This is a genomic window from Vreelandella sp. 2A-K22 (assembly GCF_054065485.1).
In genome coordinates this window covers 56,974-111,285 of the sequence record NZ_JBSUGC010000004.1, presented here as the reverse complement: position 1 = coordinate 111,285, position 54,312 = coordinate 56,974, and the positions used below count along the sequence as shown (strand labels likewise).

At 52.5% G+C, this 54,312-nt stretch carries 66 protein-coding genes (2 of these 66 cut by a window edge); 55 read left to right on the top strand and 11 right to left on the bottom strand.

Going from position 1 to position 54,312, the window contains the following annotated elements; translation table 11 throughout:
- From ACW17M_RS06835 to ACW17M_RS06800, 8 genes are all read left to right on the top strand, one after another.
- Window positions 1-117, top strand: the final stretch of a protein-coding gene (locus ACW17M_RS06835; RefSeq protein WP_342584430.1) for a hypothetical protein. It extends 360 nt beyond the left edge of the window; only the last 117 of its 477 coding nucleotides appear in the window; its start codon lies off the left edge, out of view; its stop codon occupies window positions 115-117.
- A gap of 89 nt (window positions 118-206) precedes the next feature.
- The gene (locus tag ACW17M_RS06830) at window positions 207-518 is read left to right on the top strand and encodes a DUF6980 family protein (RefSeq protein ID WP_425348465.1); all 312 of its coding nucleotides are present in this window, start codon (window positions 207-209) and stop codon (window positions 516-518) included.
- A gap of 459 nt (window positions 519-977) precedes the next feature.
- A complete protein-coding gene (locus tag ACW17M_RS06825; protein ID WP_457547085.1) occupies window positions 978-1,748 on the top strand; it encodes a CPBP family intramembrane glutamic endopeptidase in 771 nt (256 codons plus the stop codon).
- Between the two features lie 129 nt (window positions 1,749-1,877).
- Window positions 1,878-2,159: a type II toxin-antitoxin system RelE/ParE family toxin gene (locus ACW17M_RS06820; RefSeq protein WP_457547084.1), complete on the top strand. Its 282-nt coding sequence runs from the start codon at window positions 1,878-1,880 to the stop codon at window positions 2,157-2,159.
- A gap of 14 nt (window positions 2,160-2,173) precedes the next feature.
- A complete protein-coding gene (locus ACW17M_RS06815; protein WP_141440987.1) occupies window positions 2,174-2,488 on the top strand; it encodes a HigA family addiction module antitoxin in 315 nt (104 codons plus the stop codon).
- A 92-nt stretch (window positions 2,489-2,580) separates the two neighbouring features.
- Entirely contained in the window at window positions 2,581-2,946 is a 366-nt protein-coding gene (locus tag ACW17M_RS06810; RefSeq protein WP_342584427.1) for a cupin domain-containing protein, read from the top strand.
- A 233-nt stretch (window positions 2,947-3,179) separates the two neighbouring features.
- A complete protein-coding gene (locus tag ACW17M_RS06805) occupies window positions 3,180-3,935 on the top strand; it encodes a transposase (protein ID WP_457547083.1) in 756 nt (251 codons plus the stop codon).
- 17 nt (window positions 3,936-3,952) lie between these two features.
- Window positions 3,953-4,552, top strand: coding sequence for a pentapeptide repeat-containing protein (locus tag ACW17M_RS06800; RefSeq protein ID WP_457547082.1), 600 nt, complete (start codon window positions 3,953-3,955; stop codon window positions 4,550-4,552).
- 367 nt (window positions 4,553-4,919) lie between these two features.
- On the opposite strand, the gene rlmF is transcribed toward ACW17M_RS06800, so the two are convergent.
- Complete coding sequence (gene rlmF / locus ACW17M_RS06795; RefSeq protein WP_457547081.1) at window positions 4,920-5,864, bottom strand: 23S rRNA (adenine(1618)-N(6))-methyltransferase RlmF; 945 nt, start codon at window positions 5,862-5,864, stop codon at window positions 4,920-4,922.
- Between the two features lie 460 nt (window positions 5,865-6,324).
- Here rlmF and ACW17M_RS06790 point away from each other — a divergent pair, with 460 nt between their 5' ends.
- The 21 genes from ACW17M_RS06790 to ACW17M_RS06690 all read left to right on the top strand — a co-directional run bounded on the left by ACW17M_RS06790 (window position 6,325) and on the right by ACW17M_RS06690 (window position 17,943).
- Window positions 6,325-6,756: an acetyltransferase gene (locus ACW17M_RS06790; protein ID WP_457547080.1), complete on the top strand. Its 432-nt coding sequence runs from the start codon at window positions 6,325-6,327 to the stop codon at window positions 6,754-6,756.
- Between the two features lie 62 nt (window positions 6,757-6,818).
- On the top strand, window positions 6,819-7,427 hold the full coding sequence (locus ACW17M_RS06785; protein WP_457547079.1) for a transglutaminase-like domain-containing protein: 609 nt from the start codon (window positions 6,819-6,821) through the stop codon (window positions 7,425-7,427).
- A gap of 47 nt (window positions 7,428-7,474) precedes the next feature.
- Complete coding sequence (locus tag ACW17M_RS06780; protein WP_457547078.1) at window positions 7,475-8,005, top strand: GNAT family N-acetyltransferase; 531 nt, start codon at window positions 7,475-7,477, stop codon at window positions 8,003-8,005.
- 332 nt (window positions 8,006-8,337) lie between these two features.
- Window positions 8,338-8,475 (top strand): hypothetical protein, encoded by a 138-nt coding sequence (locus ACW17M_RS06775; protein ID WP_331280470.1) that lies wholly within the window; start codon window positions 8,338-8,340, stop codon window positions 8,473-8,475.
- 229 nt (window positions 8,476-8,704) lie between these two features.
- Entirely contained in the window at window positions 8,705-9,298 is a 594-nt protein-coding gene (locus ACW17M_RS06770) for a TetR/AcrR family transcriptional regulator (protein ID WP_027957500.1), read from the top strand.
- Window positions 9,298-9,588: a YciI family protein gene (locus ACW17M_RS06765; protein WP_457547077.1), complete on the top strand. Its 291-nt coding sequence runs from the start codon at window positions 9,298-9,300 to the stop codon at window positions 9,586-9,588. Before ACW17M_RS06770 ends, ACW17M_RS06765 begins: the two co-directional genes overlap by 1 nt.
- A gap of 12 nt (window positions 9,589-9,600) precedes the next feature.
- A complete protein-coding gene (locus tag ACW17M_RS06760; protein ID WP_027957498.1) occupies window positions 9,601-10,215 on the top strand; it encodes a DNA-3-methyladenine glycosylase I in 615 nt (204 codons plus the stop codon).
- Between the two features lie 232 nt (window positions 10,216-10,447).
- The gene (locus ACW17M_RS06755; RefSeq protein ID WP_027957497.1) at window positions 10,448-10,693 is read left to right on the top strand and encodes a type II toxin-antitoxin system CcdA family antitoxin; all 246 of its coding nucleotides are present in this window, start codon (window positions 10,448-10,450) and stop codon (window positions 10,691-10,693) included.
- The gene (locus ACW17M_RS06750) at window positions 10,693-10,992 is read left to right on the top strand and encodes a CcdB family protein (protein ID WP_027957496.1); all 300 of its coding nucleotides are present in this window, start codon (window positions 10,693-10,695) and stop codon (window positions 10,990-10,992) included. Before ACW17M_RS06755 ends, ACW17M_RS06750 begins: the two co-directional genes overlap by 1 nt.
- 163 nt (window positions 10,993-11,155) lie before the next feature.
- Window positions 11,156-11,401, top strand: coding sequence for a DUF1993 family protein (locus tag ACW17M_RS06745; protein ID WP_051430462.1), 246 nt, complete (start codon window positions 11,156-11,158; stop codon window positions 11,399-11,401).
- A gap of 72 nt (window positions 11,402-11,473) precedes the next feature.
- A complete protein-coding gene (locus ACW17M_RS06740; RefSeq protein ID WP_027957495.1) occupies window positions 11,474-11,803 on the top strand; it encodes a DHCW motif cupin fold protein in 330 nt (109 codons plus the stop codon).
- Between the two features lie 37 nt (window positions 11,804-11,840).
- On the top strand, window positions 11,841-12,461 hold the full coding sequence (locus ACW17M_RS06735; protein ID WP_051430463.1) for a SagB/ThcOx family dehydrogenase: 621 nt from the start codon (window positions 11,841-11,843) through the stop codon (window positions 12,459-12,461).
- Between the two features lie 17 nt (window positions 12,462-12,478).
- On the top strand, window positions 12,479-13,093 hold the full coding sequence (locus ACW17M_RS06730) for a LysE family translocator (RefSeq protein WP_027957494.1): 615 nt from the start codon (window positions 12,479-12,481) through the stop codon (window positions 13,091-13,093).
- A gap of 75 nt (window positions 13,094-13,168) precedes the next feature.
- Complete coding sequence (locus ACW17M_RS06725; protein WP_457547076.1) at window positions 13,169-13,654, top strand: hypothetical protein; 486 nt, start codon at window positions 13,169-13,171, stop codon at window positions 13,652-13,654.
- Between the two features lie 72 nt (window positions 13,655-13,726).
- The gene (locus ACW17M_RS06720) at window positions 13,727-14,128 is read left to right on the top strand and encodes a PaaI family thioesterase (RefSeq protein ID WP_190374927.1); all 402 of its coding nucleotides are present in this window, start codon (window positions 13,727-13,729) and stop codon (window positions 14,126-14,128) included.
- A gap of 139 nt (window positions 14,129-14,267) precedes the next feature.
- Window positions 14,268-14,741 (top strand): GNAT family N-acetyltransferase, encoded by a 474-nt coding sequence (locus ACW17M_RS06715; RefSeq protein WP_427770466.1) that lies wholly within the window; start codon window positions 14,268-14,270, stop codon window positions 14,739-14,741.
- 156 nt (window positions 14,742-14,897) lie between these two features.
- On the top strand, window positions 14,898-15,494 hold the full coding sequence (locus ACW17M_RS06710; RefSeq protein WP_457547075.1) for a GNAT family N-acetyltransferase: 597 nt from the start codon (window positions 14,898-14,900) through the stop codon (window positions 15,492-15,494).
- A 124-nt stretch (window positions 15,495-15,618) separates the two neighbouring features.
- A complete protein-coding gene (locus ACW17M_RS06705) occupies window positions 15,619-15,996 on the top strand; it encodes a hypothetical protein (RefSeq protein WP_041158518.1) in 378 nt (125 codons plus the stop codon).
- Between the two features lie 106 nt (window positions 15,997-16,102).
- Window positions 16,103-16,477 (top strand): VOC family protein, encoded by a 375-nt coding sequence (locus ACW17M_RS06700; protein WP_041158517.1) that lies wholly within the window; start codon window positions 16,103-16,105, stop codon window positions 16,475-16,477.
- A gap of 339 nt (window positions 16,478-16,816) precedes the next feature.
- A complete protein-coding gene (locus tag ACW17M_RS06695) occupies window positions 16,817-17,239 on the top strand; it encodes a GFA family protein (protein WP_041158516.1) in 423 nt (140 codons plus the stop codon).
- A 158-nt stretch (window positions 17,240-17,397) separates the two neighbouring features.
- Complete coding sequence (locus ACW17M_RS06690) at window positions 17,398-17,943, top strand: macro domain-containing protein (RefSeq protein ID WP_141441004.1); 546 nt, start codon at window positions 17,398-17,400, stop codon at window positions 17,941-17,943.
- 107 nt (window positions 17,944-18,050) lie between these two features.
- Here the strand turns inward: ACW17M_RS06690 and ACW17M_RS06685 are convergent, their stop codons facing one another.
- Window positions 18,051-18,953: a LysR family transcriptional regulator gene (locus ACW17M_RS06685; protein ID WP_022523212.1), complete on the bottom strand. Its 903-nt coding sequence runs from the start codon at window positions 18,951-18,953 to the stop codon at window positions 18,051-18,053.
- A gap of 158 nt (window positions 18,954-19,111) precedes the next feature.
- Here ACW17M_RS06685 and leuC point away from each other — a divergent pair, with 158 nt between their 5' ends.
- From leuC to ACW17M_RS06610, 15 genes are all read left to right on the top strand, one after another.
- A complete protein-coding gene (gene leuC, locus ACW17M_RS06680; protein WP_009286959.1) occupies window positions 19,112-20,563 on the top strand; it encodes a 3-isopropylmalate dehydratase large subunit in 1,452 nt (483 codons plus the stop codon).
- Window positions 20,564-20,566: 3 nt separating this feature from the next.
- The gene (gene leuD, locus ACW17M_RS06675) at window positions 20,567-21,214 is read left to right on the top strand and encodes a 3-isopropylmalate dehydratase small subunit (RefSeq protein WP_141441005.1); all 648 of its coding nucleotides are present in this window, start codon (window positions 20,567-20,569) and stop codon (window positions 21,212-21,214) included.
- A 99-nt stretch (window positions 21,215-21,313) separates the two neighbouring features.
- On the top strand, window positions 21,314-22,393 hold the full coding sequence (leuB, locus tag ACW17M_RS06670; protein ID WP_457547074.1) for a 3-isopropylmalate dehydrogenase: 1,080 nt from the start codon (window positions 21,314-21,316) through the stop codon (window positions 22,391-22,393).
- Window positions 22,394-22,614: 221 nt separating this feature from the next.
- On the top strand, window positions 22,615-23,727 hold the full coding sequence (asd, locus tag ACW17M_RS06665) for an aspartate-semialdehyde dehydrogenase (protein ID WP_141441007.1): 1,113 nt from the start codon (window positions 22,615-22,617) through the stop codon (window positions 23,725-23,727).
- Between the two features lie 178 nt (window positions 23,728-23,905).
- Entirely contained in the window at window positions 23,906-25,750 is a 1,845-nt protein-coding gene (locus tag ACW17M_RS06660) for a type IV pilus assembly protein FimV (RefSeq protein WP_457547073.1), read from the top strand.
- A gap of 9 nt (window positions 25,751-25,759) precedes the next feature.
- Complete coding sequence (gene truA / locus ACW17M_RS06655; protein ID WP_022523217.1) at window positions 25,760-26,698, top strand: tRNA pseudouridine(38-40) synthase TruA; 939 nt, start codon at window positions 25,760-25,762, stop codon at window positions 26,696-26,698.
- A complete protein-coding gene (locus ACW17M_RS06650; RefSeq protein ID WP_457547072.1) occupies window positions 26,695-27,333 on the top strand; it encodes a phosphoribosylanthranilate isomerase in 639 nt (212 codons plus the stop codon). The genes truA and ACW17M_RS06650 overlap by 4 nt, the downstream gene beginning before the upstream one ends.
- 190 nt (window positions 27,334-27,523) lie before the next feature.
- Window positions 27,524-28,711 carry a tryptophan synthase subunit beta gene (trpB, locus tag ACW17M_RS06645; protein ID WP_171051224.1) on the top strand — a complete coding sequence of 396 codons (1,188 nt, stop codon included), beginning with the start codon at window positions 27,524-27,526 and terminating at the stop codon, window positions 28,709-28,711.
- Between the two features lie 24 nt (window positions 28,712-28,735).
- The gene (gene trpA / locus ACW17M_RS06640) at window positions 28,736-29,539 is read left to right on the top strand and encodes a tryptophan synthase subunit alpha (protein ID WP_009286954.1); all 804 of its coding nucleotides are present in this window, start codon (window positions 28,736-28,738) and stop codon (window positions 29,537-29,539) included.
- 94 nt (window positions 29,540-29,633) lie between these two features.
- Window positions 29,634-30,653, top strand: coding sequence for an acetyl-CoA carboxylase, carboxyltransferase subunit beta (gene accD, locus ACW17M_RS06635; RefSeq protein ID WP_041158510.1), 1,020 nt, complete (start codon window positions 29,634-29,636; stop codon window positions 30,651-30,653).
- A complete protein-coding gene (gene folC / locus ACW17M_RS06630) occupies window positions 30,631-31,989 on the top strand; it encodes a bifunctional tetrahydrofolate synthase/dihydrofolate synthase (RefSeq protein ID WP_457547071.1) in 1,359 nt (452 codons plus the stop codon). The genes accD and folC overlap by 23 nt, the downstream gene beginning before the upstream one ends.
- Window positions 31,976-32,698: an SPOR domain-containing protein gene (locus ACW17M_RS06625; RefSeq protein WP_041158509.1), complete on the top strand. Its 723-nt coding sequence runs from the start codon at window positions 31,976-31,978 to the stop codon at window positions 32,696-32,698. Before folC ends, ACW17M_RS06625 begins: the two co-directional genes overlap by 14 nt.
- A 3-nt stretch (window positions 32,699-32,701) precedes the next feature.
- The gene (locus ACW17M_RS06620; protein ID WP_009286953.1) at window positions 32,702-33,277 is read left to right on the top strand and encodes a CvpA family protein; all 576 of its coding nucleotides are present in this window, start codon (window positions 32,702-32,704) and stop codon (window positions 33,275-33,277) included.
- Window positions 33,278-33,364: 87 nt separating this feature from the next.
- A complete protein-coding gene (purF, locus tag ACW17M_RS06615) occupies window positions 33,365-34,885 on the top strand; it encodes an amidophosphoribosyltransferase (protein WP_009286952.1) in 1,521 nt (506 codons plus the stop codon).
- 12 nt (window positions 34,886-34,897) lie between these two features.
- Window positions 34,898-36,109, top strand: coding sequence for an O-succinylhomoserine sulfhydrylase (locus ACW17M_RS06610; RefSeq protein ID WP_009286951.1), 1,212 nt, complete (start codon window positions 34,898-34,900; stop codon window positions 36,107-36,109).
- Between the two features lie 113 nt (window positions 36,110-36,222).
- On the opposite strand, the gene ACW17M_RS06605 is transcribed toward ACW17M_RS06610, so the two are convergent.
- Window positions 36,223-36,501, bottom strand: coding sequence for a hypothetical protein (locus tag ACW17M_RS06605; RefSeq protein ID WP_022523225.1), 279 nt, complete (start codon window positions 36,499-36,501; stop codon window positions 36,223-36,225).
- 353 nt (window positions 36,502-36,854) lie between these two features.
- Between ACW17M_RS06605 and ACW17M_RS06600 the strand changes: the two genes are divergently transcribed.
- From ACW17M_RS06600 to ACW17M_RS06590, 3 genes are all read left to right on the top strand, one after another.
- Window positions 36,855-37,412, top strand: a complete 558-nt coding sequence (locus ACW17M_RS06600; protein ID WP_022523226.1) for a cytochrome b — start codon at window positions 36,855-36,857, stop codon at window positions 37,410-37,412.
- 108 nt (window positions 37,413-37,520) lie between these two features.
- Window positions 37,521-38,105, top strand: a complete 585-nt coding sequence (locus tag ACW17M_RS06595; protein WP_457547070.1) for a YceI family protein — start codon at window positions 37,521-37,523, stop codon at window positions 38,103-38,105.
- Window positions 38,106-38,198: 93 nt separating this feature from the next.
- Window positions 38,199-39,533, top strand: coding sequence for an MATE family efflux transporter (locus ACW17M_RS06590; RefSeq protein WP_457547190.1), 1,335 nt, complete (start codon window positions 38,199-38,201; stop codon window positions 39,531-39,533).
- On the opposite strand, the gene ACW17M_RS06585 is transcribed toward ACW17M_RS06590, so the two are convergent.
- The 4 genes from ACW17M_RS06585 to ACW17M_RS06570 form a co-directional block, all read right to left on the bottom strand.
- Complete coding sequence (locus ACW17M_RS06585; protein ID WP_039859042.1) at window positions 39,530-41,014, bottom strand: uracil permease; 1,485 nt, start codon at window positions 41,012-41,014, stop codon at window positions 39,530-39,532. The two genes, ACW17M_RS06590 and ACW17M_RS06585, sit on opposite strands and share 4 nt — an antisense overlap.
- Window positions 41,015-41,151: 137 nt before the next feature.
- A complete protein-coding gene (locus ACW17M_RS06580; protein WP_009286948.1) occupies window positions 41,152-42,342 on the bottom strand; it encodes an amino acid aminotransferase in 1,191 nt (396 codons plus the stop codon).
- On the bottom strand, window positions 42,343-42,681 hold the full coding sequence (locus ACW17M_RS06575) for a 4a-hydroxytetrahydrobiopterin dehydratase (RefSeq protein WP_022523230.1): 339 nt from the start codon (window positions 42,679-42,681) through the stop codon (window positions 42,343-42,345).
- A 30-nt stretch (window positions 42,682-42,711) separates the two neighbouring features.
- Window positions 42,712-43,614, bottom strand: a complete 903-nt coding sequence (locus tag ACW17M_RS06570) for a GGDEF domain-containing protein (RefSeq protein WP_022523231.1) — start codon at window positions 43,612-43,614, stop codon at window positions 42,712-42,714.
- 243 nt (window positions 43,615-43,857) lie between these two features.
- Between ACW17M_RS06570 and cobA the strand changes: the two genes are divergently transcribed.
- From cobA to dcd, 4 genes are all read left to right on the top strand, one after another.
- The gene (gene cobA, locus ACW17M_RS06565; RefSeq protein ID WP_051430467.1) at window positions 43,858-44,679 is read left to right on the top strand and encodes a uroporphyrinogen-III C-methyltransferase; all 822 of its coding nucleotides are present in this window, start codon (window positions 43,858-43,860) and stop codon (window positions 44,677-44,679) included.
- Window positions 44,680-44,883: 204 nt separating this feature from the next.
- Entirely contained in the window at window positions 44,884-46,053 is a 1,170-nt protein-coding gene (locus tag ACW17M_RS06560; RefSeq protein WP_027957472.1) for a coiled-coil domain-containing protein, read from the top strand.
- A gap of 174 nt (window positions 46,054-46,227) precedes the next feature.
- Complete coding sequence (gene apbC, locus ACW17M_RS06555; RefSeq protein WP_009286945.1) at window positions 46,228-47,028, top strand: iron-sulfur cluster carrier protein ApbC; 801 nt, start codon at window positions 46,228-46,230, stop codon at window positions 47,026-47,028.
- 11 nt (window positions 47,029-47,039) lie between these two features.
- On the top strand, window positions 47,040-47,606 hold the full coding sequence (dcd, locus tag ACW17M_RS06550; protein WP_009286944.1) for a dCTP deaminase: 567 nt from the start codon (window positions 47,040-47,042) through the stop codon (window positions 47,604-47,606).
- Window positions 47,607-47,689: 83 nt separating this feature from the next.
- On the opposite strand, the gene purN is transcribed toward dcd, so the two are convergent.
- The gene (gene purN / locus ACW17M_RS06545) at window positions 47,690-48,445 is read right to left on the bottom strand and encodes a phosphoribosylglycinamide formyltransferase (protein ID WP_009286943.1); all 756 of its coding nucleotides are present in this window, start codon (window positions 48,443-48,445) and stop codon (window positions 47,690-47,692) included.
- A complete protein-coding gene (gene purM / locus ACW17M_RS06540) occupies window positions 48,442-49,509 on the bottom strand; it encodes a phosphoribosylformylglycinamidine cyclo-ligase (RefSeq protein ID WP_022523235.1) in 1,068 nt (355 codons plus the stop codon). The genes purN and purM overlap by 4 nt, the downstream gene beginning before the upstream one ends.
- Between purM and ACW17M_RS06535 the strand changes: the two genes are divergently transcribed.
- The 3 genes from ACW17M_RS06535 (at window position 49,508) to hda (ending at window position 51,628) form a co-directional block, all read left to right on the top strand.
- Entirely contained in the window at window positions 49,508-49,630 is a 123-nt protein-coding gene (locus ACW17M_RS06535) for a hypothetical protein (protein ID WP_255200381.1), read from the top strand. The two genes, purM and ACW17M_RS06535, sit on opposite strands and share 2 nt — an antisense overlap.
- A gap of 163 nt (window positions 49,631-49,793) precedes the next feature.
- A complete protein-coding gene (locus ACW17M_RS06530) occupies window positions 49,794-50,924 on the top strand; it encodes an AI-2E family transporter (RefSeq protein WP_009286941.1) in 1,131 nt (376 codons plus the stop codon).
- The gene (gene hda / locus ACW17M_RS06525) at window positions 50,921-51,628 is read left to right on the top strand and encodes a DnaA regulatory inactivator Hda (RefSeq protein WP_009286940.1); all 708 of its coding nucleotides are present in this window, start codon (window positions 50,921-50,923) and stop codon (window positions 51,626-51,628) included. Before ACW17M_RS06530 ends, hda begins: the two co-directional genes overlap by 4 nt.
- Window positions 51,629-51,738: 110 nt before the next feature.
- Here the strand turns inward: hda and ACW17M_RS06520 are convergent, their stop codons facing one another.
- Window positions 51,739-52,113: a phasin family protein gene (locus ACW17M_RS06520; RefSeq protein ID WP_039859040.1), complete on the bottom strand. Its 375-nt coding sequence runs from the start codon at window positions 52,111-52,113 to the stop codon at window positions 51,739-51,741.
- A gap of 296 nt (window positions 52,114-52,409) precedes the next feature.
- Here ACW17M_RS06520 and ACW17M_RS06515 point away from each other — a divergent pair, with 296 nt between their 5' ends.
- On the top strand, window positions 52,410-53,786 hold the full coding sequence (locus ACW17M_RS06515; RefSeq protein WP_027957468.1) for a class II fumarate hydratase: 1,377 nt from the start codon (window positions 52,410-52,412) through the stop codon (window positions 53,784-53,786).
- 36 nt (window positions 53,787-53,822) lie between these two features.
- Here ACW17M_RS06515 and ACW17M_RS06510 read toward each other — a convergent pair whose 3' ends face one another.
- Window positions 53,823-54,312 carry the 3' end of an endonuclease/exonuclease/phosphatase family protein gene (locus ACW17M_RS06510; RefSeq protein WP_009286938.1) on the bottom strand. Its footprint extends 581 nt past the window's final position, so the window shows 490 of its 1,071 coding nt (coding positions 582-1,071); its start codon lies beyond the right edge, outside the window; it ends in the stop codon at window positions 53,823-53,825.

Genomic DNA, 54,312 nt, shown 5'->3' with positions numbered 1-54,312 from the left:
GTCGCGCATCAAAAACTCGATGAAATCTCTAGAAAGATAACCTTTTCCAATCGATTGCTTTGGGTAGCATTAGGATTAATAATGATTGGACTTGGTTATATATCGTGGAAAATATAAAAGTTAACATGGCCAAGCAGCATCGCCAGCAAAGCTGGCTGGACCTCGCTATGCTCGGCCGCTGTTGGCTGCGTTAAAGGTATCGAGCAATGAGGCATTGTTGTTCCGCGATGACCAAGGCTTTGGAGCACCATTGTGCAGAGCATGAGAATAGATTCGAATGCCCTGACGCACTGATCTCGTACTACGATAAGTTCGATGAGTATGGCCTCATCATTCATGACGGTGGTACAGCAGTATCGTCCATAGACTACTGCCCTTACTGCGATAAAAAGCTACCAGAGTCCAAGCGTGATCTCTGGTTCGACACGCTTGAGAGTATGGGTTACGACGATCCTACAGAGCAGGAAATCCCGTCAGAATTTCAGTCGGGGGACTGGTATCGTGGCAAAAAACTTTAACAAAACATTCCAGTTCGTTCCGGCCCTGATGGGCCTCCACCGGACGGCCTTTTCTCCGCTCCGCTACGCAAAGGCCGCCGCTGAATCGTGGCGTTAAAGGCCTGGCTCCAGTGTTCATTGGTTTGTTGTTTGGCGCTGGCTTCAGTGGCTGTCCGCAGGCTGAAAACAGCCCTCAGTCGGGCAACGGTTTTGGCTGCTAATCTGGTGTTCAGGTCGCGGGGCAATCCGGCGCATTCGCTGGCAAAATCCGCTCATTCGGTGCTCTGGTTCCTGGCGCTATGGGTCAAGCTGGTACAAAGTATCGGGAATCGGCATTCGGTATTGAGTGCCAAAATAAAACAACGGGTAAACGGCCCTTAACCAGGCGGTCAACCGGACACCATATCCCTTGCGGGCTATGGTTCCCTGCGCTTCGCTCCGGTGCCGGTTACCGCTAGCGTTATGCCGAAGGATGCACTGATGACAACAGCAGGACCCAAGAAACCCCAGCGACTTCGACTTGGCTTATGCATGTGGGTTGCGGGCATGCTCGGCGTGGTCGCGCTCACTGTCACTGTGCTACCACAACTTGTGGCTGACGTGACGCTCGCTGTGCCCCTATGGTTGGTGTTACTTGCAAGCACTGCGCAGAGTGCGCTGTTAGTCGCTGTTGCTGTGTGGTTGGGCGTGGTGCTGGCGCCGAAAGTTGACTTTCGAGCTGCTGCTTTTGAGGCCGCAGTGACGGCAGGATCGATCAGGTCAGCCCTTCGGCCGCAGCTCCGACCCAGTCTGGTCGCCGGGGTCGTGGGGGGAGTTGGGCTATTCGCAATTGGCGGTTTCGGCTTCCCAGCGGCCCTCGCTGAGGTGGAGCATCAATTTACAGTGCCGATAATTGCGCGTGTGCTCTATGGCGGGGTCACAGAGGAATTGCTTTTACGATGGGGGCTAATGACAGTCTTGGTATGGCTGGCATGGCGGTTCCTGCAACATCGGAGCGGTACGCCTAGGCCCCTCTATGTCTGGCTGGCCATCGTCGTGAGCGCGCTGCTTTTCGGCGTGGGCCATTTACCAGTGGCAACAATGCAGGCAGGCGAGTTAACGGGCTACGTGGTGCTGTTCATTGTCGGAACTAATACCGCCTTCGGGGTGCTGTTCGGTTACCTGTATTGGCGATATGGCTTGGAAGCGGCGATAATCGCTCACGCTTTCGCACATTTAGTGAGCTATGTTTTGAGCTTGGGAGTGGCATAACAATGTGCTGTAGTCGCTGCGCTCGGATCTTCGTTCCGCTTTTGCTCCACTGCGACCGCTAAGCACGGCGTTATGCAGTCGCTCCCCACCTTATTGACACGCGTCACGTGACAGAATACGCTTTGCATTATGATCAAATCCTTTGCCGACAAACGAACTCAAGAGCTTTACTCCAAGGGTAAGTCAAAGAAATTTCCTGCGGATGTCGCTCCGAGAGCTGCCAGAAAACTTGAATACGTGAACCTGGCCGAACAGTTGGAGGACTTGAAAGTGCCGCGCGGCAACCGCCTTCATCCACTTTCTGGAGACAGGCAGAGCCAGCACGCGATATCAATAAATGATCAGTGGCGTATCTGCTTTCGTTTTGAAGATGGAGATGCATACGAAGTCGAGGTGTGTGACTACCACTGAGGGAGGTAATGACTATGACTTTTTCTAATACTACCGGCATGCAGCGCAAGCCCACTCATCCTGGTGAAATGCTGAGAGAGGATTTCTTGCCGGACTATGACCTGACAGTTGCAGGACTGGCTGAGTCTATAGGTGTCTCTCGCCAGTCAGTCAATGAACTGTTGCGTGAACGCCGCGCTGTCAGCCCTGAAATGGCACTTCGGCTGGCTCGTTTGTTTGGCAACTCTCCAGAGTTTTGGCTGAATGCACAACGCGCTATTGATTTGTGGACTGCGGCTCAATCGGTAAAGGAGGAAGTTGATCGGATTAAGCCGTTAACCGCTGCATAACCATGCCATGCGCCGGATGCCAACCCCCCCGCTCCGCTGCGGTTTTGTCACCAGTGATGGCCAGCGTTAACTTCAACCGGAAAGGAGTTCGGATGAACTATCAGGCGGTAAACTTCAAAAACAAGCTGGGCCTTTTCAATGAGCAGTGGTCACCTAAGGTGATTGCTGAGATGAATGACTATCAGTTCAAGGTCGTTAAAATTCAGGGTGAGTTCGTTTGGCATGACCACAAGGATACCGATGAAACATTCATCGTGCTTGAGGGTAGCCTCAGAATCGATTTCAGAGATGGGCATGTAAATCTCTCTGAGGGCGAAATGTACGTTGTTCCCAAGGGAGTCGAGCACAAGCCTTGTGCGGAAAAAGAAGCGAAAGTTTTGCTTATCGAGCCTCGGGGCGTTGTGAATACTGGTGAGGAGACTGGTAGCCAAACAGCTGAGAACGATGTTTGGATCTAAAACCGTTAACCAGGCCAATCACGCCGACAGCTTTTCCGTTGCGGCTTCGCCTCCGCTACAAAGCCGCGCGTGCTGACAGCGTTGAGCCTGTAGAAAAAACCGCTGACGGCTAAGTTTTGGTAGGATCGAGGAAACAGACGAGGAGTGGTCAGCATGCCGCGCTTCAAGGCTTATAACTACGATCAGAACGCCATGGTGGTGATCAACTACCAAGAAACTACGATCAGAACGCCATGGTGGTGATCAACTACCAAGATCAGCTCCAGCTAGGCACCTTTGAACACGCTGTGCACTACCTGATCGAGCACAAGCTCGACGTGTCCGTTTTCCATCCCAAGTACCGCAACGATGCGACCGGTAGGCTGGCCTATGATCCGGCTATCCTGCTTAAGATTATCCTGTTTGCTTACTCAAAAGGCATCACCTCCAGTCGCGAGATGCAGTGGAGCTGCGAGACCAATATTATTTTCAAAGCCCTTTCCTGCGATATCGTGCCTCACTTCACCACACTGGCCAGCTTTGTCAGTCGCCATGCCGATGAGATTGAAGTGCTGTTCGAACAAGTGCTGCTGGTATGCCACGAACAAGGCTTGCTGGGTAATGAACTCTTTGCGATTGATGGCTGCAAGATGTGTCGGGTACGTTCAAAGAGTTGGGCGAGAAGCGGGAGCAAACTGAGAGGGCTGATTCGACATCACCTACTAAAGCACTACGCGCGTGATGAAGCCGACCTGGATCGGGACATTCGCCGAGCCAAGATGACCACCAGTAAAGGCACGATTCAAGGTTATAACGGTTTGGCTACGGTGGATAAGAAACATCAGATCATCATTGACGCTCAAACCTTTGGTGAAGTCAAGGAACACCACACCCTGAAGCCAGTTCTGGAGAAGGTTGAAGCGCGCTTTAAGAAGCTGAGTATTGCAGAGAATATCTACCGTAAGGGCACTGTCGTGACCGCCGAATCGGGTTTTCTACAGCCTCGTTAGGCTATCCAGAGGATACGATGACAGATTTAAAGAATAATGCGCACTATTTCGACGTTTCTTTTGCGAGGCTTTCTTCACCTGATGAACACTACAACGGTATCGAGTTTGAAGATTGCCAATTCTCCGATTGTGATTTCTCAGCATCTAAATTTCAGAAATGTAAGTTTACCAACTGCATATTTGAACACTGTAATTTAAGCTTGGTCGATTTTTCAAATTCAAAGCTATTTGGGCTTAAGTTTCAAGATAGTAAGCTAGTTGGGGTTGATTGGACGAAAGCGATTTGGGCAGTTTGTCACTCAGACTTTGAGTTAGTTTTTAAACGTTGTATTTTGAATGACTCGTCTTTCTTTGGTTTGACCTTAAATGAATTGGTTTTTGAAGAATGTAAGTTGCATGATGTTGATTTTCGTGGAGGTGATTTTTTAGGTTCGACAATGACTTATAGTGACTTTAGGAATAGTTTGTTCATGAGAACAAATTTGCAAGGTGTCGATTTTAGCGAATCAACGGCATACGCAATTGATGTACTAGAAAATAATGTCAAAAAGGCTAAGTTTTCAAGATATGAGGCATTGAACTTGTTAGAAAGCTTAGGTGTTGAGTTGGTTGACTAATATCCTAACAAACCCTTCAAGAGGGGCAGCCAATGCGTGGTATCCTCAGTTCAAATAAGCGTTTGTGGTTACGGCTGTTATGTTCGAGTTCAGTGTTTTGCTTTGTCTGCCCCTCAAGCGGGCGTTGAGTTTGTAGAAAACCGCCTCTGACGCCTAAGTGTTGGCCGGATCGAAAAAATAGACAAGAAGTGGTCACATGCTCCGCTTCAAGCTCTATAATCACGATCAAAACGCCATGGTGGTGATCAACTACCAAGGTCAGCTTTAGTCAGGCACCGTTGAGCCGGACACAAGCTAGACCTGACGGTTTTCCATTCGCTTATAGCTGGATAATGTCACCATAATCATGCGCCACTTCGGGAACAGCTCAGACGAATGTCCAGGCCAATACCCTCGTAACCTTATTTCCCTGTTTCATTTCTATTTCCCGTATATCAACGGCACCGAGCTTACGAATCAACTTCTTTGCAGGCTTAACATTGTCAGCTTTTGAAACCAGGCTACTAAACCAGCGGCATTGAGCTGAATACACTTGGCTTTCTCTTATTAGCTTTTTAAGAAACAGCTGTTCGCCCCCCTTACACCAAAGCTCTGCCTCCAGCCCGCCAAAATTCAGAACGGGAGATTTGGTTTTAGCTTTTTGTTCACCGCGACTGCGCGCAAGGTTATTGAGTTTAAGCTGGCTACCTTTAAGTGCTTCATCAAGCGAGGCGTGGAAGGGTGGGTTGCATACGCTGACGTCAAAGAACTCCCCAGCTTGAATGATCCCTTCAAATATGTGGTTTTTATCGTGCTGCGTGCGCAGCGTGAAGCGTTCTTTGAGTGTGGGGTTGTTGGTGATAATCGTGGCGACGTTCTCAAGCGACTGAGTGTTAATGTCACTACCCACACACTGCCAGCCGTAAATTTGGCAGGCCAGTAGCGGGTAGATTCCATTTGCTCCAGTCCCTATATCGAGCAGCTTGATGCTGGAATGTTCATGTCCAACCCCAAGCTCCAATAAATCCGCCATATAATGGATATAGTCGGCTCTGCCTGGGATGGGAGGGCAAAGCGCGCCCTCTGGAATATCCCAGTCGACAATGTCGTAGTATCGGCTTAATAACGCGGCGTTGAGCGTTTTTACGGCCAATGGGTCTGCGAAATCGATGGAAAGGTCGCCATAAGCGTTCGCTTTCACATGGGGGGCTAGTGCTGGGTGGCTTTTTACGAGAGCTGGGAAGTCATAGCCTTGGTTGTGTAGATTCTTCGGGTGCAGGCCTTTGCGAACAGGCTTGGTTCGGCTATTTTCACTTCGGTGGACGGTGTTCACAGTAATAGGCCTGAGGCTTGGCGTTCAATAGTCGAATGGGCTTGTCTTAGTCCGTGATTATAATCTTAATAGCTGTGTTGAGCATACTCGGCAGTTCGAGGGTGGTGTGAGAGCTCCAACTCCCTGTGTTTTGCCTACAATCACGGAAGGCGGACGCGTGAGATGCGCTGCTTTGTTTTAACGTTATGAGAGCTCAAAGAGGTTCGGATTTTGATTCATGATTGCTCTTCTTGCTCACTCGCTGAGGTATGGTTTGAAGAAGGTGATGCCGATGTTTACCTAAACCTGAATGGGGTGGTGACAGAGGAGAGGAAGACTCTGAGTCGATCCATTATCTAGAGTACGAGGGACAGACAATCGAGTCTGTAAGAATCAGCGTGGCTTTCTGCCCACTTTGCGGCCAAAAGCTCGCAAGCTCGCACCGGTATGCGAGGCATTAAATTTTCAATCGGGTTTAGTGATGTATATTGAGATCGTAGAAAAAGCAGATCACCTTAAGCTAATAGAAATTTGGGAGGCATCGGTTAGAGCAACCCACGATTTTTTGGCTGAAGATGATCTACAGGAGCTAAAGCCGTTAATTCTGGAGCAGTACTTTGACGCTGTTGATTTAAGGTGTGCCAAAAACGGCAATGGCGAAATACTGGGATTCTGCGGCGTACATGACGGTAATATTGAAATGTTGTTCATCTCACCTGATGCGCGCGGAAAAGGCATTGGTGCCATGTTAGCGACCTACGCTATCAAAGAGCAGGGAGCGACAAAAGTCGACGTTAATGAACAGAATGAGCAGGCGCTAGGTTTTTACCAGCATATTGGCTTTAAAGTGACGGGGCGCTCTCCGGTTGATGGGCAGGGTAAAGCCTATCCGCTGCTGCATATGGTGCTATAAAGATTTATCAAGGCTAGGCACGGCGAATCAATATCGAAGTAACCTTAGTAGGAAATCGAAACATGCAGCAATATCTAGAGTCAACGGAATACATAGATTGGAGAAAACCGGAGGTGTTGGCCAAGGCGCACTCGCTGGCTGACGGAACGGAGAGCCTTGAACTAATCGCAGAGAAGTGTTTTGTATTCGTTCGAGATCAGATTAAGCATAGTTTGGATTACGAGTGTGATCCTGTGACGTGTAAGGCTTCCGATGTTCTGAGATACGGTACGGGCTACTGCTATGCGAAGAGCCACTTACTTGCGGCATTGCTGCGTGCGAACGGCATTCCCGCGGGCTTGTGCTATCAGCGGTTGACTATTAGCAATGATAAACCGCCGTTTTGTCTGCATGGCCTAAATGCCGTATACCTTGAAAGGCATGGTTGGTATCGAGTTGATGCCAGGGGGAACAAGACCGGTGTTGCAGCTGAGTTTTGTCCCCCGACTGAGCATTTGGCATTTCCGTTGGTCTCAGATGGGGAAGCCGACCTTCCGGAGATATGGGCAAAGCCCATATGGCCTGTTCTTGAAGTGCTTAAAACAAAAAAGACGTATAAAGAGGTGGCAGATAATCTGCCGGATATTCAGCTGGCGTTGGCTAACAAAGCAATGCACGCAACAAGTGCGTGATTGTGGTGTTATATGCAAAAAATTATTCGGGTTCAAGGAGGAGTGTTTTGTTCGATGAAAAAGTAAAAATAGAAAAATGTGACCTTAAAAATCTTGATGAGTTAGTTGAAATTGGAAAGGTGACATATCTTGATACGTTTCAGGGATCTTGTTCAGATGATGTGATGAAAAAATATTTGGAGGAGGCATTTGAACAAAATAAAATACGTGAAGAAATCATGAATAAAGATAGTGAGTTCTTTTTCATATATGTAGATAGTAAAGTCTCTGGTTACCTTAAGCTAAACATCAATAGTGCTCAGTCTGATTTAAAGAGTGAAAACGGTCTAGAGATAGAAAGGATATATATAAAGGATCAATATAAATCGATAGGGTTGGGTAAGCTTCTGATAAGGTATGGGCTCAAAAGGGCAGAACAATTAAGGAAAGGCTTTGTATGGTTAGGTGTCTGGGAGAAAAATTCGGCCGCGATAGGCTTTTACATGAAAAATGGTTTTTCCGAAATTGGAGTTCATGACTTTATAATGGGCGATGAAGTACAAAATGACTTAATCATGAGAAAGGATGTTATTTACTGAATAAGTATACGGAAGTGGAGGTTTTATATCACAAAGCATGATAAGGGTGCCTCCAAACGAGTGCCATTTTCGCTTTTCTCAAGAAGGTAGAGGTATACATCAATGCAATCAGACGTAGTTAGTTTGGCCGAAAAGTTCAGTAAGTTTTCGGAACACTGGTCGCCACGCGTCGTCGCGGAGATGAGCGACTATCAGCTCAAACTGGCAAAACTTCAGGGCGATTTTGTTTGGCATGATCATTAAAGATACTGACGAGGTTTTCCTGATTGTTAAAGGAACACAGGGAATCACACTCGGGGGTGGTACTGTTCATCTACCCGAAAGAGAGATGAATGTTGTTCCCAAAGGTGTGGAGCGTAGGGCCCTTCGCTGAAGGTGAATGCCATGTTCTCCTTATTGAGCTCCGAGGCGTGGTCAATACCGGAGACTTCGGCAGCGAGCTTCAGACCGAAAATGATGTCTCGGTATAGCGTTAGGCCATCTTTCGCTAAGCAAGGCCAGGCACGGCGACGTCTTTTCCGTTGAGGCTTCGCCTTCACTACAACGCCACGCGTGTTGGCTGCTTGAGGGCGTCAGAGCACTCACTCCGTCCCATCAAACTTCCCGTAGTTACCTCTTGACTCATTAGGTCCACTGTCCTAGGTTTAAAAAATAGGACGGTTGTCCTATAGCTCTGAATAGTTGCCGGGAGGCGCTTCGGTGGTCAATAAACTAACAAAAGATCGAATTGTCGATCAGGCAGATCATCTGTTCTATGAGCAGGGGTTTGAGCACACATCTTTCGCGCAAATTGCGGAAGCTCTAGGCATTTCACGAGGAAATTTCTACTACCACTTCAAGACCAAGGACGAAATCCTGGATGCCGTAATCAATCATCGTCTTATTCGCACGAACTCAATGCTCGATAACTGGGAGCTAGAAGGCGACACGCCAACGGATCGTATCCGCTGTTTCATCAATATTCTGGTAATGAATCGCGCCAAAATTAAGCGTTATGGCTGTCCGGTAGGGACGCTCTGCACGGAACTTGCCAAGCTGGATCACCCCGCAAGAAGCCACGCAAACGAGTTGTTTACGTTATTTAGAACTTGGTTGCGCCGACAATTCGAACAACTTGGCCGTTCTGATGACGCCGATGAGTTGGCAATGCACCTACTCGCTTTCAGTCAAGGAATAGCGACACTTTCTAGTGCATTCCAGGATGAGAAATTCATTCACATGGAGGTAAGCCGCCTGGATGACTGGTTGGCCTCCATTACAACTGCAACCAACAATCAATCGGAGGTGCTTTAATGTTTGTCGTTCTTTTGCGGTTCTCAGAAAACAAGGATCAAGCCAGTGATTTTATGGAAAGTCATAATCAATGGATCAGGCGGGGGTTTGAGGATAAGGTTTTCTTAGTGGTTGGCAGTCTTCAACCCGGTCTTGGAGGTTCTGTTCTTGCTCATGGTGAGTCAAGGGAAGCTCTTGAGAGCCGAGTTAATCAAGACCCATTTGTGGCCGAGAATGTCGTTACGGCAGAAATACTTGAAATTGAACCAAAAAAAGCAGATGAGCGTCTGGGCTTTCTTCTGGCCAAGTGAGGGGGGGGGGCGATGAACTCTACTGTTCAAGGCCCTGACGGAGAATTGCGTTGCAGCTGGTGTTCGGCTGCTCCTGAGTTCTTTGAATACCACGATAATGAGTGGGGCTATCCAGTTGATGACGATATCAGGTTGTTTGAAAAGCTGTGCCTCGAAAGCTTTCAATCCGGTCTGAGTTGGCGAACAATTCTAGCTAAACGAGAGAATTTCCGTGCTGCTTTTTCCAATTTCGATTTCAATATAGTGGCAAAATACAATAATTCTGATATCGAGCGGCTATTGAAGGATGAAAGGATTGTCAGGCATCGAGGAAAGATCGAAGCTGTGATCAACAATGCAAGAAGGGCCAGAGAGCTCGTGGAGCAGGAAGGTTCACTGGCTGCTTACTTCTGGCAATTCGAGCCAGACGAAAATAGTTTGCCTGAGCCACAGACAGCATCAACTTCGGAGGAATCCGTTGCGCTATCGAAGGCTTTGAAAAAGCAAGGCTGGAAGTTCGTTGGCCCCACGACCATCTATGCTTTTATGCAGGCAATGGGGCTTGTAAATGACCACTCTGATGGATGCGTCTTCAGAGCAAAAGTGGAACAAGCACGCAAGCGCTTTAGGCGTCCTGGGCGAGTATAATGGCTTAAAAAAGCCAAGCACAGCGACAGCCTTTCCGTTGCAGTTTCGCCTCCAGTCGCGAGATGAGGTGGTGCTGCGATACCGTGCCCCACTTCATCATGCTGAGAAGCTTCGTCAACTGCCATGCTGACGAGATTGAGGAGGCATTAGGCAAGTTCTGACGCCGCAGAGTTTTGATGTGCAGTAAATATGCGCATATAATTAGTGCATGATCCTGCGTGAGAAATGAACCATGCAAGCTGTTGAAGCTACCAAATCCATACGAAAGCCCACGAACCTATCGCTTGATAGTGCTCTTCTCAAAGAGGCAAAAACTCTGGGCATCAATATTTCACGATCAGCAGAAGCGGGGATCGCGGAGGCTGTGAAGCTTCACAAGCAGAAGAAGTGGCTGGAAGATAATGCCAGTGCCCTCGCAAGCTCGAATGAATACGTTGAAGCTAATGGTTTGCCTCTTGCACGGCACCGTCAGTTCTGATGGCCCGTTTCGATATTTTTGAAAATCAGGATGGGGCGGGCTATCTGCTGGATGTGCAATCAGACCTGCTCAGTGGTTTGAACACCCGAGTTGTCGTGCCACTGTTGCCCAAACCCTCGGCGCCGTCCCCTGCCCAGAGGCTGAATCCTATATTTAACATTGAGGGTCAAGAGGTGGTAATGGCTCCTCAGTACATGGCTGCTGTGCCTGAAAGCGAATTGTGTTTTGGTGCCGGTAGCCTTGTTGAGCAGCAAGACGAAATTTCCACAGCGTTGGACATGCTGTTTTTGGGCTTCTGAAGCAAAGAGGGATACTTTTCCGTAGCCGCGGATGCTGGCTGGCGTTAGATTGCACACGAACCCTTCCAGTCTGATCTTGTGGAGCCTCAAATGACGGCCTCAGCAATTACCTCCCTAGCGCATGCCTTCGACTCCCGACTCGCCACTCTTGAACATCTTCTGAATGCTGGCACTGGTCGCTAATCAGGCAATCGACCACGAGAACGTGCCCGAACACAAGCACCTGGAATTGGGTGGCGGAATATACGTAGACCTAACAGGCGAGGAGTATGTCGCGGATTTCTTGCTGCCCAACTTCTACTTTCACCTGGTCACGACTTACTCGATATTGCGCAGTGTCGGAGTGCCGATCGGTAAAAAAGATTATATGCTTCACCTGATGCCAAAAGTGAAACAAAGTACAATCTAACCAGCGCTTCGAACTGATTACTGCGCGCTTCTGCGCAGCTCAAGCTCCGGTATGTGCTGATGGAGAAGTAACTTGAACATTACAGATTTATCTTTCGGGGTCACGGATTGGTCTGAAGTTGAGAGGACTGAGCACTCCGGAGAATACGGTGTTGCTTATTGGAAGACTCGAAATTTCGGGGATATCCGGGTTCGTATGGTTGAGTACAGTCCTGGCTATCTGGCGGATCATTGGTGTGCTAAAGGGCACATATTGCTCTGCCTCGAAGGTGAGCTTCATACTGAGCTAGACGATGGTCGTTGTTTTGTTCTCACGCCTGGTTCGAGCTATCAAGTTGCCGACAATGCTGAACTTCATCGTTCTTCGACGGAGCAGGGGGCTACGTTGTTCGTCGTCGATTAGCATCGCATAATCACTGTTATGGATAGGGAGTAAACGTATGGTCTTCGACTTACCTGCACCAGAACAGCAAGGCTCCAAGTCATTGGTTGGCAGTATTGCGGCTCGGCGCAGCGTGAGGGAGTACACGAATGCACCGCTCCCTATCGGTGTTTTGTCTCAATTGCTTTGGTCGGCCCAGGGCGTAACAGGGCTGGATAAAAAAAGAGCAACGCCATCGGCAGGTGGATTATACCCGCTGCACCTAAAAATTTTGGTGCAACGGGTATCGGAACTTGAGCCCGGTATCTATGAGTATCAGGCTGATAACCATTCGTTAAAGTTAATTGGGAACCGTGTTCCGGAAGGGGCAGTGCAAGCGCTAGGGATTGGCGATCAACCATGGTTGAAAGAAGCGGCTCTCATCATCGGAGTTGCCGCGAAACTGGGAGAGGCAATTCAGCACTTTGAAGCTCAGCCACCCCAGGGAGCGCGCGGCGCTCGCTATGTATATATGGAAACTGGTGCTCTAGCACAAAATGTCCACCTTCAGAGCACTGCTCTCGGAGTTGGTTGTGTTCTAGTGGCAGGTTTCGACGATCCAAGGGTGAAAGAAGTATTGAGATTGCCTGCGGACTTGGACCCTACTGCGTTGCTTTGCATTGGGCAGCGGCGTGCCTGATAGAGGAGCCGTCATTCATGTTCTCTGCTGAATTCTTGCTTACCTCGTTGGTTGTCGTACTTATTCCAGGCACAGGTGTTATCTTTACCGTTTCCATTGGCTTAATGTATGGGCGTCTGGCAAGTCTCTATGCTTCTCTCGGCTGTACACTTGGTATTGTGCCGCACCTGCTGGCTACTGTTCTGGGCCTGGCGGCCATCATGCATACGAGCGCGATAGCATTTCAGGTACTCAAGTATGCGGGTGTCGCGTATCTTCTTTACCTTGCCGTTGTTACTTGGCGTGATCGAAGCGCTTTCTCTGTTCATGAGGTGAAGCGAAAGGGCGATGCCGTTTCGCTTATGAGCAAGGCGTTTCTGCTGAATATCCTCAACCCCAAGCTGACCATTTTCTTCTTGGCCTTCTTGCCGCAGTTCGTTGCAACTGACGCCCAGTCATCATTAGGACAATTGTTCGGGCTGAGCGCTATTTTCATGGCGATGACATTTGTTGTCTTCGTCATCTACGGGCAGCTTGCCCATGCGTTTAGAGCAGCCGTTATTGAGTCACCGAAGATTCAGAATTGGTTGCGCAGAAGCTTCTCAGCGGCGTTCGCGGGATTAGGCTTACAGCTCGCTCTGACTGAGCGGTAAGGTTTAATAATTCATTTAAACCGATGCCGCAAAGCAGTTCGGTTTAATTCAGCGCTAGGTACAAAGAGAGAAGGGATGAGCGCGACACGAATAATGATCTTCGGAGGCCCTGGCTCAGGTAAATCCAGGTTGGCTCTTAGACTGTCGAGAGTTCTTGACATAGCTGTTTATTGTGTTGATGAGGCCGTTCATGACGAGAAGGGGAAGCTTCGGCCAAACTCTGAAATTGATTGCACAGTAAGGTCCTGGGCATCAAAACATCAATGGATCATTGAAGGAGGAAACTCCAGAACCTATTCGGATAGAGCATCTAGAGCTACCGTTCTTGTATGTATGAAGCCGCCACGTTGGCTAAGAGTCTATCGAGTAGCTATTCGAGATAAGCTTAATTTTTCATCGCTTTATTGGTCTTTTAAGTATGATGAGGTGTTTGGGTTTAAAGATGATCTAACCTTGAGCTCAGTAGGAAGAGATATTGCCACCTATACGATTAGAACAAATAAAGGTGCAGATGAATTATTAAAAATACTGGCGCGGAAGAATTGCTCTTCATTGCTATGAATGAATAATACGCTGTGGTCATGGGTATAAAATGTTCAGTGTGCGAAATTAAGGAGCACCAAATTGGCCAGCATGTTAGAAAAAGGGAAAGAAATTCTATCCCAGCAGCCCTTCAGCTTGCTGTTGGGTGCAAACTTGGAAGTATTTGAAACTGGCTTTGCTGAAATAAGCCTTAAAATGAGAGAAGAGTTTAAGCAAAACAACGGTTTTGCGCATGGTGGTATCGTTAGCTATTTGGCTGATAACTGCATCACCTTTGCTGGCGCGTCAGTACTAGGAAGCTGCGTTACCTCAGAATACAAAGTAAACTATGTCCGGCCTGCTGTCGGAGATCGGTTGGTTGCTAGATCTACAGTTTTATACTCAGGTAAGCACCAGTCTACTTGTGAGTGTAAAGTATACTCGCAAGGAAATGGCGAGGAGAAGCTGGTTGCGGTTTCTCTTGGAACCATAAGCAAGACCGGTGCGTTGTAATCTAACCATTCATTTCGAAGGTCAGCTTACAACATGCACATTTTTTGTGTGGTCGCTGTGCTCCTAGCTGTGCACAAAAAAACTGCACATTGCAGGTTGCCCTTGCACTTCGCCCTAGCCATTCAAAGGAGGAATTGAGATGTGCGAGACTCTAGAGAAAAGCGTTTCGTTTCGCGTGGCCACCCACCACGATCTGCAAGCTATCGTTCAGATGCTCGCCGATGATAGCCTTGGTCTAAAGCGTGAAGATCCTTCAAATCCTCTGTCTCGTTCCTATCATATGGCCTTCGAAGCTATCGATGCTGATCCTAACAATGAGTTGGTAGTTGCAGTTACAGGTCGTCATATTGTGGGCGTGCTTCAAATTACCTTCATTCCATATCTAACCTACCAGGGGGGATGGCGAGCTCTGATAGAGGGCGTTCGCGTATCCAAGGAAATCCGGTCATCTGGAATTGGTCGCGCTATGTTTGAGTGGGCCATAAATCGCGCTAAAGAAAGAGGGTGTGTTCTGGTTCAGCTCACAACTGACAAGTTGAGGCCGGATGCATTACGCTTTTATGAGGGCTTCGGCTTTGTAGCGTCTCACGAAGGAATGAAACTCAAGCTGTAATCCTACAAGCAAACGAGGGTTCTTTAAGGCCTCTCAATGTTTGGCCTCTATGGTTAATAAACACGTCAATGCGTCCTGGCTGCTTTAAATCCAGCTGTTTACGCTCATCGTTAAGCTTCTCCCTTGACCGCCTACAGAAGATATTTGAGTACACATATGGCCTTTATTGAACCCGTCACCCTCTCTGCGCGCGGCGTAAAAATCGTGCCGCTTACACTCAACCACGAAGCTGGTCTGCGCGCTGCCGCAGCGGACGGGGAGCTATGGAACCTGCGCATTACATCGGTACCAGCGCCTGACGAGACGCACCGCTATATTGATACCGCTTTGAAAGCCCGAGAGGAAGGCCACCGCTTTGCCTTTACCGTCATTGAAGAGGCCAGTGGTACGGTGCTTGGCTCTACGAGTTACCATGATATTTTGCCTGACGTAAAAAGAGTGGAAATTGGCTACACGTGGTACGCCAAGCGAGTGCAGCACACGCATGTCAACACCACTTGCAAGCTGCTGCTATTGACACACGCTTTTGAGACGCTGGGCTGTAATGTAGTCGGCTGGCGTACTGACAACTTCAATTTTGCCAGTCAGCGTGCAATTGAGCGCCTAGGCGCGAAAAAGGACGGCGTGATCCGTGGCAACGTGCTGCGCCGAGACGGTACTATTCGCGATACGGTGATGTATAGCCTGCACAAGGGCGAATGGCCAGAGGTGCGTGCGCATCTCGACTATCTGTTAAGCCGACCCCGTGCGTAGTGAGGAAAGCGTCGTGGCTTAGTCGATCAAGGCTTTGTAGTGTCGCTATATGCATGCTTAAACGCCATACAAGCATGACTGGATCCGTTTATTCAAGTGTTATGGTACGTGTTGAGGAGGTGGTATGTCGTTCGAAGAGTTACGGTCTGAAGTGCATAAAACTTACATGGAATACTATGTTGCTGGATTTAAGAGCAACGACGTAACGTTGATCGATAAAATGGTCAAATATCCAATCGCATATATTAAAAATGGCTCGGTGACAATGTGTGATTCCTATCCGATAGATCCCAAAAGCCTTAAAAAGGAAAAGGGTTGGGATCATTCTGTCGACTGGAAGTTTGAGGTGACAGCTGTCAATGATAGTGAAGCTCATGCAGTTGCCTCTGCTGTCAGATGCAAAAAAGATGGTTCGAAAATTGAGAGTGTTCATGGGTTCTATGCTTTCACCAAGACGGCCGATGGATGGAAAATGTATGCCGTTGCGGATACTACCTTTTGATCATAACAAAACGAAGCAGCACATGGCTTACAGCCTCCGAACGCTTCTAAACTCGCGCCGCAGTGCTTGGCATTATAAGTATCCATATGGGTAAAAGGAGTCGTAAGTGTTTGAGGTAAAAGCAACCCAACATGTGCTGGCGGTTAACGATCTTGAGAAGACCGAGAGTTACTTTCTCGACAAACTCGGATTTTCTGTCCGTTTCCGTGTAGATGGCTGGTCGTTCCTTAGCCTTGGTAGCTTTCACGTTATGTTGGGGTACTGCCCGGACGAACTTCCTGCCCGTGATACGCATGAGCACTCGTACTTCGCATATGTAAACTGTGAGGGCATAGACGAGATATATCGTGATTATCAGCAGAGTGGCGCTGAGATTTTCCAGGCAATAGCTGATAAGCCTTGGGGACTGCGTGAGTTTGGTGTGGCAACGCCAGAGGGGCACCGAATCATGTTCGGTCAAGATCGTCCGTTGGGAGGTTGATACCTGCAGCACTATTTAGTAACGATGTTGCAACGCCGACAAGCTAAAAGGAGGTGATTATATGTAGTGCGGAAAAACTTTGCTCACAGGATGCGACGATCACCGTGGATGTACAGAACGATTTCTGCGCTGGCAGGGCTCTGGGCATCGAAGCGGGCCGATATCCCCTCCACCAAGCCCTGGTTCAACGTTTAACCATCGATCCAACAAACTATCTGCCGCGCCCATACCTTAAATGGAGAGTCTAATTTTGAGCTATCTTGGTGGGTGTTGCTAAGAAACCTTGTAGCTATTTTGGCTTTTGACGGTTAAACACGATCAGAACTGAAGGAGAGACACATGGTAACCAACACAGAGCTTCATGGGGCTTGTCTTTGCGGGATTGTCAGCGTCACCGTTACCACCAAAAGCAACCATGTCGGCGTTTGTCACTGCTCGATGTGCAGAAAGTGGGGTGGGGGGCCGCTGTTTGCGGTGGAGTTTGCCGGTGATGTGGATTTTAACGGCTCGGAGCATATAACTACCTTCAGTTCCTCAGAATGGGCTGAGCGTGGGTTCTGCCAACAGTGTGGCACCCACCTCTTCTATCGCTTAAAGCAGGGTGGGCATTACGCGCTTCCCGTTGGGCTTCTTGATGGCGCGGATGATTGGAAAATAAGCGAACAGATATTTATCGACCAAAAGCCCACTTACTATTCACTCGCAGAAAAAACCAAGCAGCTGACCGGGGAAGAAGTGTTTGCCCAATTTGGGGAGCAGTAGAAGCTCAGTTCATGGTGCGCCAATTCCGCTCTCTTACTAATGCTGGCTTGAACTGGAGCTTGGGTTTGCCAAAATGAGGGTTATAACCGGCAGCACTTGGCAAGGAGAGCCTTCATCAGCGGCCGCTACGTAATGCCTGGTAATAGTCGGAGGAGCTTATGAGCGACAAGAGCAGAATCAGCGTGCAGTGCGTGGTGGGCGATATCGCTCAACAACCCGATGTAGATGCCGTGGTCAATGCCGCCAATGCACAATTGAGAACCGGTGGGGGCGTTGCCGGGGCGCTTCATCGCGCTGCTGGGCCCGGCCTGGCCGAAGAGGGGCAGTCAATGGCGCCCATCAACCCGGGCCAAGCGGTACTCACCGGCGGTCATAATCTGCCCAACCGCTGGGTGATTCACTGCCTGGGCCCGGTATACGGCGTCGACAAGCCGGAGGATCAACTGCTGGCGGACTGTTACCGCAATGCGCTGAAACTGGCCGATGAGCACGGTATTGAGCGGCTGGCTTTCCCGGCACTGTCTACCGGCGCTTTCGGCTACCCGGTGGAAGAAGCCGCTCAGGTGTGTGCGGCTACCCTCGAAGCCATACTGCCCAGCTTGCATAAAGTGCGCCTGATCCGCTTTGTGCTGTTCGACGAAGCAGCTCGGCATACCCTCCACCAAGCTCTGGCTCAACGCTTAACCATTGATCCAGTAGACTAGCTGTAGCGCCAATTGTTTAGCTGACGCATGCATGAGAGCTGAGTGGAGGCTGCTGCTTAGTAGGGGGCAGCTTTAGCACCGCTGCGCTGCCGCGGGTGCACTTGAGCTTATTTTATAGCACTATCACGCCGCGTATTCTCCAGCTCCTCAATCATTCGGCGCGCTGCATTAGAAAGCGTTCGATTGGTATGCACCAAATAGCCCAGCGGTCGGTAAATAGGCGGGGTGTCTACCTTTAGCTCTACCAGTTCGCTGTCGATCATCTTTTCCGGCAGCAGGCTCCAGCCTAATCCTACGCTGCACATCATTTTTAGCGTTTCTAAATAGTTGGTCGCCATGCTTACAGGCAATTGAAGACCAGCTTCGTTAAAACGTTTCGCAATAAGTGACCCTGTAAAGGTCTTCGCCCCCGGCATTACGCAGTTGAATTCACACAGGTCGGCCAATGACCGAAGGCTTTGAGGTGCCGGGTCTTGGTTGGCAAGTGGGTGGTCAATCGCACAGGTAAAACAGAGCCGATCACGCCAGAGCTCTACGACCTGCAGTTGTTCATGAGGGTGGGGGGCGAGAGTCACCACCGCCATTTCCAGAGTGCCATCCAGCACCCCCAGGTAAGCCTGCTCAGAATCCAGAAAGTGCAGGTCGAGTTCGACTTCCGGATGGCGCTGGGTGTACCGCTTTAATAGTGGTGGTAAGCGGTGCAGGCCAATATGGTGGCTGGTGGCCAGGGTAAGCTTGCCACCCACTTGGCCAGACAGGTTGGCTAGTGCCCGGCGGCTGTCCTCAACGGTAAACAGGATGCGCCTCGCTTGGGGCAGTAAGACATTACCGGCTTCGGTTAGCGCAATACGCCGACCAATGCGGTCAAACAGCCGTGCACCTACCTGAGACTCCAAGGTAGCGATGCGTTTGCTAACGGCGGGCTGGGTAAGATAAAGCTGCTCCGCCGCGCGAGAGAAACTTTGCGTATCGGCGACAGCCAGAAAGGCTTGTAGGCTTTGGGTATCCACTTACGAATCCTTGATTAAGCATTCCTGTTTGGAATCTAATCTATGAATAACATGAATTGCTTTTATGCGCGAGTCGCGTAACACTTGTGCTATCGACATATAAGCAGCACGAAGAGGCTGCGTTACCGAACTAGCAGGGCACCGCCCAGGAGAGCCACATGTCAGGTCAAACCCTTTACGACAAACTCTGGAATCAGCACTTGGTTAAACAGCGTGATGACGGCACCGCGTTGATCTACATCGACCGCCAGCTGCTTCACGAGGTGACCTCGCCTCAAGCGTTTGAAGGCCTGCGTTTAGCTAATCGTAAGCCGTGGCGTTTGGATGCCAACTTGGCCACGCCCGACCATAACGTGCCGACGACCATTAAAGAGCGCGCCGAGGGCAACAGCGGTATTAAAGACCCGGTGTCGCTGATTCAGGTGCAAACCCTGGACGATAACTGCCTTGAGTACGGCATCGAAGAGTTCAAAATCAACGACCCGCGCCAGGGCATCGTGCACGTAGTGGGTCCCGAACAGGGCGCAACGCTGCCAGGAATGACCGTGGTGTGTGGCGACTCCCACACCGCGACCCACGGTGCCTTTGGCGCTTTGGCCCACGGTATTGGTACCTCGGAAGTCGAGCACGTCATGGCGACCCAGTGCTTGCTGGCGCAGAAAATGAAGAATATGCAGGTCCGCGTAGAAGGCGAGCTGGGCCTGGGCGTAACAGCAAAAGATGTGGTGCTGGCGATTATCGGCAAGATCGGTACCGCTGGCGGCACTGGTTATGCCATTGAATTTGCCGGTAGCGCGATCGCTTCGCTTTCTATGGAAGGGCGCATGACCGTGTGCAACATGGCTATTGAAGCGGGTGCACGAGTAGGTTTGATTGCCGTTGACGACACCACGATTGATTACCTTGCCAAGCGTCCTTTCGCGCCTACAGCAGAGCAGTGGGAAGCCGCCGTGGCGGACTGGCGCAATCTGGTGTCTGACGACGATGCGCAGTTCGATAAAGTGGTTACTTTGCAGGCTGAAGAGATCGAGCCACAGGTGAGCTGGGGCACCAGCCCGGAAATGGTCACCGGTATTTCCGGCCAAGTGCCCGATCCCAGCGCTGCGCTGGATGAAACCGTTCAGCGCAGCCACACTCGTGCCTTAGAGTACATGGGCCTTCACGCCAATCAGAAAATCACTGATATCAAGCTGGATAAAATCTTTATTGGCTCCTGCACCAACTCGCGTATTGAAGATTTACGTGAAGCCGCCAAAGTCGCCAAGGGCAAAAAGGTAGCTGATTCCATCAAGCTGGCCATGGTGGTGCCGGGTTCTGGCTTGGTGAAGCGCCAAGCTGAAGCGGAAGGTTTGGATAAGATCTTTATTGAAGCAGGCTTTGAGTGGCGCGAGCCGGGCTGCTCCATGTGTTTGGCCATGAACGCGGATAAGCTGGGTGCCGGTGAACACTGCGCCTCTACTTCTAACCGAAACTTTGAAGGGCGCCAGGGTTACGGTGGCCGCACGCACTTGGTCAGTCCAGCCATGGCAGCGGCAGCAGCGATTGCCGGTCACTTTGTTGATGTTCGCAGCTTGCCCGCTAACGACGCCACTCACGCTCAGGAGGCCTAAACCATGAAAAAATTTGAACGTTTTGAAGGCGTGGTAGCGCCCCTTGACCGCGCCAACGTCGATACCGATTTGATTATCCCTAAGCAGTTTTTGAAGTCGATCAAGCGCACCGGCTTTGGCGTTAACCTGTTTGACGAACTGCGCTACTTGGATGAAGGCCAGCCGGGGCAGGACTGCTCACAGCGCCCGCTGAATCCTGATTTCGTCTTGAACCAGTCGCGTTTCAAAGGCGCGGAAGTGCTACTTGCTCGGCGCAATTTTGGCTGCGGCAGCTCTCGTGAACACGCGCCTTGGGCGCTGGAAGATTTCGGTTTCAAGGTAGTGATTGCGCCTAGCTTTGCCGATATCTTCTACAACAACTCGTTCAAGAACGGCATTTTGCTGATTACCTTCCCAGAAGACGTAATAGATCGCCTGTTTGCCGAGGTGGATGCCAATGAAGGCTACCAGTTGGATGTGGACTTGGAGAACCAGCGGGTCATTACCCCGAGCGGTGAGATTTTAGAGTTTGAAGTGGATGAGTTCCGCAAACACTGCCTGCTGGAAGGGCTGGACGATATTGGTCTGACGCTAAAAGACGAAGACGCCATTCGTGCTTTTGAGCAGAAGCATAGAGCTGCGCGCCCCTGGTTGTTCCGGCAGTCTGCCTAAACGCTTTCCAGTTTTCACAGTAAGTTTGATAGCGCGTTGCAACCCCATTGCAATGCGCAAAGCGGCCAAAGTCGCTCGATAACATGTTAAGGAATCAGCATGAGTCATAAGGTATTACTGCTGCCGGGTGACGGTATTGGCCCCGAGATTGCCGCCCAGGCGGCACGTTTGTTGAAGGCGTGCCAGGAAGCGGGCTTGGATATTGAAGTAGAAGAGGGCTTGGTGGGCGGCTCTGCCTATGATGTCCACGGCGAGCCTCTGCCCGCAGAAACCCTGGAAAAAGCTAAAGCAGCCAGTGCGATTTTGTTGGGCGCAGTAGGTGGCCCCAAGTGGGACAAAATTGAAGATCTCTCCAAGCGTCCGGAAAAAGGCCTGCTGGGGCTGCGTAAAAACCTTGGATTGTTCGGCAATCTGCGCCCGGCAATGCTCTACCCGCAGTTGGCCAGCGCCTCTAGCCTGAAGCCAGAACTGGTGGCCGGGCTGGATATTATGATCGTTCGCGAACTCACCGGCGGCATTTACTTCGGCCAGCCCCGTGGCATTGAAGTACGCAACGGCGAGCGGGTCGGTTTTAACACCTATATTTATTCTGAAAGCGAAATTGAGCGCATTGGCCGCGTCGCCTTTGAAATGGCCCAGAAGCGTGGCAAGAAACTTTGCTCAGTAGATAAAGCTAACGTGCTGGAAGTGACCATCTTGTGGCGTGAAGTGATGGAGCGTTTAGCGCCGGAATACCCGGACGTTGAGCTTTCCCATATGTACGTCGATAACGCCGCCATGCAGCTGGTGCGCGCACCCAAGCAGTTTGACGTGGTGGTGACTGGCAATATGTTTGGCGACATTCTTTCCGACGCTGCCGCTATGCTGACCGGCTCCATCGGTATGCTGCCTTCTGCTTCGCTAAACGAAAGCGGGCAGGGCATGTACGAGCCATGCCACGGTAGCGCGCCGGATATTGCCGGCCAGAATGTAGCTAACCCACTGGCCATGATGCTTTCGGTAGCCATGATGCTGCGTTATTCGTTGGGTGAAAATGCCATGGCGGAGCGTATTGAAGCCGCCGTCGGCAGCGTGCTGGATGACGGTCTGCGCACTGCGGATATCGCCTCTGAAGGTATGCAGACCATCGGCACTGATGCCATGGGCGATGCGGTGTTAGCGGCGTTTGCTAAGCAGTGAGTAAAGTCGTCGGGCTACTCCGGCGATAGGTCTACGAGGGGGCGCTGTAAACCCCTCCCTGGGCGCTACATTTGCCATCCATGGCAAATGACCCCCTCTACGACCTATCCCCGGCACCTTTGTTTGCTCAGCCATTAACATTAGCTGTTCAGTGCGGCTTCAAAATCACCGTAAAGAAGTGTGTATAATACAAGGACTCATTCTTTGCAGGAGGACTTCATATGTTGAAAGTCGGTTTCGTGGGATGGCGCGGCATGGTGGGTTCAGTGCTGATGCAGCGCATGCAGGAAGATGGTGATTTTAACGGCATTGAGCCGGTGTTTTTCACCACCTCCCAGGTAGGTCAGCCCGGCCCCGACATCGGTGTAGACGTCCCTCCGCTGAAAGACGCCTTTGATATTGAAGCGCTCAAGGCGCTGGATGTCGTTATCACCTGTCAGGGAGGCGATTACACCAAGCCGGTTTATAAAGATCTGCGCAGCGCAGGCTGGAAAGGCTACTGGATTGACGCTGCCAGCACGTTGCGTATGGAAGATGAAGCGACGATTGTGCTGGATCCGGTTAACCGCAAGGTGATCGACGACCAGCTAGCCAAAGGCGCCAAAACCTTTGTCGGTGGCAACTGCACCGTGAGCCTGATGTTGATGGGCTTGGGCGGTCTGTTTGAAGCCGATATGGTCGAGTGGATGACCTCCATGACCTATCAGGCGGCTTCTGGCTCGGGCGCTAAGCACATGCGCGAGTTGCTCAACCAAATGGGTACGCTGCGCGATAGCGTTGGCGAAGAGCTAAAAGATCCGTCAAGCGCAATTCTGGATATCGATCGTAAAGTAACGGCTGCCATGCGCAGCGGTGCCTTCCCGACCGATAACTTTGCCGCGCCGCTGGCAGGTAGCTTGCTGCCATGGATCGATACCAAGCTAGACAACGGCCAGAGCCGCGAAGAGTGGAAGGGCAGCGTTGAGACCAATAAGATTCTCGGGCTCGACAACAACCCGATCCCCATCGATGGCCTGTGTGTGCGTATCGGCGCGATGCGCTCGCACAGCCAGGCGTTCACTATCAAGCTGAAGCATGATGTGCCGTTGGATGAGATCGAAGATCGCATCGCCAAGCACAATGAGTGGGTCAAGCTGATTCCTAATGACAAAGATGCCACCATTGCTGGTCTAACGCCTGCGGCTGCCACTGGCACGCTGCAAGTGCCGGTTGGGCGCCTGCGTAAACTGCAAATGGGCGGCGAATACCTCTCAGCATTTAGCGTGGGTGACCAGTTGCTGTGGGGCGCCGCAGAGCCGCTGAAGCGTATGTTGAAGATTCTTCGCGAACAGTAATTGTTTATTGTTGTACGCCAGTCGAAAACGGGAAGCTGTTCGCAGCTTCCCGTTTTTTTCGGCTAGTCATCTTGATAGTGGGAATAACACCGTTATTTCGTTAAGTTATGACAAAAAAGGCTTAGTAAAGTTATTTGGTATCAGTCGTTAAAAGTAAGTAGGTGATCAGGGAACATTCATGAAAAAATCACTGACATGGATTGCATGGCTCTCGTTGAGTGCAGTAAGTCCGATTGCGCTGGCCGTTGGTTTTGGGCAGGCGAGTGTCAGCTCATATCTGGATGCGCCTTTAGATGCTTCGATCCCTCTGCTCGAAAGCAGTGATTACGCCCTCGACGAGATTCATATCAGCGTTGCCGAGCCTCCAGCCTTTGCCTCAGCAGGCCTTGAATGGACGCCATTAGCGGCCAGCGTGCGCGTCCAGATTCAAGAGCAGCAGGGGCGCCGACAGGTACGCTTAAGCTCTGATAAAACGATGCAGGAGCCCTGGCTTGATTTGCTGTTAACGGTGGAGTTGCCAGACGGGCAGCAGTTTCGCGACATAACACTACTGTTTGATCCCCAAGGCTATGCTCAGAATCAAGCGCTTGCTCAAAATGCTGCCCCCAGCTCGTCAGCAGTAAGCAGTGTCGTCACGTCTCCGCTTGCTCAGCCTAGTTCGACGTCGCCATCGAGTGCCTATGTGGGTAGCGGCGATACCCTATGGAGCGTTGCCGAGCGTATTAAATCTGACGAGGTGAGCGTACAGCAGATGATGCTGGCGCTGCTGGAGGCCAACTCTGAGGTCTTTCCATCGGGCAATATAAATGACATGCGTGCAGAGCAAACACTTCGGGTGCCTAATTCTGAACGCATTCTGGCGCGCTCTCACGGTGATGCCGATGCTGCTATCAAAGCGATGAATGAAGCCTGGCAGCAACGCCGCAATGGCTCATTGCAAACAGGGGCGCTACCGAAGGTTGAAGCCGCCACGCCTGTTTCTGCTACCTCCATAGCTGCCGACCAAGCTGGGGTTGAAGAGGAAGTCGACGAGCCTGCAGCATTAACGCGTTCGGAGCTGACCGAGCAACTGCACCTAAGCCAAACGACATTACAGCAGGTTCTCGAAGAGCGTGAGCTGATGCGCGCTGAGCTTGATGAGCTGCGTGGTGAGGTTGCCTCCCTAACGCAGGCGCTAAGCGATACGTTGGCTGCTCAAGAGCCACCTTCAGCGCCACTCATTGCTAGCATGGATGAGACGAAGAGCCCGGGTGTGGCTGGCTTAATTGAGCGCTACCAGTGGACGTTGGCTTTGGCCGCCATCACACTGCTGCTAATGCTATTGGCATGGTTACGTAAGCGCCGAGAGGAGGCCTGGGAAGACATTCCGCTGGCTGAACCCGTGGTTAAGCCAGCGGCTTCGCCTCGCGTAGACCCCAAGGCTGAGAACGATGCTCTTGCCACTAACGCCGCGCCGACATTAGATACTGATCAGTGGCTGGTCGACGATCAAGGGCAGACGCCATCGCAAGACGACCCCCTTCGCTATGAAAAAAGTCAGGCATCGGGACTCGCTGAGCAGGGGCGTCAGCGGAGGCTGAAGCTACACGCTGTTTCCGCTGACCGTTCTCAAAATGTCTCTTTAGCACCGCCGCCGAGTTCTATGCACATGAGCCAACTGCTAGCTTCTATCCGTGCCGGTATACCTGCCTTTGAGCCTGCGGCTGCTAATGCTCATGTGCAGCAAACCGACAAGCCTTCTGAAACAGCTGAGGATCCAGACCATCGCTTTATCGATTACCACCCGCCGATTCTAAACAGTACTTCTAGCAGCACTTCAAACAGCACTTTAAACAGTCAGGGCGGCCTGCGTACCGAAACCCCCATGCAGCCCACGGTAGAGTTCTCCAGTGAGTCGCATGCCGGACCGGTGCCTCCCGCGAAACAGCCACGTAGGCCAGTTGAAGAGGAATGGGAAATTGAAGAGGTAGCATTCAAGCCGCGAGGCCTGGATAATAGCGATCCTTCAAAATCTTCAAAATGATGTGGCTTGATGACGCTGTTCTATCACTTCGATGAAAAAATTCCGCTTACCGGCCGCTTGGCAATGGGTATCGAGTACGATGGTACCCGCTACTGCGGTTTTCAGCGCTTAAACCATGCTGCATCGGTTCAGGCATCGTTAGAGGATGCGCTGTCCAAGGTGGCCAATGAGCCTATCCGGGTGAATGCCAGTGGGCGCACCGATTCGGGGGTGCATGCGACCCGTCAGATCGTCCATTTTGACCCGCCGGTAGGGCGCTCCGAAAAAGCCTGGATCTTTGGCGCTAATACTCATTTGCCCCGCGACGTTGCTGTACGCTGGGTGAAGCCAGTGGGCGATGACTTTCATTCACGCCTATGCGCCCTGGGGCGCCGCTACCGCTACGTGCTGCTGAACCAGATCAGCCGCCCGGTATTGGAGCGGGCCAATGTGACCTGGTGCCGTGACCCGTTAGACGCCGATGCCATGCACCGGGCTGCCCAGGCGCTGGTAGGCGAGCACGATTTTTCCAGCTTCCGGGCCGCTGGGTGTCAGTCCAAAACCCCCTGGCGACATATGCACTTTGTGGACGTAAAGCGCTACGGCCAGTTGGTGATGATCGATATTCAAGGCAACGCGTTCTTACACCACATGATTCGCAACATTGCCGGGGCGCTGGTGAGCGTCGGACGCGGTGCCCAGGATGAAGCTTATATTGGTGAACTTTTAGCGCTTAAAAACCGTCGCAAAGGGGATGTGACAGCACCCGCCTGCGGGCTGCATTTTGTCGATTCGGTCTACGATGAGCGCTTTGATCTGCCTAAAGAGCCGTTGGGGCCGCATCTGCTCTCATTTACTGGCGAGTGGACGGGAGAGCGCGAGCTTCCTGATACGCCACGGGTGGCCTATCGACGCAATCGCTCGTTGTGTAACCCGGCAGCTACCCCTAAACAGGAGGCGTCGTCATGAGTGCTTCTCCGCAAATCCGCACCCGAATAAAGTTCTGTGGTTTTACGCGTGATGAGGATATTGACCTCGCCGTGGCGCTGGGCGTGGATGCCTTGGGTTTCGTTATGTGGCCAAAAAGTGCGCGCAGCGTGAATGTCGAACAACTGGTGGCGCTCTCTGTCCGTGTGCCTGCCTTTGTGACCCGCGTGGGGCTGTTTGTCGACCAGCCTGCTGAGCTCATTGAGCAGTGCTTGCCCTATCTCGATATGCTTCAGTTTCATGGTAATGAAACGCCCGATGAGTGCCAGCGCTTTTCGCTACCCTGGATGAAAGCGCTACGCATGCGCGATGAGATAGATCTTACCCATGAGGCCGAGCGCTATCATCATGCTCAGGCGCTGCTGCTAGACGCATATCGACCGGGGACGCCGGGAGGCACGGGGGAGACCTTTGATTGGTCTAGAATTCCCGCAAATCTTGCAAAACCTGTTATCCTCGCCGGTGGGCTGAGTGCTGATAACATTGCTGACGCTGTGCGTCAGGTAGCGCCTTATGCAGTGGATGTGTCCGGTGGTATTGAAGCCTCTCACGGCTGTAAAGATGCTGACAAAATGGCGTCTTTCGTGCGTCATGTGGCGTTAGCCGACACCCACTAGCGTTCCCCGCATAAGTTTATGTAAGCCTAGTTTTTGTGTAATTTATGCGTATTGCTTATGGGTATTTTATCGAGCTACGTGTTTACGTCGATTCATTTATTGTTTGCCTGCTCTGGCGATCTTGTGAGGTATCCCTGTGACTGTTTCTGCGACGCCTACACCAAAAACCAAGTTCAGCGATCTGACCCGAATGCCGGATGCCCGTGGTCATTTTGGCCCTTACGGCGGTCGGTTTGTGTCAGAAACCCTGAGCTTTGCGTTGGAAGAGTTGGAGAAAACGTACTTAAGCCTGCGTGATGACCCCGACTTTCAGGCCGAGTTTGACTACGATCTTGCCCACTATGTGGGACGTCCATCGCCGCTCTACCACGCCAAACGCTGGTCGGCGAGTCTTGGGGGCGCACAGATTTGGTTGAAACGGGAAGATCTGAATCATACCGGCGCTCACAAGGTAAACAACACCATTGGTCAGGCACTGCTGGCCAAAAAAACCGGCAAACCACGCATTATCGCTGAAACCGGGGCGGGCCAGCATGGCGTTGCCTCGGCGACCGTTGCTGCTCGCCTAGGGCTTGAGTGCGACGTGTATATGGGGGCTGAAGACGTACAGCGCCAAAAGCTTAACGTTTACCGTATGCGCCTACTGGGCGCTCGGGTCATTCCGGTAGAGTCCGGTACCCGCACCCTCAAAGACGCCATGAACGAAGCGCTGCGTGACTGGGTCACCAACGTTGACAACACCTTCTATATCATCGGTACCGTGGCGGGCCCGCACCCTTATCCGCTGCTGGTGCGCGATTTCAACGCGGTGGTGGGGCGTGAAGCGCGCCGCCAGTCGCTGGAGCAGATCGGCCGTCTTCCCGATGCGCTGATTGCCTGCGTGGGCGGTGGCTCTAATGCTTTGGGTCTGTTCTACCCCTTTGTGGAAGATGACGACGTGGCCATGTATGGCGTGGAGGCCGGTGGCGATGGCGTCGAAACCGGCCGCCACGCGGCGCCGCTGGCATCCAATGCGCCGCGTGGCGTGCTCCACGGCAATCGCACCTACTTAATGTCAGATGAAGCCGGGCAGGTGTCGGATACGCACTCCATTTCAGCTGGCCTGGATTATCCTGGCGTAGGCCCCGAACACGCGCTTTGGAAAGACGTGGGTCGGGTCTCCTATGTGGCCGCTAACGATAAAGAAGTGCTCGAAGCGTTTCGCGAACTGACCCACATGGAAGGCATTATGCCGGCCCTTGAGTCGGCCCATGCGCTGGCCCATGCCAAGGTGTTGGCGCCTACCATGCGTCCTGACCAGCATATCGTGGTCAACCTCTCCGGGCGTGGCGACAAAGACATCATGACCGTTGCTAAGATTGATGGCATCGAATTTTAAGGTCAGCTTTTTTTAAGGGCGAGCATGAACCGTATTGATCAGCGTTTCAGTGAACTTAAGCAGCAGGGCCGCAAGGCCCTGATCCCTTACATCACCGCAGGTGATCCAGCACCTCAGTACACCGTTGGTTTTATGCATGCTCTGGTGGAAGCAGGTGCCGATGTGATTGAGCTAGGCGTGCCTTTTTCCGACCCCATGGCGGATGGCCCGGTCATTCAAAAAGCCTGTGAGCGTGCGTTAAAGCAGGGCACGCGGCTGGTTGACCTTATGCAGATGGTCAAAGAGTTCCGCCAAACCGATACCACCACACCGGTTGTGTTGATGGGCTACTTGAATCCGATTGAGCGAATTGGCTACGAAAACTTTGCCGATCAAGCTGCCAGCGTGGGCGTTGATGGTGTGCTGATAGTGGATATGCCGCCTGAAGAGGCCGAAGAGATTGGGCCGCTGCTGAAATCGCGAGATTTAGCGGCGATTTTTTTGGTTGCGCCTACCACTTCTAACCAGCGTGCCGCTACAATATGCGCCCATGGCGAGGGCTACCTCTACTACGTTTCGCTGAAAGGCGTGACCGGTGCCGCCACCCTGAACGCAGACGATGTGGCCGAGCACTTGGCGCCGCTGCGGGGGATGACCGATTTACCGCTATGTGTTGGTTTCGGTATCCGCGATGGCGTGACGGCCGCTGAAGTAGCTAAAGTCGCCGATGGTGTGATTGTAGGTAGCGCTTTGGTTAACCGCATCGCTGAAAGTGTCGATGCGCCGGAAACCATTGCGGGCCAGTTGAAAAGTGTATTAGCAGAGATGCGTACGGCGATGGATGCCTAAAGCGAATTGCTTTATCGCCTATACTGAATAGATTCACGACACTCATCGAGCCTGGTTCTGCCAGGCGTTGACGTATAACGGAAGCCTTTTTGATATGAGCTGGTTAGACAAGATCGTACCCTCCATGGGTCGCATCCAGCGTAAAGACCGTCGCGCTAGCGTGCCCGACGGCCTCTGGCGTAAATGTCCCAAGTGCGAAGCGGTTCTCTACCTCCCTGAGCTAGAGAAACATAACAGCGTCTGTCCCAAGTGCGATCACCACCTGCGCTTGACGGCACGCAAACGCTTGGACTGGTTCTTGGATAAAGCAGAACGCGAAGAGATCGCGGCGGAAATCGAACCCAATGATCGGTTGAAGTTTCGCGACTCTAAAAAATACAAAGACCGCCTGACTGCGGCGCAAAAAGATACTGGCGAGAAAGATGCGCTGGTCGCTATGCGCGGTGAGTTGGATGGTCTTCCGGTCGTTGCCGTTGCCTTTGAGTTCACCTTTATGGGCGGCTCAATGGGGGCAGTGGTCGGCGAGAAATTTGTTCGCGCCGCTACCGTGGCGCTGGAAGAGAACATCCCGCTGGTGTGCTTTGCCGCCTCCGGTGGGGCACGTATGCAGGAAGCGCTCTTCTCGTTGATGCAGATGGCTAAAACATCCGCCGCGCTTGAAAAGCTCAAACAAGCGGGTGTGCCGTATATTTCTGTGCTTACGGATCCCGTCTTTGGCGGTGTTTCAGCCTCACTAGCCATGTTGGGTGACTTGAATATTGCCGAACCCAATGCCTTGATTGGTTTTGCAGGCCCCAGGGTCATCGAGCAAACGGTGCGTGAAACCTTGCCAGAAGGGTTCCAGCGCAGCGAGTTTCTGCTTGAGCACGGTACCGTCGACATGATCGTTCATCGTCATGAAATGCGTGCCCGCGTGGGTAGTGTGCTGCGTAAGTTAACCCACCACGACGCAACGCCGGTGAGTTCGACCAATCCTGATGATGCTGAGGTCGTTGAGCCTATCGTTGAGGAAGATAGCTTGGCGGAAACCGCTGACGTAACGTTCGAGAAAGTTGAGGCGCCTAAGAAGGACACCACTTTCGTTAAGAGTGATGACCATTCGCGCAATGCCTGACTCTCTGCAGACACCTTCTTTGCCGCTCTACTCTTTGCAACAGTGGCTCCAGCATTTGGAAACGCTGCATCCGGTAGGGATTGATATGGGCCTGGAGCGGGTCTCGCAGGTGGCTAAACGGATGGGGCTGCTTTCAAGCCCCATCGCCCCCCGCGTTATTACGGTAGCAGGCACCAACGGCAAGGGCTCAACCCTTGCCATGATTGATAGCGTTGCCCGTGCCCATGGTTGGCGAGTGGGTACCTACACTTCTCCCCATTTATTGCGCTACAACGAACGCGTTAAAATCGATGATCAGGAAGCCGACGACCAACTGCTGGTGCAAGGCTTTGAGCGGGTTGAGCAGGCACGATTGCAGGGCAGTGAAATCAGCCTGACCTATTTTGAAGCGGGGACACTGTGCGGACTGTGGTGCTTGGCCAATGCAAAGCTTGATCTTGCGGTGCTAGAAGTGGGGCTGGGTGGTCGCCTTGATGCAGTCAATATTATTGATGCAGATGTGGCCATTGTTACCACTATTGCTCAGGATCACGCTAACTTTTTAGGCACCGATTTAGCCCAGATTGGGCGTGAAAAAGCCGGTATTTTTCGTGCCAATCGTCCCGCCGTGCTAGGTAGCCAAACGTTACCTTCCAGTGTCGCTGAATGTGCTCAGGTGCTGGCGGCGCCTATGTTTTGTTTGGGCCAGCAATTTGCCCGTCAGACGATGGCTTCTGAGCCTTCGCAATGGCGCTGGCAGGGGCAGCATCCGGATGGTCAACGCATTGTTATTGACGAGCTTCCCGAGCCGGGGCTGCCTATCGATAACGCCGCCACTGCTTTGCAGGCGCTTGTGCTTGCAGGGCTTGGGTTGGAAGCGGCGCGCGTGCAAGCTGCGTTGAGTTCTGTGCAGTTGCCGGGGCGGCTGCAATGGATTGGGCCTTGGTGCCTGGATGTAGGTCATAATCCTCATGCTGCCGAGTATGTCGTTCGCCATTTGCCGCAACCTCCGGAAGGTGGTCGGCAGTGGGGCCTTATTGGCATGTTGAATGATAAGGATATTGACGGTGTCATACAGACGTTAGCGTCTCGCATTAGTGATTGGGTGTGCGTGTCGTTGAGCGGAGAGCGAGGTTGCCAGGCAAGCGAGTTGTCGCAACGTATTATAGCTCAGGGAGGGCGGGTGCATTTTAGTGCTGATTCGCCGCAAGCAGGCGTCGATTGGCTCGCTAACATGTTAACGCCCAATGATCGTGTCTTGGCCACCGGGTCGTTCTTTACAGTAGCGGCACTGTTAGCTCGGCCACTGCCAACAGGCGCTGCGTCGCTTGATGGAGACGGAAATGAAATACGGTAAAACGGAACGCATTAGCGGTATTGTGATTCTGCTCGCGCTACTGGCGATCTTTGTGCCGTGGCTAATGAGCGACCCCGCACCAAGGGAAGAACGTCCCCAGCCGAACTTTGTGATCGAGCAGCCCGTTGAAGTGGAGCGCCGTGACGTTCCTGCACCGGAAAGGCCTTCAACCATCGGCGAGCCGTCTCTATCGTCAGCGGCCCGTAATGAAGAGGGCGATATGCCTATTGACGTCGATCCGAGGTTGCCGGAAACCGATCAAATTACTGCTGCTAATCAGTCGCCCTCGAGTCCCGAGGCGGCGGGATCCAGTCAACCGGATGAAGAGCCGGAGACCTCCGATAGCGACCCTATTGCTGACCTGATTGCCAGCAATAGTGGCAGCGGTCAAAACAGCAGTGAAGGTTCTTCACAGGGCTCTTCACAACGTTCATCGCAAAGCTCCTCATCTAGCTCATCCACCCCCTCAGCAAGTGCTCAGGGAGAGTGGGCGGTGCAAGTCGGCAGCTTTGGAGAGCCCGGTAATGCGCAGCGCCTTAGCGAGCAGCTTTCGGGTGAAGGGTTTACTGTTTATCAGCGTGAGCGCGATAACAATATGACCACTGTCTTTGTGGGCCCTTATGCCACTTCTGAGGAGGGGGAGTCTGCCATGTCCTCGATTAAAGAGCGGGCCAATGTGCAGGGCCTGCTTGTTCGGGTAAGAGACTAAACGATGGCATTAACCTGGATTGATGCGGTGTTCTTGGCCGTGCTGGCGCTATCAATGCTAGCCGGATTCGTCCGGGGATTTGTTCGCGAGGCATTGGGGTTGGCCGCCTGGGTCGTTGCCTTAATGGTTGCCCGAGTCCTCGCCGAACCGGTGGCCGAACTGATGAGTGGGTTTATCGATAGCTTTGATGCCCGCCTAGTGCTCGCTTTTATACTGGTGATCTTTGCCGTTATTTTGCTTTGCGGCATAGTCATTCGCTTGGTGCATGCGGCGATTGAGTGGGTAGGTATGGGGCTTTTGAACCGCGTGGCAGGGGCGGCTTTTGGTGTTGCTCGTGGGGCGGTTATTTTGCTTATTGCTACCGTGCTGATTACCCTCACACCGCTGGCGGAACTGCAGGCGTGGCAACAAGCCGAGCTGCGACCGACCTTTATTCAACTGCGCGATTGGGCGGTGAGCCAGTTAGATCAGTGGGATCGTGAGCTGCCTGAGGCGCCATCGTCGCTGCGCGACATCTCTCTACCTGAACTGCGTCTGCCTAGTGCGACGGAGCGTGAGGTTATCCCGGCAGGTGATTGACCTGCTACTGAAGTCGATTCTACGAACGTTCGGGCTTTCTTAGGTATGTGACTTAGGTAAGCCATGGCATTAAGCGAGGTAACGTGAATGTGCGGTATAGTGGGCCTTCTGGGCAAGCAGGCGGTAAATCAGGGAATCTACGATGCCCTGACCGTACTTCAGCATCGTGGCCAGGACGCTGCCGGCATGATGACATGGAGCGAGGGACGCTTCCTACTGCGCAAGAGTAACGGCTTGGTACGTGATGTATTTCACACCCGTCATATGGCCCGCCTAAAAGGTAACCTAGGCATTGGTCACGTGCGTTACCCGACGGCAGGCTCTTCAAGTGAAGCTGAGTCACAGCCGTTCTATGTTAACTCTCCTTACGGCATTGCGCTGGCGCATAACGGTAACCTGACCAACTCTGAGCAGTTGAAGCAGGAGCTGTTCTCTACCGATCTGCGTCACATCAACACCAGCTCCGATTCTGAAGTGCTGCTTAACGTCTTCGCTCACGAGCTGGGCAAGCAGGGTTTGCACCTGGAAGCGGAAGATATCTTCGACGCCGTGCGTCGTGTTCACCGTCGCTGCAAGGGTGGTTATGCCGCTGTCGCGATTATTAATGGCTTTGGCATGGTGGCATTTCGTGACCCCTTCGGTATTCGCCCCGTGGTGTTTGGTACCCGCGAAGAGGAGAACGGGCAGGCGGTGATGATCGCCTCCGAATCCGTCGCCTTGGATGTGGGCGGTTTTGAACTGGAGCGTGACCTATCGCCTGGTGAAGCCATCTTTGTCGACATCGAAGGCAATATTCACACCCAGGTATGTGCTGACCGCCCCGAGCTACGTTCGTGTATCTTTGAGCACGTTTATCTAGCGCGTCCCGATTCACTGTTGGACGGCGCCTATGTTTACGGCACCCGTATGCAGATGGGTCGCAAGCTGGGGGATCGCATTCTCAACGAGTGGCCGGATCACGATATCGACGTGGTCATCCCGATCCCTGATACGTCGCGTACCTCCGCCCTTGAAATGGCGCAGCACCTCGGGGTGACCTACCGCGAAGGGTTCATGAAGAACCGCTATATTGGCCGTACCTTTATTATGCCGGGGCAAACTCAGCGTAAAAAATCGGTACGCCAAAAGCTCAATGCGATAGACGTTGAGTTTAAAGGCAAAAACGTTTTGTTGGTGGACGACTCCATTGTGCGCGGCACGACCTGTAAGCAGATCATTCAAATGGCCCGCGATGCCGGGGCACGCAAGGTCTATTTTGCCTCGGCGGCGCCCCCGGTACGTTTCCCCAACGTGTATGGCATCGATATGCCTGCAGCGTCTGAGCTGATTGCTCATGGCCGCAGCGAAGAGGAAGTAGGGGATTTGATTGGCGCTGACCGTATCTTCTATCAAAACCTAGAGGATCTAAAAGCGGCCTGCCGCGAAGTGAACCCGGAAATGGAAGAGTTTGATTGCTCGGTGTTTGACGGCAATTACGTGACTGGTGATATCGACGACGCCTACCTGGCCGCCTTGGAAGCTAGCCGTAATGATTCCGCCAAGGATCAAAGTGCCGGTGATCATGCCCTGGTCGATATGCACAATCAGGACGATGACCTGGACGATTAGGAGAGAAGTCTTATGCATGATGATAATCATCAGGAAGACGGTCACCAGGATGAGTGGTCATTAGAGACGCTGGCTATCCGTGCGGGCCATCAGCGCACCTTCGAGCAAGAACACTCGGAGCCTATTTTTCCGACCTCAAGCTTTGTCTACGAAAGCGCTGCAGAAGCGGCGCGTAAATTTGGTGGGCAGGAGCCGGGCAACGTCTACTCGCGCTTTACCAACCCGACAGTGCATACCTTTGAGCGCCGCCTGGCGGCCCTTGAAGGTGGCGAGCGTTGTGTGGCCACCAGCTCGGGTATGTCCGCTATTCTCTCCACTGCGCTGGCACTGCTTTCCGCAGGGGACGAGATTGTGGCCTCCCGGTCGCTATTTGGCTCGACGGTTAGTCTGTTCGATAAGTATCTAGGTAAGCTGGGTATTACCACGCGCTATGTGGAACTTTCCAGCGTTGCTGCCTGGGAAGCGGCGATTACTCCCAAAACGCGGCTACTGTTTGCCGAAACGCCCTCAAATCCACTGTCAGAAATTGCCGATATTTCGGCCCTGTCTGCGTTGGCAAAACGTCACGATGCGCTACTGGCGATAGATAACTGCTTCCTTACCCCGGCACTTCAGCAGCCCTTGGCGTTAGGTGCTGACTTGGTTATTCACTCAGCGACCAAGTATTTGGACGGCCAAGGCCGTGCAGTTGGTGGTGCCGTGGTAGGTAGTCATGCGCTGCTTGAGGAAGTGTTCGGCGTGGTGCGCACCTGCGGGCCTTGCTTGAGCCCCTTCAACGCGTGGATTTTTACCAAGGGCCTGGAAACCCTGTCGCTGCGTATGAAAGCTCACTGTGAAAACGCCTTGACCCTGGCGCGTTGGCTGGATGCCCACTCGGCGGTTAAGCATGTGTTTTATAGCGGCCTGGAGAATCATCCTCAGCACGCTTTGGCTAAACAGCAGCAGAAAGGGTTTGGCGCGGTGCTGGGTTTTGAAGTGAAAGGAGGACAAGAGGGTGCGTGGCAGGTGATCGATGCAACCCGAATGCTTTCGATAACAGGGAATTTGGGTGACGTTAAATCCACTATTACTCATCCGGCCACCACTACCCATGGGCGTTTGTCTGATGCTCAGAAAGAAGCGGCGGGTATTGCGCCAGGGCTGATCCGCGTGGCGGTAGGGCTTGAGAGTCAGCAGGATATCCAGCGCGATCTTGCTCGTGGCTTGGATGTTCTGGCTGGCTAATTGATGTTAAGCAATCCTACACAGTCACGAAAACCCACCTTTGAAGGTGGGTTTTTCGTACTTTTGAAACCTAATGGGTCATATGCTGTGCAAACAAAGCCCCCTTATTTGTTTCAAGAAGCGTTGCGGTGAGGCAGGTCTGACAGCGCAACCTGGTCTTCATTGCTGGAAGAGTGATTGATGTGAGAGCTCGGAGCAACAACGGTGTTGTTCTTTGCATCGCCGTTGACCAAAGGCAAATCAGCTGGTGTCAGGTGCACGCTGTCAGTGCTGTAATTCGCTGAAGAGCTAGGCTGAATAATCTGGTTAAGCTCGCCAGATCCCTGTTCAGCTAGAACGGCAGTAGAAGTCAATGTCATGGCAATAGCGGTGATAAGGGTCATTTTTTTCATGATTGGCGCTCTCTAATAGAAAGTTTATGTACCGTTTTTCGGTCATTGCTGGATGTCCTTTAGGACATGCATTAATAGTAAGCGTGCAAACAAAATTATAAAATTGGTTATATTTGCTTTTTTTGTTCGATTTTATAGAATGGATCGGCTTTGTCTTTTTAGAAAGACGAACTGCGTAAAAATTGTTACCTGGTTATTCAATGGTTTTTACGAATGAAATATCCTGCTTTTTTCAGCGGTTTTTATTAGCTTCTAGCGGTAAGGTTCTGGGCGTGGACGAATAGCGTAATCCAAGATCTGATAAGCGCGTTGGCTAAGTTGAAGCAGCCATAGATAAAATGAGGAATAGCACAATGTGGCGTAACAGTCGCAACGGTTGGGGATTGATTAGTATTCTGTTTCATTGGCTAAGCGCGCTGGCCATTATTGGTCTGTTTGCACTGGGCTGGTGGATGACTGACCTGGGCTATTATGACCCTTGGTATAATCAGGGGCCGTGGGTACACCGCTCGATTGGCATCTTGCTATTGTTTGCTACCTTTGCGCGTTTGGTATGGCGCTTCGTACAGCCGACGCCCTACGCCGAGGGGAGTCGATTAGAAACTATTGCTGCCCATCTCGGTCATATTGCGCTCTATGTGCTTCTAATAGTCGTTATGGTGAGCGGTTATTTAATTTCTACTGCTGATGGACGTGGTATTAGTGTGTTTGGTTGGTTTGAGGTGCCGGCGTTGCTATATGACTTGCCCAATCAGGCAAGCCAGGCGGGCACCGTACACTGGTACAGCGCCCTGGCGTTGATGATCCTGGCAGCGGGCCACGCCCTTGCTGCTGTTAAGCACCATTGGTTAGGTCGGCATAAAACCTTGGTACGCATGTTAAACCCAGCGCATAGCCAAGCTGGCAATTAAAACGCACCAAGTTAATGACGTTGTCTGTATACACGTTTTTCTAAACACTGCGGGTAAGATAATTGACTGCCCGCGGTGCCTATTAAGTAAAGCAAGGAGCAATTCAATATGTTCAAGAAGACAGCATTTGCATCCGCGATCGCCGCTGTAGCGCTGGTACCTTTGAGCCAAGCGCAGGCAGCTGATTATCAGATTGATACCGAAGGTCAGCACGCTTTTGTTCAGTTTAAAATTTCACACCTGGGCTTCTCCTATATTCTAGGTAGCTTTGAAGAGTTTGAAGGTCAGTTCGCCTACGATCCTGAAGATCTCGATGCATCTTCTGCTGAAATCGAAGTACAGGTGGATAGCCTGACCAGTAACCACGCAGAGCGTGATCGTCATATTCTGAGTGGCGATTTCCTCAACGCCAGCGAATTCCCGACCGCTACCTTCACATCAACAGGCTTTGAATCAACGGGGGATGATGAAGGCGTGCTGACCGGTGATCTGACCCTGCATGGCGAAACTCAAGAGATTGAAATGCCGGTTAAACTGATGGGTGAGGGTGATGACCCTTGGGGTAACTACCGCGCTGGTTTCGAAGGCAGCACCACGCTGACTCTGAGCGATTACGGAATCGACATGAGCGATTTCCCAGAATCCATGCATGAGCTTGAGCTATACGTCACGTTTGAAGGTATTCGTCAGTAAAGAGTACTCTTAGTTAAGCGCCATCACCCCGTTAGGGGTGGTGGCGTTTTTGCGTTTAAGGCGAATAAAGGGAGAGTTGGCTTGGCAATTGTGATGCATCAAAAAGAGTTGGCGATAACCCTATGGCGGCAAACTTGGCCAATGGCCATCGGGGTGTTGGCGCTATTGGGTTTTCAACTTGTTGATAGCGCCTTTATTGCCCGTTTGGGTACCGCACAGCTAGCGGCGCAGTCGTTCACCTTTCCGCTGTCATTTTTGATTATCGGCATTCAAGTGGGTATGGGTATCGCTATTGCGGCACTTATTTCCCGGGCGCTCGGCGCAGGGGAAGGGGAGCGAGCGAGGCGCTTGAGCAGCCTGGTATTAATGGCAGGTGGCGGAGTGATTGGTCTGTTGGCGTTTGCCTTGTGGGTGTTCCATGTGCCCGTTTTTCAGCTCCTTGGCGCCGATGAAACGACGCTTTCCTATATCCATATTTACTGGGGGCCGCAACTGTTGTCCGCCTGGCTGGGAGCACTGCTCTATTTCAGCTACAGCATTTTCCGTGCCCATGGCGATACCCGTTTACCAGGTAAAATGATGGTTCTCAGTAGTGTTGTGAACCTGGTGCTCGATCCACTACTGATTTTTGGTGTCGGCGATTGGGAGGGTTGGGGATTGCCCGGTGCTGCCTGGGCAACTGCAATTGCCTTCTCAGTGGGTCTGTTGGTCACTACACGTAAACTGCTCAAACGCCAGTGGGCATCGCAGCAAGGCCTATGGCTAGAGGCGAGGCAGTCGTGGCGGCCGTTTACTGGCATTGCCGCCCCCGCGATGGTCAGCCAACTGATGCCGCCCTTGGCTGCGATGCTGGCAATCTCAGTGGTGGCGGGTCTGGGTGAAAGTGAAGTAGCGGCCTGGGGGTTGGCGAGCCGTTTGGAAACGCTTTCCCTGATGGTTATTCTGGCTATGACCATGTCGCTACCGCCGTGGTTAGGACGCTGCTATGGTGCCGGAGATTGGGGGCAAATTCAGCAGCTTATGCGTTTGGCGGTAAAGGTCGCGCTGGTTTGGCAGCTTAGTCTGGGCGTGCTACTGGCTCTGGGGGCTCCCTGGCTAGCCATGGCCTTAGCAGGCAATCCAGAGGTACAAAACGAGCTGACCCTGCTGATTCGCTTTCTGCTGCCAAGCTACGCAGCGCTGGGCGTTTGTATGTTAGTGGTTTCGGCGGGCAATGCTCTAGGTTGGCCGCTGCGAGCGATGCTGCTATCCAGCGCACGGCTGTTTATCTGCTATTTACCCTGCCTGTGGTTAGGTTCACAGTTCTTCGGTTGGTGGGGGCTGGCGGCGGGCGCCGCCGTAGGCAACCTGCTGGCAGGATTGATGGCGTGGCAAGTCATGCGGCGCATTCTTTCCCGCCCGCATCGGCAGGCGGGATTCGTTAATTAACGCAGGCGCCCAGCTTCCTGAAAGGAGAAGTAGATAAACAGCAGCGCCATCCCTAAGTAGCCCATCACGAACTCGGGGGCAGCATTGAATGACAGTTCGGGGGCGTGCATCAGCCCAACGAAGGAAAAGCCCGCGGCAATGGCAGCGAAGGCGGCCGCGCGTCGGAACTGGTGATCAATCACCGATACCGTCATAGCGCCCAACAGAATGGCCATAAACATAGCCCCTTGGCCCATCACCACAATGGCACTGGATATATCGGTGACGACCTCACCAGCCCCGCGGTTAAAGCGCGTCATCACGTAGTTGGCGAAGTAGGGTAGCATGGCCAACGCCACGGCAGGATAGTAGCGTGTGTCGTTGGACTGAAACGCGGTGGCAATCATCGACATACCGACAAAGACCAAAATCGGTGCGACCACTGAAACGGGAATGATTGCGGCTAGGGCAGCGATTAAGCCGAACATGGTAGCCAGCGCATATACCGCGCCGTTGAGCAGGCTGTAGCCCCGGCCTGCGCCCATCCACTTGGCCCCTACGGTGGCAATATAGACCGTGGTAGGAAAGACGCCGCCAAACAGCGCGCCAATCATGGTGCCTGCGCCATCAACCGCCTGACACTCCCGCACATCGTACTTATCGCCTGCGGCCTCCATCGCCTCGACGTTGTTCATCGTCTCAATGGCGTTATAGAGCGTAATCGGCAGCACCACGGTGAGTACCGCCAGCATACTGGTCAGCAGTAATCCCAGCCCTTCAAACCAGGCTAGGTTGGGAAGTAATGGATAAAAGCCCAAGTGCGTGAACGCATCGCTAAAGCGCTCGGTGCCGGCGTCGCCAATCAAATAGGCCATGGTGGTGCCGACGATAATGGCGAATAGTGAGGTGGGGAGTTGAAACGGCATACTCACTCGTGCGACCAGCCCAACAATAATGATCGCTAGCACCAGTAGACCAATAATCGGCATTTCCAGCGTTTTGAACAGCATTTCACCGGCGATAAACGTCAGTGCGACACCCGCAACGGCGCCCAGCATGGCAGCGCGCGGTAGGTGGTACTGCACCCAGCGGCCAATTATGCTGATTGCGGCTTCGATGGCGCCGCTGATAAAGCAGGCGGCGACGGCTACTTTCCAGGCCATTTCTGCATCACCGGTGAGCTGTTTGGCGGGTAGCAGTACGCCGAATAGAAACACAAACATAACCGGCGTTGAGATACCGTAAGAGAGCGCCGTTACATCGGCACGGTTCTCCTTGCGGGCCAGTCTTGCCGCGCTCCAGGCATAGTAGAAATTACCGACCATTACCGCTACTGCCGCGCCTGGCAGCACCTGCCCATAGACAATGGAAGAGGGGAATCCCATGCCCAGCATGGTGATGGCAATAATGACAAAGTTGGCAATATTGTTTTGGAACAGGGCGAAGAACGCGTCGGTGTCTTCTTTTTTGTACCAGGGGTAGTGGGTGCTGGCAGCCGCCATGTTAGGCCTCTTGATTATGGTGTGTTGTATACAAGGCAACGCTGAGTGTGCCGAAGTGTTGACTAATCGGTCAAGTATTCAGCACACAAAAACGCCCAGGTAGGCCTGGGCGTTTGTAGTGCGGCAATGCTTGCTAGCTAGTCGTTGACAGCGGCAATCGCTTTGGCCAGGTAGGGCAGGTTCTCATGGGAGAAGCCCGCTACGTTAGCGCGACCCGAGCGTACCATGTAGATGCCAAACTCATCGCGCAACCGATCTACCTGTTCCGGCGTTAAGCCTGTGTAGGAGAACATACCGCGCTGTTCAGCTACGCAGGCGTACTTCTCGTCCAGGCCATAGGGTTTCAGTGCTTCAACGAAATCGCGACGCAGAGTATTGATACGGTCACGCATTTCGGTGAGCTCTTCACGCCATAGCGCAGTCAGCTCAGGGTCGTGGAGAATCTCGCTGACGATAGCGCCGCCGTGTGCAGGCGGGTTTGAGTAGTTTTCCCGTGCCACGATCGCGACCTGTGAGCGAATGTTGTCCATCTGCTCGCTGTCTTTTGCCACCATGATCAAGCAGCCGGTACGCTCACAATAAATACCGAAGTTCTTGGAGCAGGAGCTGGTGATGATCGCTTCGTCGAGGTTTTCCGCCAGTAAGCGAACGCCGTAAGCATCCTCGTCCAGCCCTTCGCCAAAGCCCTGATAGGCAAAGTCGATCAGCGGCAGCAGCTTGCGCTCACGGACGATCTCTAATACTTCCTGCCACTGGTCGTGGGAAAGGTCAAACCCGGTCGGGTTATGACAGCAGGCGTGGAGTACGACTACATCGCCTTCTGGAATGCTTTTTAGCGCTGTACGCATACCGTCGAAGTCGAGACGGTTGTCGGGGTCAACGTAGGGGTACTTGTGCAGCTCAATACCCGCGGCGGTAAAAATACCGTGGTGGTTGGGCCATGTTGGGTCGCTTACCCAGATACCTTTGCCCGGCAACTGAGTGGAAATGAAGTCGGCTGCTAGGCGCAGGGCGCCGGTGCCGCCAGGCGACTGGGTAGCGCTGGCACGGTTGGCTTTGAGTACCGGTGACTCAGCACCGAAAACCATGGGAAGTACTACTTCACCATAGCTGGGCGCGCCGTGAGAACCGATATAGGTTTTCGTCGTTTCATTCTTGAGCAGGCGAGCTTCTGCTTCCTTAACGGCGCGCATTACCGGCGTATTGCCTTGGGTATCGCGGTAAACACCAACACCTAAATCCACCTTTTGCGGATTGGTATCTTTCTTGAAAGCTTCGATCAGCCCGAGAATGGCATCTCCTGGGACTCGCTCAATATGCTCAAACATTTATTCGGCTACCTCGTCGGTTCTGGCGGCAAGAATGAAGTCATTAAGATGCAGGCCTTTAATAGCGTGAGACCACCACGTGACGGTGGCTTTGCCCCACTCGGTCACGATAACGGGGTGATGGCCAGCCTGCTCTGCAATATCGCCAACGCCTTGGGTAAATGCCAATGCGCTGGCAAAGTCACGGAATTTAAAACTTCGCGACAGCTTCATGATGCCATCGTGCTCGACAATCTGCCACTGGCTGAGGCTTTTTAGCCGCTCTTGGGCTTCATCTTTACTTAAAGGTTGAGCATCTTTGCTGCACGGTTCACAAATGGCGTCGGCTAGCCTTGTCATTGTTTGGCTCCTGCAATTGAGTATGCCTTATCAGCGTAGATGGCAAACGCAGTCACGACCAACGTCTTTGGCGCTATACAGCGCCTGGTCGGCCCGCTCGATCAGACTCGTGAGGGGTTCGCCACAGCGATATTCGGCAACCCCAATACTCAGCGTCACTTGGCCTGGCCCCATACCGAAGTCGCGTACACTGATAGCCTGGCGTAAGCGGTCAGCAAGTGCATGGCATTGCTGCAGCGGAGTAAGCGGCAGCACGACCATAAACTCTTCTCCTCCCAACCGAGCCACCATGTCTTCGCAACGCAGCAGCGACTGGGCGTAGGTTGCCAACTGTTTAAGCACATCATCCCCGTGCAGATGTCCCCAACGATCATTAAGCCGCTTAAAGTGATCAATATCGATCATCATGATGGAGAGCGGTGTGCCGTGGCGGGCGCTAAGCGATGCAACATGGGTTAAGTGCATCATGAGCTTGCGCCGATTGGGGAGTTGAGTCAGGGGGTCTGTATCGCATAGTTTGCGCAGCCGCTGCTCTTCGCTGACTTGATCGCTAATATCCATCATTATGCCGTTCCACTGCACGCCATCGACGACGGGCTTTGGTTTGGCGCTAACCGCAATCCAGTGTGGTTTGTCTTGTGGAAACGGTAGCCTAAAGCGTGTGGTTAGAGGCAACATCCAGCGGGCTGAGCGTTCGATAGCGGACATTATCTTGGGGTGGTCGTTGCCGGTCAGTTGCTCAACTAGCTGCCCTGCATTTTCGGCGAGCAGTTCCCGGTCAATATGTTTGAGAGCCACGCCGCCGCCCTCCAAGTAGGGGAACCGCATATGGCCATTGCGCGCGCGATGAAACTGAAAGATAACGCCTGGTATGTGGGGTACGAGGTGGTCTGCACTGACTCGCTCTGGTGCGTCTATATCATTCACGGGCATGCGTGAATCTCCAAACATATGCCAATTTAAATTCGATCGTGAAGATTAGCCCTAAATACGTAATCAGGATGTAAGCCATTGCAGACAAAATGGCTATTATCTATATTTTTTTAGAATATATATGTTCTATTTATATATATTCGATTGCATTATAAGCAATAGACAAGGTGTTATTGGCATTTAGTGGTAAAATTAATTACTTTTTTGCATATTAAAAAACTTTTTTATTCCTGGGGTGGATTCTTGGAAGCAGGACGAGAGCAAACGGCTCAGCCATACGGCCTGGTAAGTCTAGTGGGCGCGGGCCCTGGCGACCCGGAGTTATTGACGCTAAAAGCGTATAAGCGACTGCAGTCCGCTGAAGTGGTGCTGTACGACCGCTTGGTTAGCGGTGAAATAGTCGCCTTTATACCGCCACAGGCGCAGCGATTTTATGTGGGTAAAGCACGCTCTCTGCACAGCGTCCCTCAAGAGGGGATTAATCAAGCGCTTGTAAAGTGGGCTCAGCAGGGTAAGCGTGTCGTGCGCCTTAAAGGTGGTGATCCGTTTATTTTTGGCCGGGGCGGAGAGGAGCTTGAGGCGCTGGTGGCAGCACAAGTGAGCGTGGAAGTCATCCCAGGGGTGACGGCGGCATCAGGCTGCGCGGCGTATGCGGGCATTCCTTTGACCCATCGCGACCATGCCCAGTCGGTGCGTTTCATCACCGGGCATTTACAGCAGGGGGAGTGTGAGCTTGATTGGGATGCGTTAGCGCGGCCTGGGCAAACCTTGGTGTTTTATATGGGGCTGGGCACCGTAAAGGTGATCAGCCAGGCGCTGGTTAAGCATGGTTTAGCGCCAGACACACCGCTGGCGCTGATTGAACAGGGCACGACCCGCCGACAGCGTACCCACGTGGGGACGTTATCTGGATTACCAGATACTTTCTTGGCGGGCCACATTAAACCGCCTACGCTGCTAATAGTGGGCAGCGTAGTGTCACTGCATACCACACTGGATTGGTTTGATGCGCTGAGCGGAGAGGCCTCTGGTTTTCATGAGGGAAAGCATCCTCCTTCTGGCTAAAATAATAATCGTTCCTGCTTGTCTTGTAACGCAGTAGCAACATTTGTACACGATTTTGCAAACAGACTGGCTAGATACAGTGAGCTGTGTATGCTGAAGGGGGAGAGCATTCACGGTTAGCGCATTACCTATGTACTTGATCATCGCGCAACTGATTGTTGTTAGCTTGGACAAACGTTAGCTAAGACCATAGAGGAACGCATAATGTCGGAAGCAAACCACTCGGATCACCAGTCGCCTGCCAACAAGCCAGAACCGGCTAAAAAGTCGGACATGAAAACCCTCTTTCAAGATAACCGGGTAAAAGCGATTGCTGGTATCGCCGCCATTGCCGTTATCTGGGCCATTATGGCGCAGTCTAATGCAGGTTCTCGCCAGGATCGTGTCAATAGCTTAGAAGAGCAGCTCGCCAGCGCTGAGCAGGAAAATAGCCAAATGAGCCAGCGCATTAGCGAAATTGAGGAAGCTGAAACCAATTTAGCCGCGCTGCAAGAGGAGATGGCGTCCCTTGAGGCTCAACAGCAAGAGGCCAGCTCGTCGCTTGAGAGTGCCCAAGGCAATGTCAGCGATGTGCAGTCGCGTTTAGAAGAGCTTGAGTCCGAGCGCGATGCGCTGGAAGAAGAAATTGCCTCTCTTAATGAGCAGGTAGAGAGCGCTGAAAGCGAGATGACTGCGTTGCGCGAAGAGCGTGATCAAATCACCAGCACTCGGGATGAGGCGGAAAGTGCCCTCCAGCAAGTAGAAGAAGCGCGTTCTAGTGCTGAAGAAGCCCGCCAGGAGGCTGAGGCTGCCCGTCAGGAAGCGGAGCAGCAGCGTCAGCAAGCGATCGAAGAGCTGGGCAATACCGAAGATGAGTTGTCCTCGCTGGAAGATCAGATTAGCCAGTCAAATGAACAGCTAAGTGGCTTAGAAGAGGAAATTTCGAGTGTCCAGAGCGAGCTTGGTGAGCTAAAAAATGAGCGTGACTCACTCACCAGCGAACGCGATGAGCTGCAAAGTGATGTTGATTCGCTAACGGCGCTGCGCGAAGAAGAAGAGCAGAGCTTGAGTCAGGTGCGCAGTGAGCTGGATGACGTCATGGTTGCCCTGGATATTGGGCGTGAAGAAGTGGCCAGCGTTGAGAGTGATATCGAAAAGCGTGAAAGCCAGCTAGAGCGTTTAGAGAGCCAGTTAAGTGAATGGCGCGATGAGCTGTCGACATTAGACAGCCGTTTGGCCGATGCAGAAGAGTCAGCGGGTGAGGCTGCATCATCTTCCCCGAGCAGCTCTTCTGATAGCTCGTCGAATGGGGGCTCGTCAGATGGGAACTCTTCAAGTGAGAGCGCCAATGACAGCGATGGTGGCAGTGAAGAGTCGCAGCAAAACGCTGGCTAATAAGTGGCGGGATAGTAATGCTGTAACGCACCTTTCGCGTTAGAAAAGTGAGGGCGGATGTCGGGGAACCGGCATCCGCCCACTTGTTGTTGGTTTATGATTTTGGCTGTGAGGCGTATCATTCACTCAACGTTAATTCAGTTATTAAGAGCTTAAAACGAGGAGTGCCATTGAATGGATGGGGTTAAACATATTATTGCAGTGGCATCGGGCAAGGGAGGCGTGGGAAAATCCACCGTCACCGTGAATTTGGCATTAGCGCTGGCAGCACAGGGCTATCGCGTGGGTGTCCTGGATGCGGATATCTATGGACCCAGCCAGGCACAAATGCTCGGTGTTAAAGAGGGTACGCGCCCCCAGGCGGCAAGTAATGACAAATTCCTTCCGCTCCAGGCCCATGGCATTCAGGCCATGTCGATGGCATTTATGGTCAATACCCGTGAGCCAATGGTGTGGCGCGGGCCGATGGTAGTGGGCGCGTTTCAGCAGATGCTGACGCAAACCCAATGGGATAATCTCGATTTTCTATTGATCGACATGCCCCCAGGTACTGGCGATATCCAACTGACCCTGGCCCAGAAAGTGCCGGTGGCAGGGGCGGTGATTGTGACCACCCCACAGGATATTGCGCTGTTAGATGCCCGTAAAGGGATCGAAATGTTCCGCAAGGTCAACGTGCCGGTGCTTGGCGTGGTGGAAAATATGAGCCTCTACCACTGCGAAAAGTGCGGCCATGAAGCGGCTATTTTCGGCACAGGTGGTGGCGATAATATCGCCCAGGAGTACGATACCCAAGTACTTGGACGCCTGCCGCTGACGCTCTCCATCCGAGAGCTGACAGATTCGGGACGCCCGAGTGTGGTATCCGAACCTGACGGGGCGGTGAGTCAAACCTTTGCGACTATTGCCCAAAAAGTCGCTGAAGCGGTTAGCGCGAATCAAGGCGACGGCCCAACTATTTCCTTTAGTGAGTGATAACGACATAAATGAGTATCAAATCTGATAATTGGATTCGTCGCATGGCCAAAAGCGACGCGATGATTGAGCCGTTTGAAGCCGAGCAAGTGCGCTACGTGAACGAACAGCGCGTGATTTCCTACGGCACCTCAAGCTACGGTTACGATGTGCGCTGCTCAGACGAATTCAAAGTCTTCACCAATATTCACTCAGCGATTGTTGATCCCAAAGCGTTTGACGCGAACAGCTTCGTCGATATTAAAGGCGATGTCTGTATTATTCCGCCGAACTCTTTTGCGCTGGCGCGCACGGTGGAGTATTTCCGTATTCCCCGTAACGTGCTGACTATTTGCCTGGGGAAATCCACCTACGCGCGCTGCGGCATTATTGTCAACGTGACGCCGCTGGAGCCCGAGTGGGAGGGCCACGTTACGCTGGAATTCTCTAACACCACCAACCTGCCGGCAAAAATCTACGCTCATGAGGGCGTCGCCCAGATGTTGTTCTTAGAGTCCGACGAAGTATGCGAAACCTCGTATAAAGACCGGGGCGGAAAGTATATGGGGCAGCGTGGGGTAACCTTGCCGCGTACCTAGTTATACGAAGTACATTGCTACAAAAAAGCGCCTTACGGCAAAAACGTAAGGCGCTTTTCAATGCTTATGATGACGTTTTCATGCTAATCCTGCGACTCTTCGTCGAGCTCCTCATCAAGCTCTTCTGCAGCATCAGCGTGGGAAAGCCGCATACCGTGTTCCGGTAGCAGATGACCGTCCATTTTGGCGCCTTCGGCACTGAACTGCAGCCTGCCTTCCAAAAACCACTGCACTGCAATCGGGTAGATTAGGTGTTCCCGGGAGCGAACCTTCTCTTGCAGTGTTTCAGCCGTGTCGTCCGCGTTGACCAGCAGCTCCGCTTGCAGTACCACTGGGCCACCGTCTAGCTCTTCGGTGACGAAGTGAACGCTACAGCCGTGGCTGGCAACACCGTCTGCCAGGGCGCGGGCGTGAGTGTTGAGCCCTTGGTAGTCTGGCAGCAATGAAGGATGGATATTCAGCATACGGCCCAGGAAGCGCTGCACAAAGCGAGGCGTCAAAATGCGCATAAAGCCCGCCAGTACAATCAGATCCGGCTCGTGACGCTCAATGACTTTGATCAAGGCGCCGTCGTAGGCTTCGCGACTATCATACTCCCTGTGGGGGAGGGCAACCGCTTCAATGCCCGCTTCGTGTGCGCGTTTCAAACCATAGGCGTCAGCAATATTGGAAATCACTGCGACAATCTCACCGCCGCCTAAGCGGTCGTGGGACTGAGCATCAATCAGCGCCTGAAGATTGCTACCGCTGCCAGAGATAAGCACGACAATGCGGCGTGCACCGAGAGGCTCTGGTGTTACGTCTTTAATGGTATCGCTCTGGTAGTCCGTATTGGTCATGCCGAGAGGTTCTCCAAAATAACGGCGTCCCCTTGGCGTTCAACGATCTGCCCTAGACGATAAACGGATTCGCCTTCGGCTTCCAGGTGAGCCATTGCCTGTTTTGCTTGATGCTGCGGCACCACAACGACCATCCCAATACCGCAATTGAGCACGCGGTGCATTTCAGTTTCATTCACGTTTCCATTGGCCTGTAGCCAATCAAACACGGCTGGTCGCTGCCAACTGGCAATATCAATATGCGCAGCGAGGTTGTCCGGCAGTACGCGAGGAATGTTTTCAAGCAAACCGCCACCGGTGATGTGTGATAACGCATGCACGGCAATCTCGCTACCGCGCATCAAAGAGAGCAGTGATTTGACATAGATACGGGTGGGGGCCATCAGCGCATCGCCAAGGGTTTTACCGTCGATGTCGGTCTCTAGCGAAGCGTCGCTAACCTCAAGGATTTTACGAATCAATGAGTAGCCGTTGGAGTGTGGCCCGGATGAGGCAAGTCCCAATATGACATCGCCTTCGGCCACTTTGCTGCCATCTAAAATATTTGCTTTTTCAACCACGCCCACGCAAAAGCCCGCTAAATCGTAGTCGCTGCCTTCGTACATGCCCGGCATTTCGGCGGTTTCGCCGCCTACCAGGGCGCAGCCAGCCAATTCGCAACCAGCGCCAATGCCGGTGACAACGTCAGCAGCAATATCCACATCGAGCTTACCCGTGGCATAGTAGTCAAGAAATAGCAGCGGTTCGGCGCCAGCCACGATAAGGTCGTTGACACACATGGCGACCAAATCAATACCAATGGTGTCGTGCTTGCCAAGATCCATTGCCAGGCGCAGCTTGGTGCCGACGCCATCGGTACCTGAGACGAGCACGGGCTGCCGATAGCCCGCGGGGATCTCGCATAGCGCGCCAAAGCCGCCAAGCCCGCCCATGACTTCGGGGCGAGTCGTGCGTTTGGCAACGTGTTTAATGCGGTCAACAAGGGCGTTACCGGCATCGATATCGACGCCTGCATCCTTATAGCTGAGGGAAGGAGTAGCCGAAGAAGAAGAGGTCTCGGTCATGACAGATCCTGTGAAGCAAATAGCGGTGCTGGTAGTGCTGGCGAATTGGCCAGTGCTGGGCTTAACTTTGGCGGATTGTAACACTCAGCGACGCTGGCCGCACCGCCGTCGCGCAGGATGAAAAGCAGACGCGCGACTTTCGTTCATTTGCGGCATAGTAGTGGCGGATGAAAGTTAGTAGTGGCGAGTGAAAGTTAGTAGTGATAAGTAAAGTGTGTCGTGATCAGTGCCATAGTAACGATAAGTGATATTTAGCGGATTACATCCACGTTTGAGAGGGAACTATGCGGAATTCTTGGTGGGGCGTCCTATTTTTGGTGGTAATAGGCGGTTTAATTTATTTGTTAGACGCGGCGCTGATGCCTTTTATTGCTGGGATGATTCTCGCTTACTTAGCTGACCCGCTGGCTAACCGTTTCCAGCGCTGGGGCATGAATCGGCCGTTCGCGGTGAGCAGTGTGTTTTTAGTACTGTTGGTCGTCCTCGTGGCGAGCCTGTTGATATTGATCCCGCTGCTTGTTCAGCAGCTTAAACAGCTGGGCGAAGCTATTCCGGGTATCTTCAATTGGGTAGAAAATACGCTTGCTCCTCAGGTACAAGAGTGGACAGGTTATGACTTGACCGCGGAGTTAACCAACGCGCGCGAGACGCTGGTCGAAAACTGGCGCGATGCTGGTGGCTACCTAGCCCAGGCGCTAGGCCAAATTGGCCGCTCCGGTATGGCGTTTGCCTCTTGGATCACCTATGTGGCACTTATTCCTGTGGTGACCTTCTATTTGCTTTTGGACTGGAACCGCCTGCTGACCAATATTGCCAATCTAGTGCCACGCCAGTGGGCGGATGATACCTTCCGGTTGGCGCGTCGCTGTGATGAAGTGTTGTCATCGTTTCTACGCGGCCAACTGCTGGTAATGCTCTGTTTAGGGATTATTTATGCGGTGGGCTTAACGTTGATGGGGCTCAACTTTGGCCTATTGATCGGCTTTGTGTCCGGACTGGTGAGCATTGTCCCGTTCCTGGGTTTTATTGTCGGCTTGGTGATTGCCCTTGTTGTGGCGCTGTTCCAGTACGCCACCTGGTGGGCGGTGTTAGGCGTTATCCTGGTGTTTAGTATTGGCCAAATGGCCGAGAGTGTGATTCTCCAGCCTAAATTGTTGGGCGATAAGATTGGCCTGCATCCGGTCGCGGTTATATTCGCCGTGCTGGCGGGGGGGAATCTGTTTGGCCTAACAGGGGTGTTGTTGGCTCTGCCTGTTGCCGCGGTGATTCTAGTGCTGCTAAAAGAAGTAAAAGTTCGCTATCAGCATAGCGAGTTATACGACGAACAAAATACTGATAAACATACGCCAATCATTGAGGTCAGCTCTTCACATAACGATGAGCTGGGCCATCATGATGGACGGGAGTCACCATGAGCCGAGCACCGGCACAGCTTCCCTTGGGAATTGGTCTGCGTGATGACGCGACCTTTGATAATTATTATGTGGCGCGTGCAAATACGCCGCTGGTAGAACACCTTACCCAGCAGCTTACCCCGGAGGGGGAGCAGTTCCTCTATCTGTGGGGCGCGCCAGGGGTAGGGCGTAGCCATCTTTTACAGGCGGCGTGTCATGCGGCGTCCGATGCAGATAAACGAGCACTGTATCTCCCCCTGGATGACTTGGGCCACTTTCCGCCATTAATGCTGGAAGACATCGAGCGCCTGGATCTGGTCGCCATTGATGACCTGGAGTGTGTGATTGGTCGTAAGCGCTGGGAGGAGGCGCTGTTCCATGCTTTTAACCGGCTAAGAGATGCTGGCAAGAAATTAGTGATTGCCGCCAGTGCTTCACCGCGTCAATTAAACGTGGTGCTACCGGATTTGGCTTCGCGCCTGACCTGGGGGGTAACGTTTCATGTTCACCCTTTGGAGGATGACGAAGAGCGTTTGGCAGCGCTAAAGCTGCGCGCCAGTGTGAGAGGGATGCAGCTCCCCGATGATGTTGGGCGCTATATCTTGCATCGTGGCCCCCGCGAGTTAGGTGAGCTGTGTCGCGCGGTGGAGACTCTGGATAAAGCATCGCTCTCAGCCAAGCGCAAGCTTACTATTCCCTTTGTGAAATCCGCCCTCGGTTGGTGAAACGGCTGGTACAGAAATGCTAAAGGCAACGACTAAAACGCCCCTGTCAGCGAGAGCCGACAGGGGCGTTTTATAAAACATGCTTGCTAGCTTACTGTTTCAATAAGCGATTAAGCGGTTTTGTTCAACTTGCTAGCAGCGGTTTGCGCCTGCTTAACGTTGTCTTCGGTAATTTTCTGGCTTTTCTGGATAAAGTCCTGCTGCAGAGATACGACTTTATCGGTATCGCCTTTAACACGCTCAGCCAACTCTTTAGCTACCTTTTGCTGGCCTTCCATGTAACTACGCAGGCCCTCTGCGTCTTTTACTTCCATCATTTGGCGCATTTGCGCAATGCCGGTGTCGGCATAAGCTTTGCTGGCGTCCATCTGAGCGTTAATCATTTTTTCGCTGTAATCGATGCTCAGCGCCATGTAAGCGCGTACTGGCGCCATGAACATGTTGTCAAACTGCTGAGTCATTTCGTTAGTATTTAATGTACGCATCGTCATACCCTCCTGGGGTTAGTCTTACCAAAAGCAGCTATCCAGAGGTTGGCGCTGCTTATTTAATTGGGTAGCTTTATTTATAAGCTATCTTGCAGTGCAGCATAGCAACTGTTTTTGTGCAGTGCAACATTTGGTTTTTGGCATTTTAAAGTGCACGGGGCAAGAGCCTGTTTACCCCTATGGTCTAACCAGCTAGCTTGAAGGCAGTGGATGTGGCTTTAGCGAGTGAACGATAGGTCGGCTATGCGCTCAGATAAGCATCACCATTAATCTTACTGATGGGAGAAAGAGCAATGGCAACACGGATGGAACGCGATAGCATGGGCGAGTTGGAAGTGCCTTCTGAGGCTCTTTATGGGGCACAAACCCAGCGGGCAATCAATAACTTCCCTGTCTCTCATTCGCCCATGCCCCCGGCCTTTATTCACGCTGTCACGCGTATCAAGCTAGCGGCAGCCCGGGCTAATCAATCGCTAGGAGGGCTTGATAGTGCGCGGGGGGAAGCGATTCAAAAAGCGGCGCGGGAAGTGTTAACGGGCAAGCATGACCAGCACTTTCCTATCGATGTGTTTCAAACTGGCTCAGGTACCTCCACCAATATGAATGTCAACGAGGTGTTGGCTACATTGGCAAGCCGTGAAGGCGTTGAGGTAACCCCGAACGATCACGTCAATATGGGGCAGTCCAGCAATGATGTGATTCCCACGGCCATTCACCTGTCGGCTGCCATCGCGGTGCACGAATCGTTGCGCCCAGCCCTTGTCCACCTGCGTGACACTATCGACAAGCGGGCCAGTGAGCTGAGCCATGTGGTAAAAACCGGTCGTACTCACCTCATGGACGCCATGCCGCTGCGTATGGATCAAGAGCTGGGTGCTTGGTCTAGCCAACTAGGTCAGGCCATTGAGCGCTTTGATAGTGCCATGAAACGGCTGTGCCGATTAGCTCAAGGTGGTACGGCCGTGGGGACCGGCATTAACGCTCCTATCGGTTTTGCTGAGCAGGTCGCCCAAGAGCTGAGCGAACAGACCGGGTTGATGTTTACCCCTAATGACAGCTTCTTTGCCAGCCTCTCGTCTCAGGATGCGGCGGTAGAGCTCTCGGGGCAGTTGAAAGGCTTAGCCTGCGTGATTATGAAAATAGCCAACGACCTGCGCTGGATGAATTCGGGGCCGCTGGCGGGGCTGGGCGAGATTGAGCTCGAGGCGTTACAGCCCGGTAGCTCAATTATGCCTGGGAAGGTTAATCCTGTTATTCCTGAGTCAGCCGCCCAGGCCGCTGCACAGGTTATTGGCCTGGATACCGCGATTACCGTGGCCGGGCAGAGTGGTAACTTTCAACTGAACGTGATGTTGCCGTTGGTGGCTTCCAACTTATTAACGTCTATAAGCTTGATGAGTAATACCGCTCGATTGCTGGCTGATCGTGCGATTGCCACCTTCAAGGTTCGTGAAGATAACCTGGAAGGCCCGCTGGCCAGAAATCCCATTTTGGTAACGGCGCTAAATGGCGTGATTGGCTATAACGCCGCCGCCGCTGTCGCCAAAGAGGCTTACCAGGCGGGGAGGCCAATTATTGATGTGGCGGAGGAGAAAACTGACCTTGATCGGGAGACGCTAGAGCGGCTGCTGGATCCGGTCGCGTTAACGCACGGAGGCATTCCTGAGTAACACGTTTAAGGTCAGCTATCTTTAGGCCAACCGCGTTCAGGTTTCCTGCTTTTCGGTTTTACCTTCCTGAATCGTTTCGCTGGCCTCGCTGCGCTCCTCAGCATCGGCTTCGGGCGTTTCATGCTCATCTTGACGCGAAGGGCGGTAGCAAAAGGTGGCCAGTATCGGGAAGTGGTCGGAGCCGAAGTAACTCAGGCGCTGCATGCCGACTAAGGTGAAGTGTTCGGTCACAAAAATGTGGTCAAGGGGCCAGCGCAACACGGGATATTTGGCGTGGAAGGTGCTGAATAAACCACGTCCCCGGCGTGGGTCGAGCATGCCGCCAACGCGGCAGAAAAGTCGCGTAGTGCGCGACCACGCTACATCGTTCAGATCCCCGGCGACCAACGTTGCTTGGGGATCTTCATGAATTTTCTTGCCGACCAATAGCAGTTCAGCATCCCGCCAAAGGGATTTTTCACTCTCACTGGGGGCCGGTGGACGGGGATGTAACGCGTAAAAGCGAATGCTATCGCCGTTAGCAAGC

Bases quoted from the DNA above. Each gene is read 5' to 3' on its own strand.
- ACW17M_RS06800 (WP_457547082.1), top strand. From the start codon at position 3,953: ATGACAGATTTAAAGAATAATGCGCACTATTTCGACGTTTCTTTTGCG.
- purM (WP_022523235.1), bottom strand. From the start codon at position 49,509: ATGACCGAGACCTCTTCTTCTTCGGCTACTCCTTCCCTCAGCTATAAG.
- dcd (WP_009286944.1), top strand. From the start codon at position 47,040: ATGAGTATCAAATCTGATAATTGGATTCGTCGCATGGCCAAAAGCGAC.
- ACW17M_RS06735 (WP_051430463.1), top strand. From the start codon at position 11,841: ATGGTCTTCGACTTACCTGCACCAGAACAGCAAGGCTCCAAGTCATTG.
- ACW17M_RS06600 (WP_022523226.1), top strand. From the start codon at position 36,855: ATGTGGCGTAACAGTCGCAACGGTTGGGGATTGATTAGTATTCTGTTT.
- ACW17M_RS06750 (WP_027957496.1), top strand. From the start codon at position 10,693: ATGGCCCGTTTCGATATTTTTGAAAATCAGGATGGGGCGGGCTATCTG.
- ACW17M_RS06815 (WP_141440987.1), top strand. From the start codon at position 2,174: ATGACTTTTTCTAATACTACCGGCATGCAGCGCAAGCCCACTCATCCT.
- ACW17M_RS06515 (WP_027957468.1), top strand. From the start codon at position 52,410: ATGGCAACACGGATGGAACGCGATAGCATGGGCGAGTTGGAAGTGCCT.
- asd (WP_141441007.1), top strand. From the start codon at position 22,615: ATGTTGAAAGTCGGTTTCGTGGGATGGCGCGGCATGGTGGGTTCAGTG.
- ACW17M_RS06790 (WP_457547080.1), top strand. From the start codon at position 6,325: ATGTATATTGAGATCGTAGAAAAAGCAGATCACCTTAAGCTAATAGAA.
- leuD (WP_141441005.1), top strand. From the start codon at position 20,567: ATGAAAAAATTTGAACGTTTTGAAGGCGTGGTAGCGCCCCTTGACCGC.
- accD (WP_041158510.1), top strand. From the start codon at position 29,634: ATGAGCTGGTTAGACAAGATCGTACCCTCCATGGGTCGCATCCAGCGT.
- ACW17M_RS06785 (WP_457547079.1), top strand. From the start codon at position 6,819: ATGCAGCAATATCTAGAGTCAACGGAATACATAGATTGGAGAAAACCG.
- ACW17M_RS06755 (WP_027957497.1), top strand. From the start codon at position 10,448: ATGCAAGCTGTTGAAGCTACCAAATCCATACGAAAGCCCACGAACCTA.
- ACW17M_RS06695 (WP_041158516.1), top strand. From the start codon at position 16,817: ATGGTAACCAACACAGAGCTTCATGGGGCTTGTCTTTGCGGGATTGTC.
- ACW17M_RS06690 (WP_141441004.1), top strand. From the start codon at position 17,398: ATGAGCGACAAGAGCAGAATCAGCGTGCAGTGCGTGGTGGGCGATATC.
- ACW17M_RS06745 (WP_051430462.1), top strand. From the start codon at position 11,156: ATGCTGGCACTGGTCGCTAATCAGGCAATCGACCACGAGAACGTGCCC.
- ACW17M_RS06605 (WP_022523225.1), bottom strand. From the start codon at position 36,501: ATGAAAAAAATGACCCTTATCACCGCTATTGCCATGACATTGACTTCT.
- ACW17M_RS06570 (WP_022523231.1), bottom strand. From the start codon at position 43,614: ATGCCCGTGAATGATATAGACGCACCAGAGCGAGTCAGTGCAGACCAC.
- ACW17M_RS06590 (WP_457547190.1), top strand. From the start codon at position 38,199: ATGCATCAAAAAGAGTTGGCGATAACCCTATGGCGGCAAACTTGGCCA.
- leuC (WP_009286959.1), top strand. From the start codon at position 19,112: ATGTCAGGTCAAACCCTTTACGACAAACTCTGGAATCAGCACTTGGTT.
- ACW17M_RS06705 (WP_041158518.1), top strand. From the start codon at position 15,619: ATGTCGTTCGAAGAGTTACGGTCTGAAGTGCATAAAACTTACATGGAA.
- ACW17M_RS06825 (WP_457547085.1), top strand. From the start codon at position 978: ATGACAACAGCAGGACCCAAGAAACCCCAGCGACTTCGACTTGGCTTA.
- ACW17M_RS06810 (WP_342584427.1), top strand. From the start codon at position 2,581: ATGAACTATCAGGCGGTAAACTTCAAAAACAAGCTGGGCCTTTTCAAT.
- ACW17M_RS06820 (WP_457547084.1), top strand. From the start codon at position 1,878: ATGATCAAATCCTTTGCCGACAAACGAACTCAAGAGCTTTACTCCAAG.
- ACW17M_RS06580 (WP_009286948.1), bottom strand. From the start codon at position 42,342: ATGTTTGAGCATATTGAGCGAGTCCCAGGAGATGCCATTCTCGGGCTG.
- trpB (WP_171051224.1), top strand. From the start codon at position 27,524: ATGCCGGATGCCCGTGGTCATTTTGGCCCTTACGGCGGTCGGTTTGTG.
- ACW17M_RS06715 (WP_427770466.1), top strand. From the start codon at position 14,268: ATGTGCGAGACTCTAGAGAAAAGCGTTTCGTTTCGCGTGGCCACCCAC.
- ACW17M_RS06805 (WP_457547083.1), top strand. From the start codon at position 3,180: ATGGTGGTGATCAACTACCAAGATCAGCTCCAGCTAGGCACCTTTGAA.
- apbC (WP_009286945.1), top strand. From the start codon at position 46,228: ATGGATGGGGTTAAACATATTATTGCAGTGGCATCGGGCAAGGGAGGC.
- ACW17M_RS06650 (WP_457547072.1), top strand. From the start codon at position 26,695: ATGAGTGCTTCTCCGCAAATCCGCACCCGAATAAAGTTCTGTGGTTTT.
- folC (WP_457547071.1), top strand. From the start codon at position 30,631: ATGACCATTCGCGCAATGCCTGACTCTCTGCAGACACCTTCTTTGCCG.
- ACW17M_RS06575 (WP_022523230.1), bottom strand. From the start codon at position 42,681: ATGACAAGGCTAGCCGACGCCATTTGTGAACCGTGCAGCAAAGATGCT.
- trpA (WP_009286954.1), top strand. From the start codon at position 28,736: ATGAACCGTATTGATCAGCGTTTCAGTGAACTTAAGCAGCAGGGCCGC.
- ACW17M_RS06610 (WP_009286951.1), top strand. From the start codon at position 34,898: ATGCATGATGATAATCATCAGGAAGACGGTCACCAGGATGAGTGGTCA.
- purN (WP_009286943.1), bottom strand. From the start codon at position 48,445: ATGACCAATACGGACTACCAGAGCGATACCATTAAAGACGTAACACCA.
- ACW17M_RS06760 (WP_027957498.1), top strand. From the start codon at position 9,601: ATGAACTCTACTGTTCAAGGCCCTGACGGAGAATTGCGTTGCAGCTGG.
- ACW17M_RS06535 (WP_255200381.1), top strand. From the start codon at position 49,508: ATGACAGATCCTGTGAAGCAAATAGCGGTGCTGGTAGTGCTGGCGAAT.
- ACW17M_RS06585 (WP_039859042.1), bottom strand. From the start codon at position 41,014: ATGGCGGCTGCCAGCACCCACTACCCCTGGTACAAAAAAGAAGACACC.
- purF (WP_009286952.1), top strand. From the start codon at position 33,365: ATGTGCGGTATAGTGGGCCTTCTGGGCAAGCAGGCGGTAAATCAGGGA.
- ACW17M_RS06560 (WP_027957472.1), top strand. From the start codon at position 44,884: ATGTCGGAAGCAAACCACTCGGATCACCAGTCGCCTGCCAACAAGCCA.
- ACW17M_RS06620 (WP_009286953.1), top strand. From the start codon at position 32,702: ATGGCATTAACCTGGATTGATGCGGTGTTCTTGGCCGTGCTGGCGCTA.
- ACW17M_RS06660 (WP_457547073.1), top strand. From the start codon at position 23,906: ATGAAAAAATCACTGACATGGATTGCATGGCTCTCGTTGAGTGCAGTA.
- truA (WP_022523217.1), top strand. From the start codon at position 25,760: ATGACGCTGTTCTATCACTTCGATGAAAAAATTCCGCTTACCGGCCGC.
- ACW17M_RS06530 (WP_009286941.1), top strand. From the start codon at position 49,794: ATGCGGAATTCTTGGTGGGGCGTCCTATTTTTGGTGGTAATAGGCGGT.
- ACW17M_RS06520 (WP_039859040.1), bottom strand. From the start codon at position 52,113: ATGCGTACATTAAATACTAACGAAATGACTCAGCAGTTTGACAACATG.
- ACW17M_RS06765 (WP_457547077.1), top strand. From the start codon at position 9,298: ATGTTTGTCGTTCTTTTGCGGTTCTCAGAAAACAAGGATCAAGCCAGT.
- ACW17M_RS06830 (WP_425348465.1), top strand. From the start codon at position 207: ATGAGGCATTGTTGTTCCGCGATGACCAAGGCTTTGGAGCACCATTGT.
- ACW17M_RS06625 (WP_041158509.1), top strand. From the start codon at position 31,976: ATGAAATACGGTAAAACGGAACGCATTAGCGGTATTGTGATTCTGCTC.
- ACW17M_RS06775 (WP_331280470.1), top strand. From the start codon at position 8,338: ATGTTGTTCCCAAAGGTGTGGAGCGTAGGGCCCTTCGCTGAAGGTGAA.
- ACW17M_RS06710 (WP_457547075.1), top strand. From the start codon at position 14,898: ATGGCCTTTATTGAACCCGTCACCCTCTCTGCGCGCGGCGTAAAAATC.
- ACW17M_RS06720 (WP_190374927.1), top strand. From the start codon at position 13,727: ATGTTAGAAAAAGGGAAAGAAATTCTATCCCAGCAGCCCTTCAGCTTG.
- ACW17M_RS06725 (WP_457547076.1), top strand. From the start codon at position 13,169: ATGAGCGCGACACGAATAATGATCTTCGGAGGCCCTGGCTCAGGTAAA.
- leuB (WP_457547074.1), top strand. From the start codon at position 21,314: ATGAGTCATAAGGTATTACTGCTGCCGGGTGACGGTATTGGCCCCGAG.
- ACW17M_RS06730 (WP_027957494.1), top strand. From the start codon at position 12,479: ATGTTCTCTGCTGAATTCTTGCTTACCTCGTTGGTTGTCGTACTTATT.
- ACW17M_RS06595 (WP_457547070.1), top strand. From the start codon at position 37,521: ATGTTCAAGAAGACAGCATTTGCATCCGCGATCGCCGCTGTAGCGCTG.
- hda (WP_009286940.1), top strand. From the start codon at position 50,921: ATGAGCCGAGCACCGGCACAGCTTCCCTTGGGAATTGGTCTGCGTGAT.